Consider the following 57,671-nt stretch of genomic DNA (forward strand, 5'->3'; position numbering starts at 1 on the left):
GCGCGATGCCGAGCTTGTTGCGGTTCACGCCGAGGAAATACGATGCGGTGTCGCCGTCGAACGGCGGCCCCCAGGTGCGCGTCTCGTCGCCCGACGGCGGTTCGACCTTGATCACCTCCGCGCCGTGGTCGGCGAGAATCTGCGTCGCGTACGGGCCGCCCAGCACCCGCGACAGATCGATGATGCGCAACCCCGCCAACGCGCCCTGCTGCTCCAGTTCCGCCATGCGTCTCGCTCCCGCTTCCGGTTGATCGGACCGCCGGTTCCGCCGTGCCGACAGGCGGCGGCACGCTTTCCCGGACTTGAATGATAATTCTTGTGTGTGAATTTATATTCACACTCGGGAATTTCATTGTCAAGCCGGGCATGCCCCGGCAGCCGGGCGGAGAACGCGGTCGCCCGCAAGTGGGGACGACACCGAACGCCGGCCGGTTGCGGCGCCGGGCCGCGGTTCGCTAAGCTGGCGGAGAGTGCTCACTGAAGACAGGCGGACCTTTCATGAAACACATGCTGCTCGCGGCCATCGTGCTGGCGTCGACGCTGGGCGTCGCCCGCGCGCAAACCCAGACTTACCAGTTTGGCGAAGGACAATCACAGCCGCGGGCCGCCGCGCCGACGGCACGGCCCGCGCCCACGCGCCCGCACGTGAACCCGCCCCCGCATCAGCACCGGCGCGCCATCCACAAGCGGCGCCATGGGCGGTCCGGGAAACCCGCGCGCACGGGGTTCTACACGCACGCGTGACGCGATGCGCGGTGCGCGCGCGACAACGCACGGAACTGTCACGAACGCCCGGTATGATCGGCGCGGCGGCTTGCATGTCGTCGTGCCCGACGATCGGGCGACGGGCCGGCACCGCCGGTCGACGACCATTTCCCTCCACGATTCAGCACCTGTTTTGCCGAACATGAATACCGGGCCGGATACCGTCGCGAGCATCAAGGAACGCGCCACGATCGTGTGCCGCCAGCGCAGCAGCGTGTTGCTGGTCGCCCGTACCGCGGCGCGCTGGTCGCTGCCGGGCGGCACGATCCGGCGCGGCGAGACGCCGCTCGAGGCCGCGCAGCGCGAGCTGGCGGAGGAAACGCGGCTGGAGGGGCTCGCGCTCGACTATGCGGTGCAGTTCGGCGGCCTCACGAAACTTCATCACGTGTTCGTGGCCGACGTGCCGAAACACCTGACGCCGCGCGCGAGCAACGAGATCGCGCGCTGCAAGTGGTTCGACGTCGAACGGCTCGAGACGCTGCGCGCGAGCGTGCCGACCCGCAAGATCATCGAACTGCTGCACCTCGACCGCTTTCCCGCGCACGCGCACGCGGACTGGCCGTTCCGCTCGCGCTGAACCGGCCCGCGCGGCTCACCCGCGCAGCAACGGACCGGCCTTGCGCTCGAGCAGCGCGACGAGTTCGGGCTGCATGTACGCGTAGCGGTCGGGAATGTCGAGGCAGACGATCTTCTTGTGCTTCAGCCGGATGCCGAATCGGGCGGACAGCTTCGCCTTGTGCGCCCGCTCCATCACGAACACGATCTCGGCCCATTCGAGTTGCTCGGCGGATAGGCGCGTCTGCGCGTCGGGCGCGAGGCCCGCGGAGTCGGTTTCGACTCCCGGCCACGCGGCGAACACCGCCTCGGCCGTCGGGCTGCGCAGCCGGTTGCGGCTGCAGATGAACAGGGCCCGTGTCATGCCGGTGCACGGCGGCCGGATGGTCCGCTCGACCGGTCAACCCTGCGGAATCGTGCCGGGCCGCACGTAGGCCAGCATGTGCGGCACGTAGTCGGCCTTGCCGAGCTCGACGCCGTGATGGCGCAGGATCGCGTACGCGGCGATCGCGTGAAAGTAGAACTGCGGCAGCGCCCAGTCGCGCGCGTACTGTTCGCCCGTCATGTCGAACGCGGTGCCGTTCGGCAGTTCGAGCGCGATCGGCAGAGCGGCGCCGCCGTCGAGTGCGTCCGGCGCGAGTTCGCCGAGGAATGAGATCGTGCCGGCGACGATCCCTTGCGCATCGCTGAGCGTGCCGGGCTGCGCGTCGGCATGCCAGCCGGCTTCCCGCAACGCCAGCAGCGCGTCCGGCAGCGGTTCGCCGCGCAGACGGTAGACCGGCTCCATCGCCTGGAAACAGGAAAACCGCACCTGGGCGGCGAGCGGATACATGTCGGGCGCCAGCTTGAGCGTCAGCAACGCATCGGGCGCGTTGCCCTCGGCCTGCCGATGCGCGGCGGCCTTGTCGAGCCACGCGGATTGCGCGCGCAGCATCTGGGTGAAGGTCGGAACGAGAAGTTGGGTCGGTGACATCCATGCTCTCCGATGAGGCGTTCGCGCCACGATATCAATGTCGGCGCGAATCCGTATTCTGCCGTAGCCGACGTTTCGACGCGAAACCGGTGACGTATCGCACGACCGACGCCCGGTGCGTCACGGTTTGCCGTGGCGCGCCAGGAAGCGATCGAATTGCGACGCGAACGCCTTGCCGTCACGTACGCTGAACGGGGCCGGGCCGCCCGTATCGATGCCCGCGCTGCGCAGCTGCTCCATCATCGCGCGAGTCGACAGCCGTTCCTCGATGTTCTCGCGGCTGAACCAGTTGCCGCGCGGGTCGAGCGCATGCGCGCCCTTGTCGAGGACGGCAGCGGCCAGCGGGATGTCGGCCGTGATCACGAGATCGCCGGCTTCCGCGAGTTCGACGATCCGCGCATCGGCCACGTCGAAGCCGGCCGGCACCTGCAGCGCCTTGATGAACGGCGACGGCGGCGTGCGCAGAAACTGGTTCGCGACCAGCGTCACGCAGATCTCGGCACGACGCGCGGCGCGAAACAGCATGTCCTTGATGACGGCGGGACACGCGTCGGCATCGACGAGTACTTGCATGGCAGGGATTCCGGTGGATAGAAACGGCGATCATAGCGCAGCGCCGGCGCGTCGCCACGCACGGCTGCCCACGCGATCAGCCGGCCGGCCCGGCGCACAGCGACGCGGCCGTCATCCATTGCGCGCCCCAGGCATCGGCGAGCCGCCTGCCCTGCCCGATTCGCACGGCCGCATCGTCGAAGTCGACGAACACGACGTGATCGGCGGCCGCTGGTCTCGGCGGCGTTTCGCGCGTGCGGCCGTCGGACAGCACCCATAGCCAGCGCTGTTCGTCCGGCGTACGTCGTGCGGCGCCCGCGAGCAATTGCGCGGCGGCCGCGATGCCGTCGGCAAGCGGCGTGCCGCCGCCGCCGTCGACCGGTTCGAGCCAGCGCGCATTCCACCAGCGCGGCACGGCCGGGCCGAAGCGCCGCGCGGCGCCGTCGCCGCCGAAGCAGATCAGCGCGGTTTCCACGCGGTCGCGCGCGGCCTGATCGAAGTACGCGACGATCAGGCCTTTCGCGAGCGCGAGCCGCTCGTGCGCCAGCATCGACGCCGAACAGTCGAGCACGAAGCAATGGAGCGCGCGCGGTGTGCCGGCCCGCTTGCTGAAACGCAGATGCTCGGCGTGCAGCGGGCCGCCGCGCTTCGCGGCGAGCGTCGCCGGCCATGCAACGGCCGTGCCGGCACGCACCGTACCCGGCACGCGCGCGGCAGCGCCTGGTTGCCATCGAGGACCGCGAACGGTATTCGCGGCGGCGTCGGCTCGATGGCTCAGCGTTTTTTTAGCGGCAGCGGCACCACGCTCTTCACGTCACGCAGTCCGGCCGGCTCGGGCGGCAGGTAGCCCCAGTCGCCTTGCGATGCGGTTGCGTCGTTTCGTGCCGCGCCCGATGGATGGCCGGGCTGCCGGTGCGTGTCCGGCGGCGGATCGTCGCGGTCGCCGCCGGCCTCCGCATGCGACTGCGTCGCGGCCGACGACGGCGGCGTACCCGCATGGCGTCGATGCCGCAGCACCGCGTCGGCCACGCGTTCGACGTGCGACACCGTCACCGCGCCGGCCTGCTCCAGCGCCGCGAGCGCGCGCGCGGCGCGCAGCATCACGAGGTCGGCGCGCAGGCCGTCGACGGCCGCGTCGATGCACAGCGCGCTGACGCGCGCATGCACCGCGTCGTCGAAATCCAGCGCCGACAACCTTGCCCGCGCCGCGCGGATCCGGTCGCCGAGTTCGCGCTGCGCGGCCGCGTGACGTGCGCGAAACGCGTCCGGGTCGAGATCGAACGCGAGGCGCGCCTTCACGATCTGCTCGCGATGCGCGGCGTCGAAGCAGTTCTCGAGTTCGACCATCAACCCGAAGCGGTCGAGCAATTGCGGGCGCAGTTCGCCTTCTTCGGGATTCATCGTGCCGACCAGCACGAAGCGTGCGTCGTGCGCATGCGACACGCCATCGCGCTCGACCACGTTCACGCCGCTCGCGGCGACGTCGAGCAGCGTGTCGACGAGCCCGTCGGCGAGCAGGTTCACCTCGTCGACGTACAGCACGCCGCGATGCGCGCGCGCGAGCAGGCCCGGCCGGAAGCGCACGCCGTTTTCGGCGAGCGCATGGGCGAGATCGAGCGTGCCCGTGACCTGTTCGTCGCTCGCCGACAGCGGCAGCGTGACGAATGCCCCTTCGGGCAGCAGTTCGGCGAGCGCGCGTGCGGCGGTCGATTTCGCGGTGCCGCGCGGCCCGCTGACGAGCACGCCGCCGAGCGACGGGTCGATCGCCGCGAGCAGCAGCGCCTGCTGCAGCGGTTGCTGCGCGACCAGCGCCGCGAACGGAAATACCGCGCGGGCGCGATGCGTCGTCGAATCGGTCATCGCCGTCCTCCTTCCTGACATTGTTCGCTGTCGAGCCAGACCGCTTCGATCCGCTCGCGATAATCGCCCGGCTGCTGCCACAGCCCGCGCTGCATCGCTTCGACGAAGCGTTCGCAGATGCCGCGCAGCGCCTTCGGGTTGTGGCGTTCGAGGAACGCGCGGGTGTCGTCGTCGAACAGGTACGCGTCGGCGACGAGCGCGTACTGGTGGTCCGACAGCACGCGCGCGGTCGCGTCATAGCCGTACAGGTAATCGACGGTCGCGGCCATTTCGGCCGCGCCCTTGTAGCCGTGGCGCTTCACGCCGTCGAGCCATTTCGGATTGACGACGCGCGAGCGGATCACGCGCGCGATTTCCTCGCGCAGCGTGCGCATCTTCGGCGCGACCGGGTTCGCATGGTCGCCGTGGTAGATGCTCGGCTGCTGCCCGGACAGGTGCCGCACGGCTGCCGTCATCCCGCCCTGGAACTGGTAGTAGTCGTTCGAATCGAGGATGTCGTGTTCGCGGCTGTCCTGGTTCTGCACGACGACGTCGATCGTCGCGAGCCGTTCGCCGAACACGTCCGGCGCGGCGTCGCCGGCGCTGTTCTGCGCGTATGCATGGCCGCCCCACTGGCGGTATGCATCGGCGAGATCGGCGTCGGTCTGCCAGCGGCGCTGGTCGATCAGGTCCTGCAGGCCCGCGCCGTAGCTGCCCGGCCGCGCGCCGAACACGCGCCAGCCGGCACGCCGCCGCGCTTCGTCCGGCGCCACGCCCTGCTCGATCCATTTCGCGCGTTCGCGCTCGACGCGCGCGCGGATCGGGTTCAGTGCCTCGGGCTCGTCGAGCGCGGCAACGGCCTGCACGGCCGCGTCGAACAGGTGCATCAGGTTCGGGAACGCGTCGCGGAAGAAACCCGACACGCGCAGCGTCACGTCGATGCGCGGCCGGTCGAAGATCTCGATCGGCAGGATCTCGAAGTCGGTCACGCGATGGCTGCCGTGCGCCCATTTCGGCCGCACGCCGAGGAGCGCGAACGCCTGCGCGACGTCGTCGCCGCCGGTGCGCATCGTGGCCGTCCCCCAGACCGACAGACCGATCGCGCGCGGATAGTCGCCGTGGTCCTGCAGATGGCGTTCGATCAACTGCTGCGCGGACTTCAGCCCGAGCGACCACGCGGCCTGCGTCGGCACCGCGCGCGTATCGACCGAATAGAAGTTGCGGCCCGTCGGCAGCACGTCGGGCCGGCCGCGCGACGGCGAGCCGCTCGGCCCCGGCGGCACGAAGCGGCCGTCGAGCCCGCGCAGCAACTGGCGCAGTTCCTCGCCACCGCACGCGTCGAGGGCGGGCAGCAGCGTCGAGCGCACGCGCTCGAGCACGGCGAGCGTGCTCGGCCAGTCGCCGGGCGGCGTGGGGGCGGCATCGGCGCGGGTCTCGCCGGAAACGGCCGCGCACAGCCCGTCGAGCCAATGCTGCGCGAGCCGTTCGAGCCGCTCGCGCGTGTCGCCGGCATGGCGCCACGGCGACGCGTCGAGCGCTTGCAGAACGGCCGGCCGCGGGCCCGTCCACGGCGCGGCCCAGTCGGCCGCGAGCGGATCGAAATCGTCGCCGAGCGCGAGATCGCGCGCGAGCGCGCCGATCAGCCCCGCGCGTTCGCCCTTGCCGTCGCCGACCGGAAAACGCGCGAGCGCGAGCAGCGTGTCGCGTCGCTGACGGTCGGCGGGCGACACGCCGAACACGTGCAGCCCGTCGCGAATCTGCGCTTCCTTCAATTCGCACAGCCACGCGTCGACGCGCGTCAGCAGCGCATCCTCGTCGCCCGCATCGCGCGGCGGCGACACGCTCAGTTCGTCGTGCAGACGGTGTTCGGCGATCGTCGCGAGAATCGTCTTGCGCAGCAGCTTCGCGCGCCGCGCATCGACCATCAGCGCTTCGTAGTATTCGTCGACCTGCCGTTCGAGATCCTGCAGCGGGCCGTAGTTTTCCGCGCGCGTGAGCGGCGGCATCAGGTGATCGACGATCACCGCCTGCGCGCGGCGTTTCGCCTGGCTGCCCTCGCCCGGATCGTTGACGATGAACGGATACAGATGCGGCAGCGGCCCGAGCGTCAGGTCGGGCCAGCACGCGTCGGACAGCGCGACGCTCTTGCCCGGCAGCCATTCGAGGTTGCCGTGCTTGCCGAGGTGGATGACCGCGTCGATGCCGAACGCATCGCGCAGCCAGAAATAGAACGCGAGATACGCGTGCGGCGGCACGAGATCCGCATCGTGGTAGCTCGCATAGTCGTTCTCGCCGCGCGAGCGCGACGGCTGGATGCCGACGAACACGTTGCCCGCGCGCCAGCCGGCGATCGTGAAGCGCCCCTGCCGCAGCGTCGGGTCCGCTTCGGGCGGGCCCCAGCGCGCGTTCAGCGCGTCGCGCACCGCGGCCGGCAGCCGCGCGAAATGCGCGACGTAATCGGCCAGCGCGAAGCTCTGGAACGCGGGGCGCAAGGCGCGCACGGCCGGGTCGTTGGTCACGCCTTCGGTGAGTCGCGCGATCAGCGCGTCGCCATCGGCCGGCAGGTCGGCCACGGCATAGCCCGCATCGCGCAGCGCCGCCAGCACGCGCAGTGCGGACGCCGGCGTGTCGAGCCCGACGCCGTTGCCGATCCGCCCTTCGCTTTGCGGATAGTTCGCGAGGATCAGCGCGATGCGCTTGTCGGCGTTGTCGAGCGTGCGCAGCCGGCACCAGCCCCGCGCGAGCGCCGCGACGAACGCGACGCGCTCGGCGTCCGGCTGGTAGCGCACGACGTCGACTTCGGTGTGCGGACAACGATACGCCAGCCCCTTGAAGCTCACCGCGCGCGTGACGATGCGCCCGTCGACCTCGGGCAACGCGATGTGCATCGCGATGTCGCGCGCATGCAGCCCCTGGTTGTCGGCCACCCACGCGTCGCGATTGCCGCCGGACAGGATCACCTGCAGCACCGGTGCATCGCCGGCGAGCACGTCGGGCTCCGGGCTGTCGATCGCGCCGGCCGCGAACGCGGTGGTGTTCAGCACGAGCGCGACGCGATGCGTGTCGTACAGCTGCGTGATGACCTCGCGGCTCACCGCATCCTTCAACGACGTGACCGCGATCGGCAGCGGATTGAGCCCTTCGCGCACGAGCGCATCGGCCAGCGCGTCGAACACGGCGGTGTTCGCGGCTTGCCAGTGCGCGCGATAGAACAGGATCGCGACGACGGGCGCGCCGGGCGTCCAGCGCGCACGCCAGTCGTCGACGCTCGCCGGGTCGCGCGCCGGGTGATACAGCGCGGCGGCCGGCAGCGGGCGCGGCAGCTCGGGTTCGTCGCCGAAACCGAGCGTATGGAACGCGATGCTGCGCAGCAACGCTTCGGCGTTGTGCATGCCGCCTTCGCGCAGATAGCGCCACCACATCCGGCACAGGTCGGGCGCGACCGTGCTCTTCGCGACGAGGTTCGGGTCTTCCTGCAGGTCGCCCGAGAACATCGCGAGCTGCTGCTTGCGTTTCGACGCGAGCGACACGGCCTGCTCGATCCCGTACGGCCAGTATGCTTCGCCGCCCAGATGATCGATCACGACCGTCTTCGCGTGACGCAGCACGTCATCGACATAGAAATCGACCGACGCCGGCTGCCGCAGGAACGTGACGTTCGCGAGCCGCACGCTCGGAAAGCCGGCGGGCAGTTTCGGCACGACGCTGGCCAGCAGCGACAGCGTCGTGTCGGCCGAGCTGAGGATCACGATGTCGGCCGGCTGCTGGTCGATCCGGACGACGCCCTGCGTATCGTCGACGAAGCCGCCCGGCGTGGTGCGCAGCAGATGCATCGCGCGTTACGCCTGTTGCAGGTCGGCCGCGCACGCGGCGTCGAACGCGCGCTGCAGCGCGGCCGCGTCGAGATCCTCGCCGATCAGCACGAAGCGGCTCGCCCGCGTTTCGCCGTCCTGCCAGCGACGGTCGAAGTAGCTGTCGAAGCGGCGGCCGACGCCCTGGATCACGAGCCGCATCGGCGCATCGGGCAGCGCGGCGAAGCCTTTCGCGCGGTAGATCGTATGCGTCTCGACGACACGCTGCAGCGCGGCGATCGTCGCCTCGCGCGTGCCCGCATCGCCCGACACCACCACCGAATCGAAATCGTCGTGATGATGGTCGTGATCGCCGTCGTCGGCCGAGCCGTGATGGTCGTGCCGCAGGTGGATCGTTTCCTCCGACGCCGATTCGAGCCCGAGCAGCATCGCGACGTCCAGTTCGCCACGCGTCGCGCGCACGATTTTCACCTGCGGCGGGATTTCCTCGCGGATCGCGGCTTCGACCTCGGCGAACCGCGCGTCGGCGACGAGGTCGGCCTTGTTCACGATCACGAGGTCGGCGGACGACAGCTGATCGGCGAACAGTTCGTGCAGCGGCGATTCGTGGTCGAGGTTCGGATCGGCGCGGCGCTGCGCGTCGACGGCCTGCGGGTTCTCGGCGAACTGGCCGCTCGCGGCGGCCGGACCGTCGACGACGGTCACGACCGCGTCGACCGTGAAGCTGTTGCGGATCGTCGGCCAGTTGAAGGCCTGCACGAGCGGCTTGGGCAGCGCGAGGCCCGACGTCTCGATCAGCACGTGATCGATGTCGGCGCGGCGCTCGACGAGCGCTTCCATCACCGGATAGAACTCCTCCTGCACGGTGCAGCACAGGCAGCCGTTCGCGAGTTCGTACAGCTGGCCCGACGCTTCGCCCTGCGCGCCGTCCGCGTCCTCGCAGCCGATGCCGCAGCCCTTGAGGATTTCGCCGTCGATGCCGAGCTCGCCGAATTCGTTGACGATCACCGCGATGCGGCGGCCTTCGGCGTGCTGCAGGATGTGGCGCATCAGCGTGGTCTTGCCGCTGCCGAGAAAGCCCGTGACGATCGTGACGGGAAGCTTGCGTAAGGTCATGGTGGATCCTGTGTGGAAAAGGGAGTCAGGCCGAGAGCGTCACGTCGATCTCGTCGTAGCGTTTGAGGCGGTAGATCGCGGCCGACACGATCCAGCACGCGAGGAACAGGCCGATCACGACGTAGCCGAGCATCCCGAAATGCGATGCGACCATCGTCGAGAAATTCCACACGGGCCCCTGCAGCGACAGTTTATCCGCGAGCAGCGCGAGCACCTCGATGCCGCCGATCAGCGCGGCGACCAGCACCGACACGAACGTGATCGTCATGTTGTAGTAGATCTTGCGGATCGGCCGCACGTACGCCCAGCGGTACGCGCCCATCATCAGGATGCCGTCGGTCGTGTCGACGAGCGTCATGCCCGCGGTGAACAGCACCGGCAGCACCATCACCGACCAGAACGACAGGCCGCCCTGCACCTGCGTGGCCGAAATGCCGAACAGCGCGATTTCGGTCGCGGTGTCGAAGCCGAAGCCGAACAGGAAGCCGACCGGATACAGGTGCCAGCTGCGCGACACGAGGCGGAACAGCGGCCGGAACAGGCGGGCCAGCACGCCGCGCTGGTTCATCAGCATGTCGAGGTCGGCGTCGACGATCGTCTCGCCGCGGCGGGCCGCGCGAAACGTCCGGTAGACGGAGATCAGGATCAGCAGGTTGGCGGCCGCGAGCACCAGCAGGAAGAACGCCGACACGCTCGTGCTGATCACGCCGCCCCAGGTCTTCATGCTCTCGAAACGCGCGAGCGACGCCGCGGTCAGCGCGACCGCGACCGACATCACGATCACCACCGTCGAATGGCCGAGCGAGAAGAACAGGCCCGCGCCGAGCGGGCTGCGGCCCTCCTGCATCAGCTTGCGCGTGACGTTGTCGATCGCGGCGATATGGTCGGCGTCGACCGCGTGGCGCAGCCCGAACACGTAGGCGAGCAGCGCGGTGCCCAGCAGCACGGGCTGGTCGCGAAACGCGACGAAGGCCCAGATCCACGCGCCGACGTTGAAGGCGACGAGCAATGAATAGATCGCGACGATTTTGCCGCGCAGCCCGGATGAGCTGTCGTTGAACAGACGGAAGAACGAGTCGAGCATGATGCTCCTTTGCGAACGGTCGACATGATGAATGCCAACACGGCCGTCGTCGGCCCCGCCCGCGCCGCCGGCCGTTCTTCGCCCCGGCCCGCGCGTGCTGCGGCTGACGGGTCGGCAAAGGAAGCGGGCAGCGTTCGGGCGTCGGGCGTGCTGCGGCCGTGGACGATGCGCCGCCTCCCCGCGGCGCTGAACCCCACGTTCTGGCCGGTATCCGGGCTGACGAACACGCCGCTTCGCCTTCCCGGATGCGCGGCATCCAGTGGCGGTCGTCCGCATGCGGCAGGCATGCGGCGAAGCGGCGCTGCATCGCGCTGGGCGCGATGCGTTCGCTTACCGTTGCGGGGGCAGCACAGGTTGGCTCGACTGCGGTGCAGCCAGGCTCCCTGTTTCCCGTTTAACTGCGCGCGCCGGAGGAGCGCGCGCGAGCACCAAAACGCGTGCGAGTGTAGGCGGCGGTGCGGGGAGCGTCAAGGCGGAACGGGCCGCCGCGGTGCGTTCGGCATGGCCGCGGCATCGTGCCGGGGGCGCTCGCGGCGCCCGCGGGGCGGGTTCGCGCGGGCCGACCGCTGTGCTATCGTATGCGCCGCGTTCGGTGCTCGCATGCGCATTCCGCGCACGCAGTTAAACGGGAAACAGGAGGCGGAAGTCCGCCCGGCCTGTGCTGTCCCCGCAACGGTACGCCGCCCGCGCGCCGCGGTTCCCCCCGCGCGCGCCCAGGCCGCCCGCGATGCCACTGCCCTTCAGCGGGCGGGAAGGCTGCGGCCTGGCAAGCGGCCAGCCCGGATACCGGCCGACGCAAGGGGCGAGCCCGCTGCTCGCCGAACGCCCGATCCGCGGGGGACGGATGGGGTGCGCTTCCCGCCCGCGTTCGCGCGGGCTTCGCCCGATCCATCATGCCTTGCCTGTCCGCCGGCCGCCGATGTGCCGCTCGCCGTCCCCTTTCCACTGCCACGACACGGTGTGCGCCGTGCCGCGTCCGATGAGCCGCGCCTGGCTCGTCGGCGCCGGCCCCGGCGACGCCGATCTGCTGACGCTGAAGGCCGTGCGCGCGATCGCCGCGGCCGACGTGCTGCTCGTCGACGACCTCGTGAACCCCGACGTATTGCGCCATGCACGCGCCGACGCGCGCATCGAGCACGTCGGCAAGCGCGGCGGCCATGCGTCGACGCCGCAGGAGGCGATCGTCGCCGCGATGCTCGCGCACCTGCGTGCAGGCCGCTGCGTCGCGCGGCTCAAGGGCGGCGATCCGTTCGTGTTCGGCCGCGGCGGCGAGGAGCTGCTCGCGCTCGGCGCGGCGGGTTTCCCGGTCGAGGTCGTGAACGGCATCACGGCCGGTATCGCGGCTCCGGCCGCGCTCGGCATTCCGGTCACGCATCGCGGCGACGCGCAGGGCGTGATCTTCGTCACGGGCCACGGCGCGGGTGCCGACGAGCCCGACTGGCGCGCGCTGGCCGCGACGCGCATGACGATCGTGATCTACATGGGCATACGCCGGCTCGACGCGATCGTGGCCGCGCTGCGCGACGGCGGCGTGCCCGGCGACATGCCGTGCGCGGCGATCGAGAACGCGACGCGCGACGGACAGCGGCACGTGCTCGCGACGCTCGACACCGTCGTCGAACGCGTGGGCGCGACCGGTATCGGTTCGCCCGCGATCGTCGTGATCGGCCGCGTCGCGGCGCTTGCCGACGATCCGGCCGTGCGCGCGGCGCTCGGCGGCCGCGCATGATGCGCGTCGCGCTCGGCGTCGGGTTTCGCGCGGACGTGACGGCCGCGCAACTCGATGCCGCGATCCGCGCGGCGCTGAAGCACTACCCCGATGCCGAGCCGGCCGTCGTCGCGACGCTCGCCGACAAGGCGCGTGCCCGGCCGCTGCGCATGCTGTGCGCACGCCGCGGCTGGCCGCTCGTCGCGTTCGACGCGGCGCAGCTCGCGCAGTGCCCCGAACCGCCATTGAGCGGCCCGTCGGCTGCCGCGCTCGCACGTTTCGGCGTCGCGGGCGTGGCCGAGCCGTGCGCGCGGCTCGCGGCGCCGCGGGGCCGGCTGCTCGGCCCCAAATCCATCCTGGGCGGCGTGACGGTCGCGCTCGCCGGCCCGCTCTGAACCCTTTGTTTTGCTTTCGACAGGACGATTCCCGATGAAGACCGATGCCGAATCCCATCAGCGGATGACCGAACGCCGCCGCGCCGGCCATGAAAAAAAGCAGGCCGCCGCCACCCAGGAAAAGGGCCTGCTGATCGTCAACACCGGCAACGGCAAGGGCAAGAGCACGGCCGCGTTCGGCATGGCCGTGCGCGTGCTCGGCCACGGCATGCGGCTCGGCGTCGTGCAGTTCATCAAGGGCGCGCTGCACACGTCCGAGCGCGACTTCCTCGGCGCGGTCGCGCAATGCGACTTCGTGACGATGGGCGACGGCTATACGTGGAACACGCAGAATCGCGACGCCGACATCGCGACCGCGCGCAAGGGCTGGGACGAGGCGCGCCGGATGATCGAAAGCGGCGAGTACCGGATGGTGATCCTCGACGAGCTGAACACCGTGCTGAAGTACGAATATCTGCCGCTCGACGAAGTGCTCGCGACGCTCGTCGGGCGGCCGGATTCGGTGCACGTCGTCGTCACGGGCCGGCATGCGCCCGATGCGCTGATCGATGCGGCCGACCTCGTCACCGAAATGCGGCTCGTCAAGCATCCGTACAAGGAGCAAGGCGTGAAGGCGCAGCCCGGCGTGGAGTTCTGAGCGATGCCGGCCTGCCCCGCGCTGTTCGTCAGCGCGCCCGCGTCCGGCCAGGGCAAGACGTCGGTGACGGCCGGCCTCGCGCGGCTGCACCGGCGGCTCGGCCGGCGCGTGCGCGTGTTCAAGACCGGGCCGGATTTTCTCGATCCGATGTTGCTCGAACGCGCGAGCGGCGCCCCCGTGCATGCGCTCGACCTCGGCATGGTCGGGGAAGCCGGCTGCCGTGCGCTGCTCGCCGATGCCGCACGCGACGCGGACCTGATCCTGATCGAAGGCGTGATGGGATTGTTCGACGGCACGCCGAGCAGCGCCGATCTCGCGGTCGCGTTCGGCGTGCCGGTCGTCGCGGTGATTGCCGCGAAGTCGATGGCGCAGACGTTCGCGGCGATCGCGTTCGGGCTCGCGCGGTTCCGCCCCGAGGTGCCGTTTCACGGCGTGCTGGCGAACCGCGTCGGGTCGCCGCGGCACGCGGAACTGCTGCGGCAGGCGTTACCCGACGACTTGCGCTGGCTCGGCCACGTGCCGGCCGATGCGGGCATCGCGCTGCCGGAGCGGCATCTCGGCCTGCACCAGCCGGCCGACATCGACGACCTCGATGCGCGGCTCGAGCGCGCGGCCGACGTGCTCGCGCAGACGGCGCTCGCCGAATTGCCGCCCGCCGTTTCGTTCGCGGCGCCGGACGTCCGCGCCCCGCTGCCGCGTACGCTCGCCGGCACGCGGATCGCGATCGCGCGCGATGCGGCGTTCTCGTTCATTTATCCGGCGAATCTGGCGCTGCTCGATGCGCTCGGCGCGCAGCTTCGGTTCTTTTCGCCGCTGGCCGACGAACCCGTGCCCGCCGATTGCGATGCGCTGTTCCTGCCGGGAGGCTATCCGGAACTGCATGCGGCGACGCTTGCGGCGAATGGCGTGACCGCGCGGACGATTCGCGCGCACGCGGCGGCCGGCCGGCCGATCGTCGCGGAATGCGGGGGGATGGTGTATCTGTGCGAATCGCTGACCGACGTGGACGGCGCGACGACGCCGATGCTCGGGCTGCTGGCGGGCCATGCGACGATGCAGCGCCGATTCGCGGCGCTCGGGATGCAGCAACTGGACACGCGCACCGGGCCGATGCGCGGTCATACGTTTCATTATTCGCGGCTCGCTACGCCGCTGGCGCCGGTGGCGACCGCTGCGCGGCCCGACGGCGCGCCCGGCAGCGGCGAGGCCGTTTATCGCGCGGGCCCGATCGTCGCGACGTACATGCACATGTACTGGCCGTCGAATCCGGAAATGGCGGCCGCGCTGTTCGGCGGCACGGCATTCTGACGCAAACCGTGGAAGGTCGCGATGTCAGTGCTTTTCGCGGCCCGGCGCTTCCGAACGTGAAGTCCGGATCACGGTGCCGTCGGGCGAGAAATGCGCGTTGAACATCGCGTCGCCCGATACGCCGCCCTCGGCCCAGTGCCAGCTCCACACTTCTTCATGACTCAACGCGTATTGCGCGACCTCGGTCGGCTTGCCGAGCAGTTGCCGTACGTCGTCCTTCGACATCCCCGGCACGACCTTCGCGATGTTTGACGCCGTCAGGGCCTGCGTGATCGACACGAGCCGGCCGTCCGGCCCGAAATCGAGCATGTACGTGCTCGTGCCGTACGGGCCGCGCGGATACTCGAAACGCTGCGAGCCGTCCTCGCCCTGCCTCACCATCTCGGGCTTGCCGGCCTGGCGCAGCACGTCCTCGGTCGTCGAGACGCCCGGCTGCAGATTGCCGAACGCCATCGGATCGGGCTTGATCGCATTCACCGCGTCAGCCACCTTCTGGTCGTCGCAACCGGCCGCCAGAACGCCGACCGCGCAGGCCGTCAGCACGGTCAGAAACTGTTTTCGCATGTCATCCACACCTGTATTCATCGAGCCGATCCGGCGTCGCGCGCAGCGTAGCACGCGGCTCGTCCCGTCGATGTCAAGGAGCGTCAAATTCGCGCGCATCCCGCGCGCCCGGTATCACGGCCGTGCTGGCGCGTACCGGGCGGCGGCGCCCGCGTCGATGCGCTGCGGCGTCACGCCAGGAACGTCTCGGCCAGCTTGACCCAGTACGATGCGCCGGTCGGCAGCACGGCGTCGTTGAAGTCGTAACCGGGGTTGTGCACCATGCAGCCGCCCTCCCCGTCGCCGTTGCCGATGATCAGGTAGCAGCCCGGCCGCTTCTCGAGCAGGAACGCGAAATCCTCGCTGCCGGTGAGCGGCACCATCCCGTCGATCAGGTTCGCCTCGCCGACCCACTCGCGCGCGACGCCGCGTGCGAACGCGGTCATCTGCGCGTCGTTGACGAGCACCGGGTAGCGGCGCTGGTAGTCGATCGTCGCGGACGCGCCGAACACCGCAGCCTGCGCATGAACGACTTCCTTGATGCGCGTCTCGAGCAGGTCGCGCACTTCCGGCTTCAGCGCGCGCACGGACAGGCGCATCTGCGCGCGGTCGGGAATCACGTTCGGCGCCTCGCCCGCATGGATCGCGCCCACCGTGACGATCGCCATGTCGAGCGGCGACACGTTGCGCGACACGATCGTCTGCAGCGCGACGACGATCTGCGCGCACACGACGACCGGGTCGATCGCCCGGTGCGGCACCGCGCCGTGGCCGCCGCGCCCCTGCACGTCGACGATCACGGTATCCGACGACGCCATGAACGGCCCCGGCAGGAAGCCGAACTTGCCCGTCGGGAAGCCCGGCATGTTGTGCATCGCGAAGATCGCGTCGCACGGAAACTGCTCGAACAGCCCGTCGTCGAGCATTTTCTTCGCGCCGCCGAGCCCTTCCTCGGCCGGCTGGAAAATCAGGTTCAGCGTGCCGGAAAAGCGGCGCTCGCGCGCCAGGTGCTTCGCGGCCGCGAGCAGCATCGCCGTGTGGCCGTCGTGGCCGCACGCGTGCATCTTGCCGGGGATCGTGCTCTGGTACGGCAGGCCGGTCGATTCGTGGATCGGCAGCGCGTCCATGTCGGCGCGCAGGCCGAGGCGCTGCGTGCCGTTGCCGACCTTCAGCTGCGCGACGACGCCCGTGCCGCCGAGCCCGCGATGCACCGTATAGCCCCACGCCTGCAACTGCCCGGCGACGAGGTCGCTCGTCGCGAATTCCTCGAAACCCAGCTCGGGGTGGGCATGAATGCGGTGCCGGATCTCGATCATTTCGTCGGCGAGGCCTGCGGGGATCACGCTGTGCGTCACGGTGTCGTCTCCTGGGTTTCGTGGGGAAGCTGCAGGCAAGGATAGTCGGTTGAGCGGCAACCGGACAGACAGAAAGTCGTCACGGCGGCAACCAGGAGTTGCCTGTCGATCGTCGTGGCGCGCGACGAATGCGCAACGGATCGTACGACGGAAGGAAACCGGCCATTCGGGCGACTGCCGCCAGCGGTCGGGATTCGCGACACTGCGTGTTCCGTCTCGATTTTTCAGGTGGGAGGGCGTGTTGATTGCCGTTCGTCATTCCGGAATAATTCCGTCACATCAATGGGTTGAGGATCTTTGTTCATTTTTTGACGGCCGTACATTTTTTGTGTACGCTCGTGAAAAAGTGAACAGGCGATCCACCCCGATGCCCAAGAACGCCACCCTGCCGATCTCGGAACAGCACGTGCTCGACGAAGCCTGTGCCGCGTTCGGACGCGCGACCCGGCGCTTCGACGCCCGGCCCGTGCGCGTGCCGGCCGCATACAACGCGCATGCCGACGCGATGATCCGCTTCGGCATTGCCGGGCAAACATTCGAGATGCCGGTGGCGGTGAGCGTCGGCGTCGAATCGCTGCCCGGCGCGCTCGCCGCGTTACGCCGCCGCGCGCCTCCAACGTCCGCCGAGCGGCCGCTGATGCTGGTCGCGCCGTACTTTTCGGCCGACCTGGCCGCCCGCCTGATCGAGCACGACATCCCGTTCATCGATACCGCCGGCAACGCATGCCTGATCCAGCCGGAGGCGACCGTGATGATCTCCGGCCGGCCGAAACCTGCACGCACGCCACGCCGGCAGGCATCGCGGGCGACGACGCCCAAGGGGCTCGCCGTGATGTTCGCGCTCGCGACGCAGCCGGGCCTCGTCACGCAACCGCTCCGCGCGATCGCCGCCGCGTCGGGCGTCGCGCTCGGCACGGTCAATCTCGCGATGGACGATCTGATCGCACGCGGCCTCATCGCGCAGCGGCGCAACGGCGAACGCGCGTTTACCGACTGGCCGCGCTTCGTGCAGGAATGGGTCGCGCTGTACCCGAGCCGCCTGCGCGCGAAATTGCCGAGCCGGCGGTTTGCCGCGCTCGCGCCCGACTGGTGGCGCGGTTTCGATTTCGCGGCATTCGACGCGCGGCTCGGCGGCGAACCCGCGGCCGACCTGCTGACGCACGACCTGAAGCCGGCCGCGGTCACCGTCTATACGCACGGCGCCGTGTCGAACCGCCTGCTGCTCCAGGCGCGCCTGCGCCCGGACGAGCGCGGCGACGTCGAGCTGCTCGAAGCATTCTGGCCGCCGTCGCCGGCGCTCGACTGGCGCGACCAGGACGTGCCGCTCGTGCCGCCGCTGCTGATCTACGCGGATCTCGTCTCGTCCGGAGACAGCCGCAATCTTGCCGCCGCCGAACACATCCATGACCGATACCTCGCCCACCCGCCCGCTTGAAGTCGACGCGCGCCGGCCGCTCGAACCGGCGGCGGTCGCGTTGCTGCAGGCGGTCCGTACGGCTTGCGCGCAGCTCGACGCGGCATTCGTCGTCGCCGGCGCGACCGCGCGCGACATCCTGATGTGGCATGTCCACGGCATCCGGCCGGTGCGCGCGACGCGGGATGTCGACGTCGCCGTGTGCGCGGTGAGCTGGCCGTTTCACGAACGGCTCGTCGATGCGCTCGTCGCGACGGAGCAATTCGCACGCGCGCCGAAGCATCAGCAGAAACTGCTGTTCGACAGCGGCACGCAAGGCTTTCGCACGGAGCTCGATCTCGTGCCGTTCGGGCCGCTCGAGGCGCCCCCCGGCGAAATCGCGTGGCCACCGGGCGGCGATTTCGTGCTGAACGTGCTGGGCTTTCAGGAGGCGGTCGATACGGCGCTGGTCGTGTCGATCGCGCCCGACATCGCGGTGCCGGTGGCGAGCCTGCCGGCCCTGGCGCTGTTGAAGCTGCTCGCGTGGAAGGACCGGCGCGCACGCCAGAACAGCGACGCGTACGACCTGCTGTTCCTGCTCACGCATTTTCACGACGCGGGTAATCGCGAGCGTATCTGGGACGTCGCGCCCGACCTGCTCGAGCAGCACGGTTTCCAGCCCGAGCTGGCCGCGGCCGCGCTGCTGGCGCGCGACGCAAGGCGGATTGCTTCGCCGCAAACGCACGATGCGATCCGCGCGCTGTTATCCGACGCGGCGATCTACGCGACGCTCCGGCAGGATCTGCAGGCCCGCGCGTTCGCGCTGCTGCCGGGCGAATTCAACGATGACGCCGACCGCTATCTCGACGCGTTCCGCGACGCTTTTCTCGCCGATTCGCCCGTTCCCCGGACGTGACGTGCGGCCGCGCGACAAACGCCGTCACGCGTTCCGCATGCTTCGTCACGGCAACCGGAACGTGTCGAAGAATGTATCGCGCTCCATCACGGTGAGCGCCGCGCGCTTGTGCGGGAAGTCGAACTCCTTCAGCGTGTAGAACCCGAGCCGGTGCATGTACGCGATATGCCGCACGTGATCGACGCGCGGCTCGCCGACGAGCCGCTGCGTGCGCGGTTCGTCGACGAACATGTAGTGCAGCACCCCGCTCCACCACGCATGCAGCTTGCCCGCGCTCTGGAAGCGTGAATCGCCGATCAGCAGATGCAGCCCGCGATCGAAGTCATGCGCCTCGTAGAACGGCGCGAGGCGGTCCTCCTTTGCCCAGTAGAACTCGAAATAGCCGAACGGCGTATCGTCGAAATAGCCGATCATCGGATGCATGTGCGGATCGGCGAGCCGCTCCGCGAGATAGGCGGCGTGCTCGTCGAGCGTGCCGCGCTGGTCCCAGAAATGCGCGACGCGATCGAGGTTCATCCAGTCGCTGAACAACTGCGCATGCGCATCGATGTCGACGGTGCGCAGGCTGAACGTCATCCCGACCTGCGGCATGTGGCGCGCATAGATCTCGCCGGCCGGCGACGGCGGCCGCACCGGATGCCGGTGGCCGTTCGTGATCGTGTAGCGCAGCGGCATCCCGCCCGACGCGGGCGCCTTCAGCCACGGCCGCGGGTTCTGCCAGAACGTCGCGCGCGATGCGGTGAGGCGCAGGCGGTCGCCCACGATCCGTGCGTCGTCGATCACGCCGTCGCGCACCGCGCGCGCGACGTACGACGCGATAGCCGCCGGATCGGCGCCGCCGTGCGGCACCGACACCGTCGCCGCATCGTGCCGCGCGTCCGTATTGAACAGCGCGACGAACTCCGCCAGCAGCGCGGCCGGCGCATCGTCGGGCCGCCACGCGTCGAGCGTGCGCTCGGCGGCGGGCGGCTCCTGCCCGTGCGCGGCGCCGTCGAGTGCCGCGGCCACCTCGCCTTCGACGGCGTCCGCTTCCTTGTCGGCCGGTTTCGTCAGCGTGTCTTCCATCACAGTGCTCCCGCGTCGTGGCGATCGGCGAGGATGTGCAGCCCCCGCTCGAGCGCCGGAAACAGGCTGCGCTGGAAGTTGTTCCAGCGCAGTTCGAGAATCGTGTCGTCCGGCGCGATCGGCGTGTCGAGCACGTCGCAGATCACTTCACCGGAATCGATGCCGTTGTCGACGTAGTGAAACGATGCGCCCGTCATCGTCACGGGTTCGACGCGCGAGGTCGCGCCGCTCGCCCAGTCGACCCGTTCGCCGCGCGCGCCGTGCAGCGCGTCGAGCGTCGCCCACGCGCCGCGTCGCTGGTACGGCGAATCGTCGGCCGTGATGCCGGGGTGGATGTTCGCGATGCGGCGATGAAAGCGCGCGCCGGGACGCACGAGCTCGTCGAGGATCACGAGCAGCCCGTCGAGCACGACCACGTCGGCGTCGAGTTCGAGCAGGCGTTCGAGCAGGCGCCGCTCGAACGCCTGCTTGCCCGTCACGCGCTCGCGCGCATCGCGCGGCAGCCGGCGGTACGTCGACGCAATCGTGCAGAACAGTTCGTCGACCGGCCTGCCCTGCACGGTCAGCCCGTCGGGCAGGATCCACGGGCGGCCGGGCGTGCGTGCGAAGCCGTAGTCGGCGACCTTCGCGCGGTCGGCCGGCGAGCCTTCGTCGTCGTCGACGATCACGCCCTGGAGTGCATAGCGTTCGCCGAGCGGCGAGTCGTTCAGACGCTCGACGAGGAATTCGAGCGGCGCCTTCATGTAGCGCGTGCCGCCCTGGTAAGCGACCGGCTGGCCGGCGCGATCGGCCGCGCCGTTGCGCAGCGACTGGATGTAGACGAGATTTTTCTTCGGCATGGAGGCGTCGTGGAAAAAGCGGACGACGGCGCCGCGGCCCCCCCGCGCCGGCCCGAAGGCCGGCCGGCGCGCCACGGCGCGCGGCGTCACCAGTTGTATTTTGCGGTGGCGATCACCGTGCGGTCGGTCCCGAAAACGCAGACGCTCGTCGACTGGCAACCGCTGATGTAATGGCGGTTGAACAGGTTCGTCCCGTTCACGGCAAAGCGCCAGTTGCGCGTGTCGTAATGCACGCCCGCGTCGAACAGCGTGTAGCTCGATACCGTCAGCGAGTTGTCCGCCGCACCGGCCGACGCACTCTGGTAGCGCACGCCGCCGCCCAGGCCGAAGCCCGCGAGCAGCCCCGTGTGCCACGTCCAGTCCGCCCACAGCGACGCCATCTGGCGCGGCCGCGGAATGTCGACCGGCCAGTTGTTCAGCGACGCGTCGTTGGCCTTCACGTTCTTCACGTCCTGGTAGACGTAGGACGCGATCAGCGACAGGTTCCGCGTGAGCTTGCCGGTCGCGTTCAGCTCGATCCCGCGCGAACGCACTTCACCGGTCTGGACCGAGGTCGTGCCGGACGGATCGAGATTGAGCGGCGTCGACGTGAGCACGTTGGTCTGGTTGATCTGGTAGATCGCCGCGCTCAGCATCAGGTTCTTGCCGGGCGGCTGCCAGCGCAGGCCGGCCTCGATCTGCTTGCCGCGCGTCGGCTGCGGCAGCCCGCCGCCGTACAGGTTCACGCCGATCAGCGGGTTGAACGACGTCGCGTAGCTGACGTACGGCGACAGCCCGTAGTCGCCCTGGTACGTGAGGCCCACGCGGCCGGTGAACGCCGTGACGTCGGCCTTCGACTGCGTGCCGCCCGCGCGGTCGTCCATCCGCTGGTTGACCCAGTCCTCGCGGCCGCCGAGCGTCAGCGTCCAGCGGTTCCACTTGACCTGGTCCTGCACGTACAGCCCGAACGTGTTCATCGTCGTGTACGTGTTGGTGCGATACGTGGTGTTCGGCGGCGAGAACACGGACAGCGTGACCGGCGTGTAGACCGGGTTGTAGATGTTCAGCGTCGACGCGGCGGCCAGCCATTCGCTGTCGGTCGCGGTCTGCCGGTTGTACTGGAAGCCGAGCAGCAGCGTGTGCTCGAGCGGCCCCGTGCCGAAGCGGCCCTGCAGGTTGTTGTCGATGTCGAAGCGGCTGTAGTTCGTCTGGAACACGCCGGCCCAGCGGTTGATGTCGGTGAGGCTGCCGTCGGCGAAGCCCGCGCCGAACACCGAGCCGTTGTCGAGCGACAGGTGCATCCAGCGCACGTTCTGGCGGAACGTCCACATCGGATTCAGGTTCCGCTCGAACTGGTAGCCGAGCGACCACTGCTTCTTGCGGTAGTAGTTGAAATCCGGGTCGCCGCCGTAGACGTCCTTGTCGAGCTGCCCGTTCGGGTTCGGCAGCACCGTGCCTTGCGCCGGCAGGAAGTTCGACGAAATGTCGCCCCAGTCCTGCAGGTACGTGGCGGACAGCGTCAGCGACGTATCCGCGTCCGGGCGCCAGCGGAACGACGGCGCGAGCGCGACGCGCTGGTCGTTGTTCGGGCCGGTCAGCGCGTTGCCGTCGCGGGCGACGCCGACGAACCGGTACGCGTACTTGCCGTCCGCGTCGAGCTTGTCGCCGACGTCGATCACGAACTGCTTGCGCGCGTAGTTGCCGAACTGCACGCCGGCTTCGCGCACGCGCTCGCCGTCGGCCGTCTTGGTCTGCACGTCGATGATCGCGCCCGGGTCGCCGGCGCCGTACAGCACCGACGTCGGCCCGCGCAGCACGGTGATGCTGTCGATCATGTACGGATCGACGCGCCAGCTCGACAGGTTCAGCGTGTTCGGCACCTGCAGGCCGTTCACGTACGCGGTCGGCGTGAAGCCGCGCAGCGCCGCGTACCAGTCGGAGCGGTTGTCCGAGCCGTACGACGAGAAGCCCGGCACGTAGCGCAGCGCCGCGTTCACGTCGGTCGCGCCGGTCATCTCGATCTGCTGCGCGGTGACGACGTTGATCGTCTGCGGAATCTCGTTCAGCGCGGTATCGGTCTTGGTGCCGGTCCTGCTGCGCTTCGCGACGAGCCCGACCGTGCCGTCGCCCTCCGAGCCCGCGTTGACGTTGATCGCCGGCAGCGTGCCGGACGTCGAGCCGTTCTGCGCGCCGGCCGATGCGCCGACCGCCGCACCGTTCTGCGCATTGCCGCCCGACGCCGCGGCGCCTGCGTTCACGGCCGGCGCCGTCTGGGCATATGCGTGCCCTGCCGCCATCCCGAACGCCACGCTCGCCGCGGCTGCGATCGCACGCACACGCGTGCCTGTTGCCCACTCCATCTTTCTCTGCTCCACTTTCTTGATGCGGTCTCCGACCGCGCCTTTGTCAAAGAGCGAAAGCCATGCGGCCCGCGCTCGCCCCGTCTTGATGTCGTTGTTCATGCAGTGCCCGGGCCGCGCCATCGTCATGGGCGGGCGCGATCCCTTCCTCGAGCGACGCGCAGATCTCGTCCGCTCGGCGCGCCAGGACCGACAGCAGCGTGTCGGACAGGCCGTGGCTGTCTTCGCAGCAGCCTTGCAGGTAGATGCGCGGCGCGAAGTGCGCGGGCGTCGCGAGCAGGTAGTCGCGCGTGACGTCGCCGCGCGTGAGCGCATCGCCCAGATGCGGTGCGAGCCCTTCGAGCAGCGCCGAATGCGTGTCGCGCCGGTAGCCGGTCGCGAGCACGAGCGCGTCGAACCGTTCGACGCGCGTCGCGCCGTTCATCCGGTCGCGCAGCGTCAGCTCGATGCGGCCGTCGCCGGCGCGCACCGCGGCCTCGATCGCGCTGTTCGCGAGCAGCGCATGGCGCGGCGTGCCGTCGATGCGCTGCAGGTACAGCATTTCGTAGATCTGCTCGATCAGCGGCCGATCGACCACCGCGTAGTTGGTGTCGCGATAGCGCTCGAGCAGCGCGCGGCGCGCGTCGTGCGGCTGCGCATAGACGACGTCGGTGAATTCGGGGCTGAAGATCTCGTTGACGAACGGGCTGTCGTCGGCCGGTTTCAATGCGCCCGCGCGCATCACGAGGCTCGCGTCGACGTGCGGGAAACGGCGCGCGAGGTCGATGAACACCTCGGCCGCGCTCTGCCCCGCGCCGATCACCGCGACGCGGCGGCGCTCGCCGTCCGGCGCGGCGACCAGCCGGTCGATGTCGGTCAGGTACGACGACGAATGGATCACGCGATCGCGGCCGAGCGCGGCGAACGCGTCCGGCACCGCCGGCGTGCCGCCGACGCCGACCGACAGCGCACGTGTCACGCGCTGGCGCTCGCGGCCGGCCGCGTCGCGCGACAGCACGCGCAGCGCGTCGATCCGCGCGCCGTCGCCGCGCACGGGCTCGATCGCCGTGACGGTTTCGCTGTAATGGACGTGCTCGTCGAATGCGTCGGCGACCCAGCTCAGGTAGTCGTGGAATTCGACGCGGGTCGGATAGAAGTTCTTCAGGTTGACGAATTCGTTCAGCCGGCCGCGTTCGAACAGGTAGTTGATGAACGTGTAGCGGCTTTTCGGATCGCGCATCGTGACGAGATCCTTCAGAAACGAGATCTGCATCCGGCAGTCGTCGAGCAGCATGCCGCGATGCCAGCCGAATTCCGGCTGGCGTTCGACGAAGCAATGCGCGAACGGACGCGTGCCGTTGCGTTCCGCGAGGCGCACGGCCAGCGCCAGGTTCGACGGCCCGAAGCCGACGCCGATCAGGTCGAATACGGTTTCTCTCTGCATGTCTCTCAGCTCCCTTGTCGGTGAATCCGGCCCGTCAGACGTGACGGCCGGAGAAGAAGGTCTCGCGCAGCGTGCGCATCCACAGCGGCTGCCCGTCGGCGAGCGCCAGGCGGCGCTGCCGCGCGAAGCCGTGCCGCGCGAGGGTGTCGACGACCCGCGCGCGGCCGGCCGGGACCGCGCAGCCGACCGCTTCGGTGCGCGGATCGTCGAGAAACAGGTAATGCACGACCGACGGCAGCCAGCCCGCCACGCAATGCGGGCCGCGCCAGCGCGATGCGCCGACCAGCATCCGCAGCCCGCGGTCGTAATCGCGCGCGCCGACGTGCGGCGCGAGCCGGTCTTCCTTCAGCCAGAACGCCTCGACGTACGCGAACGGTTCGCCGTCGAAGCAGCAGACGAGCGGGCTCACGTGCGGATCGGCGTCGGGCGTCGTGCCGTCCACGCCGGGTTGCGTGCCCGGCCAGCCGTCGCGCACGCGCGGCTCGTCGAACCAGTGCGCCAGGCGCGCGGCGTCCTCGCCCGGCTGCCAGCCGCGCAGCGTGAAGCGCACGCCGAGTGCAGGCAGGTCGCGCGCATACACGTCGCCGCGCGGCGCGGGCGGACGGCGCGGATGCCGCCGGCCGTCGGTCAGCATCGGCAGCGTCGCGCATGGCAGCGGCGTGCCGACGCGCCACAGATCGGCCTGCTGCGCCCAGCCTTCGCGCATGCACAGGCCGCCGTCGGCGAGCACGCCGCTCGCGCGCAGCGCGTCGAGCGCGACCGCCGGCCACGCGGCCGGGTCGAGCCGGATCGCCGCACGGCGCGCGTCGTCGGAAAACGCGGCGGCGAGCGCGGCCAGCAGCGCGCGACGCTGGTCGCCCGGCGCCGCGCGATGGTTGTACGCGACGAGGCGCAGCGTGCCGTCGTCCGCGAGCTGCGCGCGCAGCAGCTGCGCGCCGATGCCGTCGCCCTGCGCGACGCGGATCTCCGCGTCGTCGCGCGCGGCGAACAGGCCGTCCGCGAACGCGAGACGGCACGTGTCCGGCATCGTGAATCCGTCCGGACGCACTTCAGCCAGCATCGCGCACCTCCTGCTCCGTTTCGGCCGACGCATCGAGATGCGCGCCGAGCGCCGCGAGCGTCGGCGACGCGAATACGTCGGCCACCGTCAGCGCGTGCCCGGCGCAGCGGGCCGCGTCGACGAAGCGCACGACGTCGAACGACGTCGCGCCGGCTTCGAACAGATCGGCATCGGGCGGGGGCGCGGCCGTCGCGAACGTGTCCGACCACAGCGCGGCGAGCGCGGCTGCGGCGTCCGGCGCGCGCGATGCCGCCGTGACGCGCGTCGCCGCGCTGCCGGCCGGTGCGACTGCGACCGCCGCCGACGCGGCGAACAGCGCGTCGGGTGCGCCGAGCGCCGCTTCCGGCGCACCGGCGAAACGCGCGACTTCGTCGTGATAGAGGTCGACGAGCGCATCGACGAAAGCGCCGTCGAGCAGTTCGTCCGCGTACGAGAACGCGGCGCTCACGCGGCCGTCCGGATGCTCGACGACGTCCAGCTCGAGCGTGAACACGACGCGATGACGCACGTCGTCGAACCCGCCGAGCGTCAGGCCGGCCCAGTCGCGCGCGGCGGCGCCGGTCGGACGCAGGTAGTTGAACATCACCTGAAACAGCGGATTGGCGTTTGCGGCACGCGGCGCGCGCAGCGCGGCGACGACGTCGGCGAACGGCACGTCGGCATGCGCATACGCGGCGAGCGCCGTATCGCGCACCTGCGCGAGCACGTCCGAGCGGCAGGCTGACGTGTCGAGCCGCGTGCGCACGACCACGGAATTGATGAAGAGACCGAGCGCATCGCGCGCGGTATCGCCCGTCAGCTCGCGCGTCGACGCCAGCACGCCGACCGGCTGATCGGCCGCACCGGTCACGCGGAACAGCGCGGCGTTGAGCGCCGCGTGCAGCAGCATCGGCAGCGTCGCGTGCGCGGCGGACGCGGCGGCGCGCGCGGCACGGATCAGCGATGCGTCGAATTCAAACGCGACGCGCGCCGCACGCCATTGCGGGACGGCCGGCGCGTTTGCGCGCTGCGGCAGTATGGGCGGCGGCAGATCGGCCAGCGCGTCGCGCCAGTACGCGACGCGGGCCGGGTGGCACGGCGCGGGCAGCGCGAGCGACATGTCGTGAGGCGGTGTCGATACCGATTCCGCTTCGCCGCGCGCGAACGCCACATAGCCCGCGCGCACCGCGTCGAGCCACAGCTCGATCGATTCGCCATCCGAAACGATGTGATGGATCGTCACCGACAGCACGTGATCGTCCGCGCCGAGCCGCAGCACGCGTGCGCGCCACAGCGGCGCATCGGCCGCGAGATCGAACGGTGCGAGCGCGTCGGCATCGGTCAGCGCCGCCGCGCGGGCGAGCGCGTCGGATTGCGCCGACAGATCGATGACCGGCATTTCGACGAAAACGTCTGCATCGATCCGCTGGCCCGGCAACATGCCGTCGCGCGCGACGAGCCGCGTGCGCAGCGCCGGGTGCGCGGCCGCCGCGGCCGAGAACGCCGCACGCAGCGCGTCGACGTCGAGCGGACCGCGCACGCGCAGCGCGACCGGAATGTTGTACGCGGCGCTGTCCGGCTGCGCGCGCCACAGGAACCACAGGCCGAGCTGCGCGGGCGACAGCGGCCATACGCCGTGCGCGTCTGGTTTGACCACCGCGACGCCCGGCGCGGCGGCACCGGCGTGCGCGGCGCGCGGCGCGTCGGCGACCTGGCGCGCATATTGCGCGAGCACCGGCGCTTCGAACAGCGCGCGCACCGGCACGTCGCGGCCGAGCCGCTCGGCGACGCGCGTCGCGACGCGCACCGCCGCCAGCGAATGGCCGCCGAGTTCGAAGAAGTGATCGCCGCGACCGACGCGCTCGAGGTTCAGCACGTCGCGCCAGATCGCCGCGAGCGCGGTTTCGTCGCCGTCGTGCGGCGCTTCGTATGCGCGTTCGACGCGCACCGGCGCCGGCAACCGTGCACGATCGACCTTGCTGTTCGCGTTGCGCGGCAGCGCGTCGAGCACGATCAGTTGCGCGGGCACCATGTAGTCGGGCAGCGTGCGGCGCAGATGCGCGTCGAGCGTCGCGGCCTCGACCGGTTGCGCGGCCGCCTGCGCGTCGGCGGTCAGTTCGACGTAGGCGACGAGCTGCGCCTGCGCGCCCTGCCCGTGCACGACCGCGCACGCTTCGCGCACCGCATCGTGCGCGGCCAGCTGCGCCTCGATCTCGCCGAGCTCGATGCGCAGCCCGCGCAGCTTCACTTGATGATCGACGCGGCCGATGAAGTCGAACACGCCGTCCGCGCGACGCCGCACGAGGTCGCCCGTGCGGTACAGGCGCGCGCCCGGCGCGCCGTACGGATCGGGCACGAAGCGCTCGGCCGTCAGCGCGGGACGATCGAGGTAGCCGCGCGCGACGCCGATCCCCTCGCCGCCCAGGTACAGCTCGCCGATCACGCCGACCGGCAGCGGATGCAGCCGCGCGTCGAGCACGTGCGCGGTGCGCGCGCCGACCAGCGTGCCGATCGGCAGATACGCGGCGTCGCCCAGCGTCGCGAGATCGTCGCCCGGGCGGAACATCCACAGCGTCGGCGTGATCACGGTTTCGGTCGGGCCGTAGCCGTTGACCACGCGCACGTTCGGCATCGCGCGGCGCAGCATCGCGAACGCTTCGCGCGACGTGGCTTCGCCGCCGACGGTCAGCGAGCGCAGCGTCGGCGGCGCGCCGTGCGCGAGCGCCCATTCGGCGAGCTGCGCGGCGCAGCCGGGCGGCACGTAGGTCATCGTCACGCCGTCGCGGATCATCATCGCGCAGGTCTGCGCGGGCGGCCACAGCACGTCGGCCGTCACCGACACGGCGGCGCCCGACAGGTATTGCGAAAACCAGCCTTCGTGCGCGCCGTCGAAGTTGACCGACTGGAACAGCAGGAACACGTCGTTCTCGCCCGCGCCGTAGCGCTCGGCGATCGCCACGCAATGCCGCGCGAACGCCGCGTGATCGACGATCACGCCCTTCGGCTTGCCGGTCGAGCCCGACGTGTAGATCGCGTAGGCCGCATGGCCGGGCAGCACGTCCGGCAGCGCGACGTCCGCGGCTTCGTCGAGTGCGTCGACTTCGTCCGCGCGCCAGACGCGCAGCGCCGGCAGCTCGGGCAGCGATGCGGCGCTCGCGCCGTCGGTCAGCACGTGCGCGATGCCCGCATCGCCGACGATCTGCGCGAGGCGTTCGCGCGGATGGGCCGGATCGAGCGGCACGAACGCGGCGCCCGACTTCAGCACCGCGATCAGCGCGACCAGCAGGTCGACCGAGCGCTGCAGCGCGACGCCGACGCGCATTTCAGGCCGCACGCCGGCCGCGACGAGGTTGCGCGCGATGCGGGCCGCGCGCGCGTCGACCTCGCCGCGCGTCAGCGCGCGATCGACGTCGGCGACACCGCGTGCGTCGGGCCGTGCCCGCGCATGCGCGGCGATGCGCGCGTGCACGGGGACGAACGGTTCGGCTTCGGCCGCACCCGCCGGCGCGTTCCACGCGAACAGTTGCGCGCGCTCGTCGGCCGGCAGCCAGTCGAGATCGCCGACCGGCACGTCGGGGCGCGCGAGCGCATCGGCGAGCAGCGTGACGAAGCGCGCGGCCAGCCGCGCGATCGCGTCGCCGTCGAACAGGTCGAGCGCGTGGATGAACGCGGCGTCGAACGTGCCGTCGGGCGTCGCCTCGACGGAAAGCGTCAGGTCGAATTTCGCGGACGGCGTGCCGGACGGCAGCAAGGCTGCCGATGCCGCGCCCAGCGCCGGCAGCGCGCGGCGCTCGCCATATGCGGCCATCACCTGGAACAGCGGATGGTGGCTCGCGCTGCGCGGCACGCCGAGCGCGTCGACGACCTGCTCGAACGGCACGTCCTGGTGCATTTGCGCATCGACGAGCGCGCGCTGCGTGCGTGCGACCAGCGACGAGAAATCGCCGTGCGCGGGCACGTCGACATCGATCGCGAGCGTGTTGACGAAGAAGCCGATCAGGCCGGCCGTTTCCGCGCGTTCGCGGTTCGCGGCCGGCACGCCGACGCAGATCCGCGCATCGCCGGTCGCACGCGCGAGCAGCGCGTCGAGCGCCGCGAGCAACACCGCGAACGGCGTCGCGCCCGACGCGGCCGCGAACGCGCGCAGCCGCGCACCGATGCGCGCGTCGAGCGAAAACACGTGACGTGCACCGCGCGCGCTGCGGCGCGCGGGCCGCGCGGCCGCGCCGGGCAGCGTCAGCACACCGCGCTGCGGGTCGAGCCGCTCGCGCCAGAACGCCAGCTGCCGGTCGCGCTCGCCGGCATCGAGCCAGCGGCGCTGCCACAGCGCATAGTCCGCGTACTGGATCGGCAGCGGCCCGAGCGGCACCGGTTCCCCCGACGTATACGCGCGATAGAACGCCGCGAGTTCGAACAGCATCACGTTCGACGACCAGCCATCCGACACGATGTGATGAACGGTCAGCGCGAGCCAGTGATGCGTCGCGTCGAAGCGGATCAGGTGTGCGCGCACGAGCGGTGCCGCGCCGAGATCGAACGCGGCGGCTTCATCGGCCATTGCGACGCTTTCGGCGCGCGCGACGCGCTGCGCGTCGGGCAACGCTTCGAGATCGGTCTCGCGCCACGGGCAGCGCAGCGGCGGATGGATCGTCTGCGCGACGCCGTCCTCCGTTTCGTCGAAGGTCGTGCGCAGCGCTTCATGGCGCGCGATCAGCGCATCGCACGCAAGCCGCAGCGCATGCGCGTCGAGCGGGCCCGTCAGCGCGAGCCGTTCGGTGATGTGATAGGCGTCCGGCGCGTCGATCAAGCGCGCGTGCAGCCACAGCCGCGTCTGCGCGAACGATGCCGGCACGCGCTCGGAGCGCGGCGTGCGCGGCGGGATCGGCAGCATGCGGAAATCGATGCCGGCCGCGCCGAGCTTGTCGATGAACACCGCGCGCTGCGCGTCGGGCAATTGCGCGAAGCGCGTCGCGAGCGCGAGCCAGTCGGGTTGAGCCTTCGTCATCCGTCGTCCTTATTGGGTTTCCAGTTCGCCGAGCAGCGCATCGATCGCGCTCGCCGCGTCGGTCTCGCCGCGTGCCGCGCAGGCCGCGTCGATCGCGTCCGCGCAGCGTGCGAGCGTGCGGGTGTCGAACAGCGTGCGCAGCGGCAGCGCGAGGCCCCAGTGCAGGTTCGCCTGCGCATGTGCTTGCGTCGCGAGCAGCGAGTGGCCGCCGAGCTGGAAGAAATCGTCGTCGCGGCCGATCGCGTCCACGTGCAGCACGCGCTGCCAGATCGCCGCGAGCGCGCGCTGCGTGTCGGTCGCGAGTTCGACGGCCGCGGCCGCTTCGCGCACCGGCGCGGGCAGCGCATGGCGGTCGCACTTGCCGTTCGGCGTGACCGGCAGCGCGTCGAGTTCGATCAGCTGCGACGGCACCATGTAGGCCGGCAACTGTGCGCGCAGCGAATCCAGCAAGGCGGCACGGTCGAGCGGCCCCGCGTCGCCACGTGCGACATAGCCGATCAGCTGCGCGTCGCGCACGATCACGACCGCGTCGTGCACGCCGGGCGCCGCGCGCAGCAGCGCCTCGATCTCGCCCGGCTCGATCCGCTGGCCGCGCAGCTTCACCTGCGTATCGACGCGGCCGAGGTAGTCGAGCGCGCCATCGGCGCGACGCCGTGCGAGGTCGCCGGTGCGATACATCCGGGCGCCCGGCACGAACGGATCGGGCACGAAACGCTCGGCCGTCAGCCCCGGGCGGCCGAGATAGCCGCGCGCGAGGCCCGCGCCCGCCAGATACAGTTCGCCGGTCGCGCCGGCCGGCACGGGCTGCCAGGCCGCATCGAGCACGTGCAGCTGCAGGTTCGCGATCGGATGGCCGATCGGCACCGCGACGGCGCCGGCGTCGTCGGGGCCGCAGGTCCAGTGCGACACGTCGATGGCGGCTTCCGTCGGCCCGTACAGGTTCACGAGCGTCGCGTTCGGCACGAGGCGCGCGACCTTCGCGACGAGTTCGGGCGCGAGCGCCTCGCCGCTCGCGACGATCAGGCGCACGCTGTCGCATTGCGCGGCGGCCGAAAAGTCGTCGAGATACGCGGCGAACGCGGCCAGCATCGACGGCACGAAGTGCAGCACCGTCACGCCGTGCGCATGGATCGCCGCCGCGAGGCGGGCCGGATCGCGGTGGTCGCCGGGCGCTGCGATCGCGAGCTTCGCGCCGGTCGCGAGCGGCCACACGAATTCCCACACCGACACGTCGAAGCCGAACGGCGTCTTGTGCAGCACGACGTCGTCGCGCGTCAGCCGGTACGCGTGCTGCATCCACGCGATGCGGTTCGCGAGCGCGCCGTGCGAGTTGCCGGCGCCCTTCGGCTTGCCGGTCGAGCCGGACGTATAGATCAGGTAGGCGAGCTGTGCGTCGTCGATGTCGGTTGCACAGTCGGCGGCGGCGGCGTCCACTTCGCCTGCGTCGTCCGCGAGCAGATCGGTCACCGTCAGCAGTTGGGTCGTCGCGTCGTCGCCGAGCGCGGCCTCGACCTGCTCGCGCAGATGCGCCTGCGTGATCGCGACCGCGGGCCGCGCGTCGCGCAGCAGGTACGCGATGCGCTCGGCCGGATAGTCGGGATCGACCGGCAGGTACGCGGCGCCGGCCTTCAGCACGCCGACGAGCGCCGTGACCATGTCGAACGAACGCTCGACGCACAGCGCAACCGGCGTGTCCGGCCGCACGCCGCGCCGGCGCAGTGCGGCGGCGACGCGCGTCGTCTTCCGGTCGAGCTCGCGATAGGTCGCGCGCTGCACGTCACCGTCGGCATCCGCGTATTCGAGCGCGATCGCGTCGGGCGTCGCCCGCGCGGCGGCCGCGAATTGCAGATGCAGCGGTTGGCGTTGCGCGTCCGGCCACGTCCGCGCGGTGTCCTGCGCGCGCGCCAGTGCGTCGCGCGTCGCGTCGTCGGCGATCGACAGCGTGCCGAGCAGCGCGTCCGGCGTGCGGGCCAGCGCATCGAGCGCGCACGCGAACGCGCGGTGCCAGCGTTCGACCTGGTGCGTATCCACGCGCGCGGTGTCGTAGCCGTAGTCGATAGTCAGTTCGGCGCCGCTCTCGATCACGAGCGTCAGCGCGAAGTCGGTCGACTCGATGCTGCGCACGCCGCTCAGTGCGAGCGCGCGCGGATCGGCGGCGCGCGCCGTGTCGTCGACGGGATAGTTCTCGAACACGACCAGCGTGTCGAACAGTGCGCCGCCGGCGCCGCGTGCCCAGCGCTGGATGTCGGCGAGCGGCGTGTGCGCATGCTCGGCCGCAGCCGCGTTTTCGCGCTGCAGCGCCTGCAGCCAGTCGGCCGCGCGTTGTTGCGGCGCGGGTGCCGTGATGACGGGCAGCGTGTTGATGAAGAGACCGAGCACCGTGTCGACGTCCGCGAGTGCATCGGGACGGCCCGCGACGGTCGCGCCGAACGCGACGGCCGGCTGGTGCGTCATGCGCTGCAGCGCGAGCGCCCAGGCGCCCTGCACCAGCGTGTTGACGGTCAGCTTCAGCGCACGCGCCGTTTGCGCGACACGCGTCGTCGCAGCCGCGTCGATCGTCGCGCGCCACGTGACCATCTGCGCATCCGCGCGGTCGGCCACGCGCTCGGCGATCAGCGTCGGTGCGTCGAGACGCGCGAGCCGCCCGGTCCAGAAGCGCCCGTCGGCCTCGCGGTCGCGCGTGCCGAGCCACGCGATGAAGTCGCGATAGCGCAGCGCCGGGCGGCTCGCGAACGGCGACACCGCGTCGGGGTCGCGATAGTCGCGCAGCACGTCGGCAAGCAGGCGCGCCGTGCTCCACCCGTCGAGCAGCACGTGATGGCGCGTCCACACGACGCGCCACGCGTCGTCGGTCACGCGGATCAGCGTGAGCCGCATCAGCGGCGGCTCGCGCCAGTCGAAGCCGCGCGCGCGGTCGGCCGCGAGCCACGCGTCGAAGTCGGTGTCCAGCGTGTCGCCGCGCATGCGCCAGTCGAGCTGTTCGACCGGCATCCGCGCATGGCGATGCACGCATTGCAGCGGTGCGGCCTCGTCGGGCATCACGCTGGTGCGCAGGATGTCGTGGCGTGCGATGGACGCGGCGAACGCGGCCGCGAGCCGGTCGGCATCGAGCGCCGTCGCGGTCGCGACGAGCTGGTTCACGTAGCTTGCATGACCCGGCGCGAACAGCGCATGGAACAGGATCCCCTGCTGCATCGGCGACAGCGGATACACGTCGTCGATCGTGCGCCAGTCGAGCGGCGCGCGCTCGATCGCGGCCTGCGTGAGGCCGGCGGCCCGGGCGAGCGGAAAATCGCCCGGCGTCGCACCGCCGCCGCGATGCGCGACACGCGCTGCGCATGCGTCGGCGAGTTCGCGCAGCGCGGCGGCAAAGCGATCCGCGAATGCATCGATCGTCGCGCGCGCGAACTGCGGCGCGCCGTAGACCCAGTGAACCTTCAGCGTGCGTGCGCCGTCGCGATCGGTATCGAGGTATGCGTGAATCGCGAGCGTGTTGCCGAGCGGCCCTTGCGGGTCGCGCTCGATGCCGGTGCCGCCGAAGCGCGGCACGAGCGTCGCGTCGCGCGGTGCGTCGAACTGGCCGAGATAGTTGAACGTGACGCGCGGACGCGGCACGGCGGCCAGCGCCGCGCGCGTCGCCGCGTCGCCGTAGTGCGCGAGCACGCCGAAGCCGAGCCCCTTGTGCGGCACCGCGCGCAGCGTGTCCTTGACGGCGCACAGCGTGTCGCGCGCGGTGGCTTCGACGGGCAGCGTGACCGGATAGTGGCTCGTCAGCCAGCCGATCGTGCGGCTCGCGTCCGCGTCGTCGAACAGCGCCTCGCGGCCATGCCCTTCGAGTTCGACGCGGCACGACGCGGCGCCGCTGGCGCCGGCCAGCGCCAGCGCGAGCGCCGCGCCCAGCAGTTCGATCGTCTGCGTGCGATACGCGGCGTGCGCGTCACTCAGCGCGGCGCGGGTCAGCGCCGCGTCGATCGTCTGCACGACGACGGCCGCGTCGGCGTTCGTCGCCGGTGCGTCGGGATGATCCGGCACGAGATCGTCGCCCTCCGCCATGCCGGCCCAGTAACCCGTTTCGGCGGCGAACGGCGATGCCGGATCCGTCGCGGCACGCGAGAGGCGTGCGGCCCAGGCATCCGCACGCAAGCCCGGCTGGGACAGGCGCACCGGCGTGCGCTCGCATGCGGCGCGATACGCGGCGTCCAGGTCGTCGAGCAGGATGCGCCACGACACGCCGTCGACGATCGCGTGATGAATCGCCAGATACAGCCGCGTCGCGCCGTCCGGCAGCCGCGCCGCACATGCGCATGCGAGCGGCCCGCGGCCGAGATCGAGGCGGCGCTGCAAGGCGTCGAAGCGCGTCAGCGCGTCGGCTTCGTCGCGCGCGGAGACGTCGACGAACGGAAGCGCGTCGTACGGTTTCGCCGCATCGCTCGCGTGCCAGTGGCCGTCCGCGCCGCGTGCGAAGCGCTGGCGGAACGCGTCGTGATGCGTCAGCAGCGCGTCGAATGCACGTGCGAACGCATCGGCGTCGAACGGGCCGCGCACGTCGAACGCGACCGACTGGTTCCAGTGGCCCGGATGCGGCACGTCGAGCGCGAAGAAGCGTTGCTGTGCCGGCGTCAGGATCGCCGCTGCGGCAGCCGTTGCGGCCCGAGCCGGCGCCGATGTCGATGCCGACGGCGCGGCGGCAACGTCCCCGGTTTTCGCGATGCGCGCGAGTTCGGCGACCGTCGGGCCGTCGAACAGCTGCTTCGGCGTGAAGCGCACGCCGCGTTTGCGGGCGCGTGCGATCACCTGCAGCACCAGAATCGAATCGCCGCCGAGCTCGAAGAAGTTGTCGTCGCGGCCGACGTGCGGCGCCTTCAGCACCGCCTGCCAGACTTCGACGAGCGCCGTTTCGACCGGGCCCTGCGGCGCGTCGCCGACGGCAACCGCCACCGGCGCGGCGGCCAGTTCGCGCAGCGCCGCGCGATCGATCTTGCCGTTCGCCGTCACCGGCAGGCGCGCGAGCGCGACGAACTGCGCGGGCACCATGTAATCGGGCAGCGTCGCGCCGAGTGCCGCGCGCATGGCGGGCTCGTCGAATGCCGCGCCGTCGCGCATCACGACGAACGTCGCGAGCCGCAGGCGGGCGTCGTGCTCGATCGCGAGCGTCTCGGCCTGCGCGATCGGACCGGCCGCGCGTACCGCCGCGCTCACCTCGCCCGGTTCCACGCGATAGCCGCGAATCTTCACCTGGTCGTCGATGCGGCCGAGGAACGCGAGACGGCCGTCCGCGCGCAGGCGTACGCGGTCGCCGGTGCGATACAGGCGCGCACCGGGCGTGAACGGATCGGGCACGAAGCGCTCGGCGGTCTGCGCCGGTCGGTTCATGTAGCCGCGCGCCACGCCCGGCCCGCCCAGATACAGCTCGCCCGTCGCACCGGCCGGCACGCACGCGCCGAATGCGTCGAGCACCAGCGCGCGCGCATTCGGCAGCGGCAGGCCCAGCGGCACGCCGCTCGCGGGATCGCGCGCTTCGGCGCCGATCGACGCGGTGTCGCACGCGATCGCGCCGACGGTCGCTTCGGTCGGCCCGTAATGGTTGATCACGCGGCAGGCCGGCGCGAGCGCGGCCAGGCGCGCGACGAGCGCCCATGTCAGCGTTTCGCCGCCGGTCACGAGCGCGTGGCGCGGCAGCACGTCGGCCGGCACGCGCGCATCGAGCAGCGCCTGCAGGTGGCTCGGCACGATCTTCAGCACGCCGACGTCGCGGCGGCGCATCTCGTGTGCGAACAGGTCCGGATCGAACGCGCACGCGGCCGGCAGCAGGTGCAGCGTGCGGCCCGCGCACAGCGCGCCGAACAGCGTCGTGTGGCCGAGGTCGGCGGCGACGGTCGACACCATCGCGAACGACGCGTCCGGTGCGAACGCGAGTTCGTCGAGCATCCCCTGCACGTAGTCGGCCAGTGCGCCGTGCGACACGACGACGCCCTTCGGCGTGCCGGTCGAACCCGACGTATAGATCAGATAGGCGCCCTGCCCGGGATGCGGCGCGACGCGTACGCCGGCCGCATGCGCGAGCGTCGCGTCCTGTGCGAGCGCGTCGACATCGAGCGGCTGCGCGTCGCTGCCGGCCGGCCACGCGGCGACATCCCGCCCCTGCGCGACGAGCGCCCAGCGTGCACCGCAATCGGCGGCCGCGGCTGCGACGCGTGCAGCCGGCTGGGCCGGGTCGAGCAGCACGGCCAGCGCGCCGGCCTTCAGTGCGCCGAGCAGGCCGACGACGAAGCGAACCGAACGCTCGATGCAGACGATGACGGGGGCTTCGGCCGTCGCGCCGCGCAGCTTCAGCGCATGCGCGATGCGGTTCGACGCATCGTCGAGTTCGGCGAACGTCAGCGACGTCGACGCATCGGCGAGCGCGACGCGATGCGGATACGCGGCAGCCTGCCGCGCGAAGGCGGCGACGACGTCGGCGTGTTCGACGTTCAGCGCACGGCCGTCGCGCGGCTGGCGCGACACCGGCGACGCATCGCACGGCAGCGCGGCCGTCGTGCGGTGCGGTTCACGTGCGGCGGACGCGACGAGCGCCGCATAGCTGTCGAGCCACGCGCGCGCGGTGTCGGCATCGATGCAGTCGGTCGCATAGGCGGCGACCAGTTCGATGCCGTGCGCGTCGTCGGTGAAATCCAGCGCGAAGTCGAAGCGCGCGGCGAGATCAGGCCCCGGCGTCGCAACCGCGGTCGCGCCCGGCAGCACGCTGTCGTGCCGCGCATCAAACTGCTGCGCGAATTTCACGCGCAGCCATTCGTCGCCGCGCTTGACGGGCGGCTTCACCGCATCGACGACGCGCTCGAACGGCACGTCCTGGTGCGCGACCGCGTCGAGCGCCGCCGTGCGTGCCGCGTCGACCAGCGCGCGGAACGGCAGCGTCGGCGCCACCCGCACGCGCAGCGCGACCGTATTCAGGAACAGCCCGAGCAGCGCGCGCGTTTCCGGGCGCTGGCGATGCGCGACCGGCACCGCGACGACCACGTCGGTCTCGCCGGTCACGCGCGACAGCCATGCGTCGAGCGCCGCCAGCAGCACCGTGAAGACCGTGGCCTGCGCGTCGCGCGCCAGACGCCGGACGTCGGCAGCGACCGCGTCGGGCAGGCGGACCGACACGCGTGCGCCCTGCAGCGTGCGCGTCGCGCCCGGCTGGCGGTCGACCGGCAGTGCGAGCGGGCCCGGCACGTCGCGCAACGCGCCGCGCCAGTAGTCGAGCTGACGCTCGCCTTCGCCGCCGGCGAGCATGTCGCGCTGCCAGTCCGCGTAGTCGGCGTACTGGATCGGCAGTGCCGGCAACGACGGTTCGCGGCCTTGCGCATACGCGCGGTACGCGGCCGACAGCTCGTCGAATGCGCAGCGCGAGCTCCAGCCGTCGGTGATCGCATGGTGCGCGGTCAGCAGCAGCCGGTGGCGGTCGTCGGCGAGCGCGACGAGCGTCGCGCGCAGCAGCGGCCCGTTCGACAGATCGAACGGCGTGCCGGCGTCGCGCTCGGCGAGGCGCGCGGCTTGCGCGTCACGCGCGGCCGGCGGCTGGCCGCGCAAGTCGAGCGTCGCGATCGTGACCGGCAAGCGGGCATGGATGCGCTGCATCACGATGCCGTCGTCGTTGTCGACGAGGGTCGTGCGCCATGCGTCGTGCCGCTCGATCACGTGATCGAGCGCGCGCTGCAATGCGGCGCGGTCGAGCACGCCGTCGATCGTCCAGTGCGCGGCGATGTGATACGCGGCACTGGCGTCGCGCGTTTGCGCGAGCACCCAGAAGCGCTGCTGTGCGAGCGATGCGGTGCGGTCGACGTACGGGGCGCCCGATGCGGCGGCATCGGCCGGCGCGCGGCGTGCGGCAATCGCGGCCAGCGGCGCGCCCGTTTCGCGTTCCGCGCGATCGACGTGCGCGGCCAGCTCCGCCAGCGCCGGATCGGCGAACAGCGTGTCGAGCCGCAGGTTCACGCGCAACGCGGCGCGGATCGCGGCCTGCAGTTGCATCGCGGCGAGCGAATCGGCGCCCAGCACGAAGAAGCGGTCGTCGCGCGACGGCGTCGCGTCGAGGCCGAGCAGCGTTTGCCAGAGACCGGCGATCTGCTGCTCGGTCGGCGTGCGCGGGGCGTCGCCCGCGGGCCGTTCGGTGTCGCGGGCGGCGGCGATGCGCTCGCGTAGCGCGGCACGGTCGATCTTGCCGTTCAGCGTGTACGGCAGCGCGTCGCAGCGCACGAACCGGTGCGGCTGCCACGCGGCGGGCAACTGCGCACCCACGTGCGCCTTCAGCGCCGCGTCGTCGGCGGTCGCGCGCAGCGCGACGCACGCGATCAGCCGCGTCGGCCCGTTGCCGGTTTCGGCGATCACGGCCGCGTCGGCCACCGCCGGATGCGCGCGCAGGCACGCGGCGATTTCCGCGGGCTCCACACGCACGCCGCGCACCTGGACTTGGTCGTCGAGACGGCCGAGATAATCGAACGCGCCATCGGCGCGCAGACGCGCGAGGTCTCCGGTGCGGTACACGCGCGCACCGGGTTCGCCGTGCGCATCGGGAATGAAGCGTTCGGCCGTCAGCGCCGGGCGGCCGTGATAGCCGCGCGCGAGACATACGCCGCCGAGCAGCAGCTCGCCGCCCTCGCCCGGTTCGCCGGACGCGCCGCCATCGATGCGCGCGACGCGCGGGCCGATCGCGCGACCGATCGGCAGCGACGCATACGCATCGTCATCGGCCAGCACCGGCATTTCGCCCGGCTCGACCGGCCACAGCATCGGAGAGATCACGGCCTCGGTCGGCCCGTAGCCGTTGATCAGGCGAACCGACGGGAACGTGCGGCGCACGAATTCGAATGCCTGCTGCGGCAGCGCCTCGCCGCCGAACGCGAGCACGCGCAACGCCGGCGGCACGCCGTCGCGCGCGGCGACGGCCGCGAATTCGCGCAGATACGCGGGCGGAAACGCGGCGACGCCGATGGATTCGCTCACCATCAGCGCATGGGCGGCGTCCGGCGCGAACGGCTGCGGCGGCGCAATCGTCACGCTCGCGCCGACGGCGAGCGGCGCGAGCCAGCATTCGTGCGCCGCGTCGAAATTGACCGACGCGAAATGCAGCAGGCGGTCGCCGCCCTCGATCGGCAGCGCGGCCACGAGCGCGTCGCAATGCGCGGCGAGCGGCCCGTGCTCGACGACCACCGCCTTCGGCATGCCGGTCGAGCCCGACGTATAGATCATGTAAGCCGCCGAGCGCGGATGCACCGGCACGTCCTCGTCGTCGACGAAGGCGGCGGCCGCCGCATCCGCGGACATCGCGTCGAACGCGTGTTCGAACGGCGCGCCGAGCGCCGCGCGGCCGGCCGCGTCGACGATCCCGTGGCGCAGTTGCGCATCGCGGACGATCCAGTCCAGACGCGCGGCCGGATGACGCGGGTCGAGCGGCACGAATACGCCGCCCGCCTTCAGCACGGCAAGCAGCGCGACGAACAGCTCGCACGAGCGTTCGACGCAGACGCCCACCCGCACTTCCGCGCCGACACCGGCCGCGCGCAACTGCCGCGCAAGGTGCGACGCACGCGCATCGAGCACGCCGCGCGACAGGCGCAGGTCGTTCTGGAAAGGCGCGGCGAGCGCGGGCGCGTCGGGCGCGCGGCGCGCCAGTTCGCGAATTCGGTGATGCAGCGCAGTCGGGAAACTCGTCATGTGCGTGAAGTCCTTCGGTCCGGCCGCTTCGGCCAAGTCTCGGGGCCGCATGGGGCGGCTTCACTGGTGTGACGAACGGCGCGGCCGATTTTTTACCGTTTTGCGCGCAAAGCCCGAACGGATGCATTTTTTGAAGGCACCGCTAAATATTTGCGCGGCCCGTTCGTCTATCAGGGAGGAAAGCCGCGACCGGGTCCGTCCGGCGCGCTGCTTTCGCATCAATCTCGCCGTTTCCGCATGATTTGCCTGCCCTTCATTTACCGACGTTGCCGATGACCGCCGCCCACGAGCCCGCTTCCCCGCCGTCCCTCGACGCCTCCCCCGGCCGCCCCGCGGCCCGCCTGATCCTCGCGCTGCTGCGCGAAAGCCGCGCGTCGCTCGCGCTGGCGCTCGTCGCCTGCGTGCTCAACGGCGTCGCGAGCGTGCTGCTCGTCGCGACGCTGAACCGCGCGCTCGCGACGCCCGGCGCGGCCGACGCGTCGCTCGCGTGGCGCTTCGCGCTGTGCGCGGTGATCGCGCTCGTCACGCGCATCGTGTCGGGCACGCTGTTCGCCCGGCTGTCGCAGGACACGATGGCGCGGCTGCGCGTGCATCTCGCGCGGCGCGTCGGCGCGGCCGAGCTGCGCGACATCGAGCGGATCGGCGCGGCGCCCGTGCAGTCGGTGCTGACCGACGACGCGACCAACGTGTCGATGCTGTTCTTCGCACTGCCGAACCTGGTGATGCACGGCTCGATCGTGTTCGGCTGCCTCGGCTATCTCGCGTGGCTGTCGTGGCCCGTGTGCCTGCTCGCGCTGACCGCGATCGTCGCGGGCTCGCTCGGCTATCACACCGGCGACCGCCGCGCGATCGCATCGCTCGAGGCGGCCGGCCAGGCGCAGGATCGCCTGTTCGGCTATCTCGGCTCGCTGTTCTCCGGCGCGAAGGAACTGAAGCTGCACGACGCGCGCGCGCGCCAGTTCGTCGACGGCCAGCTCGGCGCCGCGATCGGCGAGGTGCGCGACCATCGCCGTCGCGCGTTCAGCGCGTATGCGGTCGGCGTCGGCTGGATCATCTTCCTGTTCTACGTGTTCCTCGGCGCGGCCGCGTTCTGGCCGCAGCTCGGCGTGCATGCCGATGCGGGCACGGCGGCCGGCTACGTCGTCGTGTTCCTGTTCATGCTGGTGCCGCTCGACGGGCTGCTGAACAACCTGCCGACCGTCAATGCGGCGCGCGTGTCGCTCGGGCGCATCGAGGGCGTGATGGCCGAATTCGGCGCGCTGCGCACGGTGCCGCCCGCCAGCGACGCCCCCGACGTGCCGCCGGCCGGCGCCGTCACGCTGCGCGGCGTCACGCACGCGTATTTCCACGAACGCGACGAACGGATGTTCCGGATCGGGCCGATCGACCTGACGATCCGGCCAGGCGAGCTCGTGTTCATCGTCGGCGGCAACGGCAGCGGCAAGACGACGCTCGCGAAGGTCCTGACGGGGCTCTACGAGCCGGAGGAAGGCGCGATCGAGGTCGACGGCCGGACGATCGGCTGGCGCGAGCGCGCCGCGTACCGGCAGCGCTTCAGCGCGGTGTTCAACGACTTCCACCTGTTCGATGCACTGCTCGGCATCGTCGATCCCGACGATCCGGCGCGTGCGCAGGCCGATGCGCGCGCGAACGCGCTGGTCGCGAAGCTCGCGCTCGATCACAAGGTGAAGGTCGTCGACGGCGCGTTCTCGAACCGCGCGCTGTCGACCGGGCAGCGCAAGCGGCTCGCGCTCGTCGTCGCGTATCTGGAAGACCGGCCGTTCTACCTGTTCGACGAATGGGCGGCGGACCAGGATCCGTCGTTCAAGGCGGTGTTCTACGAGCAGCTGCTGCCCGAACTGCGCGCGCGCGGCAAGGCCGTGATCGTGATCACGCACGACGATCGCTATTTCGATCTCGCCGACCGCCTGCTGAAGCTCGACAACGGACAGATCGTCAGCGACACGACGCCCGCGCGGTCGCGCGCACGGGATGGCGCCGATGCGCTCAGCGCGTAAGCATGCGTGAGCACCGGCTTCCTGCGTGCCGCAATTGCCGCGCGCGCAGGCGGCTGGTGCTCGGCTCGGCGGATCGAAAGAAATCGGAAAAGGCGAAAGGAATTATCGTTCGGTGTACTGGACTATGCGTGCCGCCGTCGGGATGCCGCGACAAGCAAATGCCTGCGCGACTTTCGTTCACGCGCTGCCCTGCCTGTGAACGACAAGCCGCGCGTTCAGCGCACGGCCGGCAGCTTCAGCAGCGTATCGGTCATCACGTCGGCCAGCTTCAGCGCCGACATCGGGCCGCCGAACCCCCAGATGTTCCGTTCGACGAGCGCGATCCTGCGTTCACGCAGCGCAGGCACGAAACGCCACACCGGCGAATCGAGTTTCGACGACAGCGGCACGTCCATCCCCGTCGCGGTGACGAACAGCACGGCGAGATCGCGTTGCCGAAGCAGATCGGCGGACGTCACGTAAAGCGTGCCTTCCCGCGTCGGCTTCTTCGGCCACGGGTCGAGCCCGAGCGCGCGCGCGAGGCCCGCCGACGTGCTGTTGCCGGTATACGCCCAGTAGCGATCGGGCAACCCGAGATCCTGCAGCAGTGCGATGCGTTCGCCGCCGCGTCCCGCCGCCCTGAGCCGCGATGCGTTGCGCGCGATCCCCGCGTCGAGTTGTGCTTCGACCGCCTTCGCGCGCGCATCACGCCCGGTCACGGTGCCGATCGTCCGGAAGATCTGGCGCATCCAGTCGAGCTGCGTGACGGGCACGCCGTCTTCCGACACGTTCGGGCTGAACTGGAACAGGATCGTCGGCGCGATCCGGTCGAGCGCGGCGAAGATCGGCGCATGCCGGAAGCCGACGCCGATGATGAGGTCGGGCTTCACCGCGGCGATCGCCTCGAGCCCCGGCTCCTGACGCGAGCCGACGTCGGTTACGTGCGCGAGCCGGTCGCTCTCGTAGCCGAGCCAACCCGGATAGAACGCGGTATCGGCCATGCCGACCGGCACGATGTCGAGCGCGATCACGCTTTCGGCGAACATGAAGTCGAGCGCGACCACGCGTTGCGGCCGCACGGGCATCGTCGCGCTCGCCTGCGATACGACGGGGTTGCCGGCGAGCGAGCGGCCCGATTGCGAAGGCATGCCGCCCTTCCCGCCGCGCGCGTCGTTCGCGACCGCGGCGGCGGCCGGCGCGGCCAGCGCGCCGCAGCATGCGGCGCCGAGCGCGGCCAGTGCGCCGAGCGCATGGCGACGGCCGGCATGCGGCGCCGGCGTCACCGGATCGCGTCCTGCTCGGCCAGCGCCGCGTCGTCCATCGTCAATAGCAGCGGGCAGCTTCCACACAGTTGCGTTTCTCCAGGAATTTCATAGCGCAGGCAGCACACGCGGCGCGCGCGAAACGGCGTCGGCAGCAGCGGCGAGCGCGGCACGGCGTCGCGCACCGGCAGGCGCAGCGGATTCGGCTCGCCACCGACGCAGGACGCGCCGAACAGCCAGTCGGCATCGCGAGCGGGATCGGCCGCGCATGGCAGCGAACGGTACGTGTCGAACAGATAGTCGAGCAGGTTGCCCGCGTTGCTCCACAGCACGCGCGGCGTGACGCGGCCCATCGCCGCGAGCAGGTCGATCACCGCGCCGAGATGCGCGACGAGCCCCGCGTAGCGCGGCGCGGGCGCGACGCACGGCGCGCCGAGCGCGTCCGGCGCGAAATACAGCGCGGCCGGCATCCCGTCGTCGAGCGCGACGAACGTGCGCTCCGGCGTCATGTCGAGCGGCCGGCCCAGCGTCAGCGCGGCGACCACGCCGGCAGGCGCCGCGCGGCCGAAGTAGTACTTGCTCCATTGCGACATCAGCGCGCGCGCGTGCTGCGCCGGATCGCCGCCGTAGAGACGGACCATCGCGTCGAGCAGCGCATCGCGATGATCGCGCAGCGCGCCGACGGGCACGACGATCCGGCCCGGCGCATGCGCGTCGTCGGGCATCCCGAGCCACACCGCGTCGAGATGCTCGGCGAACGGTTCGGGCGCGAACGCGGAAAAGCGCGTGGCGCGTGCACCGTCGAGCGCCGGCGTCATCGCCCCGCGCGCCGGGCGCGGCGCCCCTCGAGGATCAGCAGCCCGAGCAGATACGGCGCGCCGATCAGCGCGGTCAGCACGCCGGCGGGCACTTCGCGCGGCGCGACGACCGTGCGGGCGGCCAGGTCGGCACACCCGAGGATCAGCGCGCCGCATGCGGCCGCAAGCCACAGCCGCGTGCGGTGCCGGCGCGCGCCGAGCATCGTCGCGACGTGCGGCGCCATCAGCCCGATGAAGCCGACCGGCCCGACCGCCGCGACGGCTGCGCACGCGGCGAGCGTCGCGATCGTCAGCGCGAGCGGCCGCAGCGCGGCGACCGGCAGGCCGAGCGCGGCCGCCTGGTCGTCGCCGAGCGCGAGCATGTCGAGCGGCCGCGCGAGCCATGCGAATACGGGGACGGCGAGCACGCACCACGGCAGCAGCATCGACACCTCGCCCCACCCGCGGCCATAGGTGCCGCCGACGAGCCACACGACGAAGCGCGCGGGCTGCACGCTTTCCTGCGTGATCAGCCATTGCGCGAGCGTGGTCCACAACGCGCCGATCACGATGCCGGTCAGCGCGACCGCGAGCGGTGCGTAACGATGCCGGTGATTCAGCACGAGCGTGATCGCGAGCGACAGCGCACCGCCGGTCAACGCGGCCACGGCGAGCGTCACGTGCCCCATCAGCGGCCACGTCGACAACGCGAACAGCGTGACGAGCCCCGCGCCCTGCGTGACGCCGAGCACTTCGGGCCCCGCGAGCGGGTTGCGCACGACGCTCTGCATCGCGACCCCGCTCGCGGCCAGCAACGCACCCGCGAGAAGTGCGCACAGCAGCCGCGGCAGGCGCAGGTCGATCAGCATCCGCGCGACGGCATCGTGACCCGCCAGCGCGGCGGACCAGCGTGCCGGCGACAGCCATTCGGGACCGGCCGACACGCCGACGCACACGACGAGCCCGCCGGCCGCGACGAACAGCGCGGTGCGCAGCGGCCAGCCGAGCCGCTCGAGCCAGGCGACCATCCGCGTCGACCCGCTGCCGGCCGCGCGTTCGGCCTGTGCGTGCAGCACGCCCGACCATGCGGCGCCGCGCCGGATCATCGCGAGCATCAGCGGCGTGCCGACGAACGCGATCGCGACGCCGGTCGACAGCGTCGCGTCGAGGCCCGACGCGAGCACCGCGCTGTCGGTGACGAGCACGAGCGCGCCGCCCGCGAGCGCCGACAGCGGCACCAGCACGCCGAGCCGGGCCGCGCGTGCGCCGCGCACCTGGCGCAGCAGATTCGGCGCGACGAGCCCGACGTACGACAGCGGGCCGGCGATGCTGACCGCCACGCTCGTGAACGCGACCGCGACGATCGTCGCGGCGAGCCGCGCCGCGTCGACGCGCACGCCGGCCGCGGCCGCCGCCTCGTCGCCGAGCGCGAGCGGATTCAGCGGCCGGATCACGAACGGCAGCGCCAGCAGCGGCGCGACGAGCCAGCGCATGGCGAGCGCGAGCCCGGTTGCGCCGGGTTGATAGAGACTGCCGTTGGTCCACAGCGCCGCGCCCGCGATGTTCTGCTCGAAAAACGCGAGCACGAGCGTCGACAGCGCCGCGAACAGCAGCATGCAGACGCTGCCCGCGAGCACGAGCCGCAGCGGCGTCGCGCGCCAGCCGCCCGCCGCGACGATCGCGCACGCGGCGGCGATCAGCCCGCACACGAACAGCAGCGGCACCGACGCGACACCGGCGAGCGCCGGCACCAGCATCGCGGCGAGCAGGCCGAGCTGGGCGCCGCCCGTCACGCCGAGCAGGTCGGGCGACGCGAGCGGGTTGCGCGTGAGCGACTGGAACAGCGCGCCCGCGATGCCGAGGCAGCCGCCCGCGACGAGCGCGGCCGCGACACGCGGCAGGTTGAGGTCGAACAGGAACACGTCCGCGAGCGCGGCCGCGTCGCTGCCCGGCACCGCGTTCCACCACACGCGCAGGTCCGGTGCAACGCGCAGCACGGCCAGCACCGCGATCAACGCGACGAGGCCGAACGCGAGCGCGCCGGCACGGCGGCCGGATGCCGCTCGCCGCCCGCTCGCGGCGAGCCGCTTGCGCATCGCGAACGTCGTCATACGGCGATATCCCGTTGAACGGCACGATCGAACGCGCCCGCCGTGCCGGATGCCGGCGGCCCGTAGGCCGGCACGCACATCGGCGCGCCCGTCTGCGGATGCGCGAGCTTCAGCATGTCGACGCCGAACGCCGCGCGCAGCCGCGCCGGTTCCAGCATCGCGTCGGGCGAGCCCTGCGCGACGAGGCGGCCGGCACGCATCAGCACGATGTCGTCGCTGTACGCGGCCGCCTGGTTGAGGTCGTGCAGGACCCACACGATCGTCAGCCCGCGCGCGTGGTTCAGCGCGCGCAGCGCGTCGAGGATGTCGAGCTGGTGATGGATGTCGAGATAGGTCGTCGGCTCGTCGAGCAGCACGATCGGCGCCTGCTGCGCGAGCGCCATCGCGATCCACGCGCGTTGCCGCTCGCCGCCCGACAGCGCGCCGACGTCACGCTCGGCGTCGCGGGCGAGGCCGCTCGTGACGAGCGCCTCGTCGATCGCCGCATGATCGGCGCGCGACAGCCCGCGCAGGAAACCGCCATACGCGTAGCGGCCGTACGCGACCAGCTCGCGCACGGTCAGCCCCGACGGAATCTGGTTGAACTGCGCGAGCATCGTCAGCTCGCGCGCGAGCGCGCGACGGCGAAACGACGCGAGCGGCCTGCCGTTCACGTCGATGTGGCCCGCACGCGCGGGCTGCAGGCCCGCGAGGGTGCGCAGCAGCGTGCTCTTGCCGCAGCCGTTCGGACCGCACAGCGCCGTCACGCGGCCGGCCGCGATCGACAGGTCCAGCCCGTCGATCACGACATGGTCGCGATAACCCACCGTCAATCCGCGCGCGGCGAGCGCGGCGGGACTACGCGTCATCGGTCCTCCGTTCGGCCGCGCGCGGGACCGTGTAACTTTGCGCCATCGCGACGACCACCTTGCGCGGCCCGTCGAACGGGTCGCGTGCGTGCGCGGTCAGCATGTTGTCGAGCATCAGCACGTCGCCCGTCCGCCACGGGAACACGATGCGCTGGCGATCGAGCACGTCGCGGATTTCCGCGAGCGCGTCGGCCTCGAGCGGCGCGCCGTCGCCGTAATACACGTTGCGCGGCACGTTCTCGAGCCCGACCGCATCGACGAGCGCTTCCTGCATGTCGTCGTCGAGCGCGGACAGGTGAAACAGGTTCGCCTGGTTGAACCACACGCGATCGCCGGTGCGCGGATGGCGCGCGACGGCCTGGCAGCGTTCGCGCGTGCGCAACAGCAGTTCGCCGTCGTCATCGGTGCGCCATGCGCATTCGATTCCGCGCGCCGCGCACATCCGCTCGACCTCGGCCGGCTCGTCCGTGCCGAACGACTGCTGCCACGGCAGGTCGAGCCCCTGGCCGAAATTGCGCACGTACAGCAGCTCGCGCTGCTCGAAGCGCGCGACCAGCGCCGGATCGAGCGCGCGATAGACGGCGCGGCTGTCCGCGATCGGCGTCGCACCGCCCGTCGGCGCCGCGAGCGCGCAATGGAACCAGATCCGCAGCGGCCACTCGCGCGTGTACGACTGCTCGTTGTGCAGCGGAATCGCGCGATGCGGCGGGTATTCGGTCGACGTGTAGACGGCGCCTTCGACCTGGCTGCGCGGCGTCGACGCGTATTCGTAGCCGATCAGCGGATCGCCGAACGACGCCGCGAACTGCTGGAACGCATCGATCGACGGCACGTGAAAGCCCGTGAACAGCACACCGCCCGCCCGTTCGAGCGTGTCGGCCGCGATCGCATGCGCGAGCGGCGCGATCTCGTCGATCGACATGCCGTCGGCGCCGCGCGGCGACACGACGGTGGGCAGCCCCGGCTCGATACGCAGGTCGTCGAGCGTCGGCAACGAAAGCAAGGTCATGCAACGTCCTCTTCAGGTGGCGCGCCGCGCACGCGGCGCAGCGGGTCACGATGCGCGCGTCGCGCGATCGCCGTCCATCGCGCGGCGCAGGCTCGCGGGGCGCATGTCGGTCCAGACGGTCTCGATGTGCGCGAGGCAGTCGGCCTTCGGGCCGCGCACGCCGACCTCGCGCCAGCCGGCCGGCACGGGCCGGAACGTTGGCCAGATCGAATACTGTTCTTCGTCGTTGATGACGACCGTGTAGACGAGGTCGTCGGTGTCGGCGGAAGGCGTCGTGGCTTGCGTCATGATCGAAAAAAGCGGGAGGCGGTTGAGGGAGGCGAAGCGGCGAATCGTCGGATCGGCCGCTCCTGTCTTGAAGACGATTGGCCGGCGCGTTTTTTTACCGACGCCGCGTGCGGCCGCCGAGGAACGCCGGACACGCGTCGCCGCGATGGCATGCGTCGAGGCATTCCGCGCAGTGCCGCTCCGCGTCGCGCACCATGAAATGCACGAGCGTTTGCGACACGTTCAGCGCGCGCGCCGCGGTCTGCAGCGTCTCCTCGCGCAGCCGTACCATCTCGAACGCCGCGCGGCTGCGCGCCGGCAGGTCGTCGAGCGCGGCCCACACGCGGCGCAGCGTGTCGCGCGTCATCAGCGCGGCTTCGGGCGTCGGTTCCGGCGACGGCACGTCGAAGCCGTCGTCCTCTTCCGTGTTATAGACATTCTCGAGGCTTTGCCGGCGGCACGCGTCGATCGATGCGTTGCGCACCATCCGCGTCACGTACGCGACCGGCTGGCGCACCGCGTCCTGGTTCGGGAATTCGACGAGCTTCACGAACACGTCGTGCACGACGTCCTCGGCGCGGCTCGCACAACCGACGAAGCCACGCGCGACGTTGACGAGCATCGCCCGATGGGAAATCAGCACGTCGAGCAGCGCGCCCTGCGCATGCGGCTCGGCGGTGCGGCGCGCACGCGGCGCGGGGCGCGACGGCCGGTCCGGATAACTGCCGAGGAACGGGTTCGCCGTTGCCGCTGCCGGTCGTTCGAGCACTTCCGCCATAGCCATCGATCTGCTCCGTCAGATTTCGAGATAGCGCAATTTAACGTAAACGCAAATCATTCTCAATCCGATTACCGAATGTCCCTTCCAGTTATCAGGATTTGTCTGATCAATTGGAGGATTCCGTGTTTTGGCGAACTGGACAGGCCGAACGACAGGATCTCGGCGAAGACACCACCGGAATGCTCCGGCCGCCGCCGAAGCGCATTGCACACCACGAAATGTGTCGCCGAACGCTTCGAGCTGCGCGCCGCGAGTCTGAAAAAAAACGCCGGCATGCCGGCGTTTTTCATGATGTGGGTGCCGTGCGTCGAGCCGCGCTCGCGCCGATCGCGTCAGTAGATAAACAACCGAATCGTCGCCGTGCCGTTGAACGGACCGATCTTCGGCGGTCCGAACGCCTTCAGAACGGCATCAAGCGTCACGCTCTGGTAGTTCACACTTCCCGGCATCTGGGCGAGCACGAACTGTTGGTTGAACGCAATCGCCTTGCCGTTTCTGTCCTCGATGCCGATGCCGAAATTGCTCTTCGGGTCCGGCACGAGCAGCCCGTTCTGCACCGTCTGCGATGTCTCGAAGTAGCCGTCCACGCGCACCGCCACGTTGCATTGCTTGGTCAGCGCGAGACTGAACGATTTGCGCGGCACCGCTGGCAAGAAGCCGTTGCCCGTGGCCTGAACCTGGCCGAACTTCACGATGCCGGGTTCAGGCGTGACCTTCACATCGACGAGACAAGGCGTCGGTTTCAGTTTCTGCAGGCCGCTCAGCTTGTAGCGAAAGCTCGGATTGATGTAGTTCAGACCGCCCCTGCCGTCGAACTGGAACACCGCATAGATGTCGGATGGCGGCTGCGACCAGTTGCCGCGCTTGCGCACCACGATCTGATAGGTGATGCTCAGCGGAAACTTTTCGCAACGCCCTGCCTTGACCTCCGCGTCGCTCAGCTTGCATTCGTCCACATAGGTTTTCGTCTGTACGCCATCGCCGGGCTGACTGCTGCGGCCGAAGTAATCTTCACCAAGATAGCGAATGCCGATTTCGAGACCCCACGCAGCCGGGGTCTGCTTTTCAGGGTTCGCATAGAAATAGATCCATTCACCGTACGTCTTCTCCCTGCCGCCGAGATCCTTGTAGCAGTATCCCGTCGTCGTGCGCGGCGGCGACACCCAGATCACGTACCCATCCGGTGCATCGGTCGGATACGACGCAACATTGCCGATCGCTTCCGTCAGCGACACACCGCCGTTGTTTGCGATGCAGCGCACAGCCCACGCCGGCTGCGCCAACGCAAAGAACAGCCCGATCACACACCACCTGAGCCACGCCCGCATTCTCGACTCGATCCTGTTTCGTCGCATGCCGCTCATTTCTTCACGCTCTTGCACGCACCCGCGTCGCACGCATACTCGACCGCCACCTGGCCGCCGTAATCGTCGATGTGCGTGACGAACAGCGTCGACGGCGTCGCCGCCTTGAACGGCACGTCGGCCGTGCTCATCGGGCTCACCATCACCGGCTCGATCGGCACCGGCGTCTTCTGCGCGCCCGCCGTCACCTCGATCACCGTCACGTGGTACGGCGTCGGGTTGTCGAACACGAGCCTGTGCGCCCCCGCGTCGACGCGCAGCGTCATCGGCAGTGTCCAGTCCTCGTCGCGCGCCGGCTGCACGGCCTTCGGCCGGTAGAACAGCTTCATCTGCGTATGCAGCGCGATCTGCAGCGTGTTCGGCGTATCGGACTTCGGCGGCACTTCGCGGATGTTCAGGTAGAAGACCGATTCGCGATCGGCCGGCAGCGCGGCGCCCGGCAGCCTGGCGATCCGCAGCACGTTGCGCTCGTTCGCCTCGACGCGCTGCAGCGGCGGCACGACCATCAGCGGCGACGTGATCTTGTTGCCCTTCGCGTCCTCCAGCCACGACTGCACGAGATACGGATACGTCGTGCTCTTGTTCGTGATGGTGACGATCGCGGCCTGTTCGCCTTCGTTGAAGATCACGCGTGTGCGGTCCGGCACGATCGCCGCGTGCACGACACCGGCCGCCAGCGCGCCGGCCGCGGCCAGCATGCACGACGCGCGTCGCAGGAAGGAAAGAGAGAAAGCTGGGTTCATCGCTGGATCCGTGAAATCATCGTTCGGCCCGTGCGGCCGCTGCATGCGACTCGCCGGGCGTCTGGCACGTCACCGGAATCGGCGTGCCTTCGAGTTGAAGCTGATTGGGCAGTGCGTCCACCGTGCACAGCGTGCGCTCGCCCGCGCGCACCGCGAGCGCGGATTTCGGCTGAACCTGCGTCAGGAACGCCGCACCGCCCTCGCCGACGATGCCGAGCTCCTTGCCGTTCGCCGCGTCCTGCACCGACGCGCCGAACGGCAGCGGCATGCCGGCCGCGTCGGTCAGCGTCAGGTACAGGTTGCTGCCGCGCGCGACGTTGAACTTCGCGAAGCCGATCGCGCCGTCGGTCAGCACCATGCGCTGGATCGGGTTCGACACCTGCACTTCGAGCGGAAGCTTCTCGACGTTGACGGTCGCGTCGTACACGTTGTACGGCGAGATCCCGTCGAGCACCGCATAGCCGCGCGAGTCGGTATGCGTGAGCGTGCCGGACAGCGGCACGTCGGGCACGCCGTCGGTCGAGACCAGAAGGCGCGTATCGCCGGCGTTGCCGTTCGCGTGCGCGGACACGCCATATTGGGTCGCGACGAACGAACCGTCGACTTCGAGCGACGCGGCCGCATACGCGTTGGCGAGCGTCGACGCCTGCGCGGTCAGCTGATACGTCGACGTGCGCTGGCGGAAGCTCGCGTTCGCCGCCGCGCGGCCGTCGGTCGCGCCTGCGTTGACCTGATAGGTGCGACCGTCCGGATCGTCGTAGATGTAACCCGCGTTCACGCTCGTGCTGCCGCTGCCCGTCGTCAGGTTCGACGTGACGGTGTGGCGGCCGCCGATCGGCAGCGTCGCGGTCACCGAAAACTGATTGCCGCTCGCGCCCGCGCTCTGCGTGCGGAACGCCGACACGCTGACGTTCAGGTTGCGCAGCGCGCCGATCGAGAACGCGCGCGTCAGCGTGAGGCCCACGCGCTGCTCGGACGAGCGCGCCCAGTAGGTCGTCTGGTCGTACGAGAAATAGGTCGACGTGTCGCCGAAGCGCTTCGACATCGTCGCCGAGTAGCGCTGCTTGCTGTTCGCGAGGCCGTACGCGGTCGGGTCGCCGGAGAACTGCGCGAAGTTGGTGTACTCGCGTTCGGAAAAGCGATAGCCGAAGAAGCGCACGTCCGCGTCGAGCCCGTCGAAGTGCTTCGAATAGTTGATGCGGTACGAGTTGCCGTTGCGCGTCGCGCCATTCCACCACAGCCGCGCGCGCGCATGCGTGACGTCGGCCGACACCGCCCCGAACGTGCCGAAATCGCGGCCGACGCCGAGCGCGATCGACGTATAGCCCGATGCCGCGATGAAGCCGCCGTACACCGTGACGTCGAGCGGCAGGCCGTACGCGATTTCGCCGAAGCCGAAAAACGGCGTGATGCCTGCGCCGCCGAACTGCCGCGGCTTGCCGACGGCGGCCTTGTAGCGCAGTTGTCCGGTGCGCGCGAGGAACGGCACGGCGGCCGTCGTCACCTGGAAGCGCTGCACGCTGCCGTCCTCTTCCTCGACCGCGACGTCAAGCGTGCCCTGCACGCTCGTGTTGATGTTCTGCAGCGCGAACGCGCCCGGCGACACGCGCGTCACGTACAGCACGCGCCCCGCCTGCGACACGGTCACGGTCGCATTGGTGCGCGCGACACCCGAGATCAGCGGCGCATAGCCGCGCAGCGAAGGCGGCAGCATGCGGTCGTCGCTGCGGATCGACGCGCCGGTCAGCGCGAACGTGTCGAAAATGTCCGAGCTCAGGTAGTCGTCGCCGAACGTCACCGTCGACTGGATCGACGGCAGCGCGCGAAATGCGTAAAGCCGGCTGAAGCGGAACGTGCGGTCCGCGTACGCCGTGTTGCCCACGTTCGACTGCGCCTGGTAGTCGCCGCGAAAACGCCACGCATCCCAGTTCGCGCCGATCGTGCCGTAGGCCTGGATCGAATTCGTCTGCGCGCCGCCGGCACCGAAGCTGCGGTTCGTGTTCGCGATCACGCGATAGTCGAGCATCGCGCCCGGAATCCCCTCGGACCAGCGCTCCGGCGGCAGATAGGTCGAGTCGGTGAACTCGAGCGCGGCCTGCGGAATCGTGATCTTGAGGCGTCCGTCGCTCTTCAGGTAGCGCACGGTTGCCCCCTCGATCGCGCCGAGATCGACGCAACGGCCGCCCTGGAAGCGCGGCAGGTCCTTCGCGAGCGACGGCTTCAGTCCGAACTGCGCGACGAGTTCCGGCGGCAGGCACGGCTTGCCGGCGCCGGACGCATCGAGCGCGATGAACTGGATCGCCTGCAACCCGTAGAACAGGTCGTTGACCTGCACGTCGAGCATGTATTCGCCCGGCAGCGTGAAGTCGGCCTGGGAGAACTGCGACAGGTCGACGTTGTTCGTGCCGTCGATGTCGAGGAACGACGAATTGAATTCCGTCGCATGGCTCTGGCTGCCGACCACCAGCACGGAGACGCAAAGGAAGGAATGTCTGATTCGCACGCGGCGCTACCGGAAGTCCGAGGAAAAGGAAGCGGGAAGGAAACGAGGACGGAGAAAGGGTGCGCGCACCCCTTCTCCGGCACGGACGCTTACTGGTAGCGAACCGTGAAGTTCGCGACGCCGTCGGCGGTACCCGGCGTCACGCCGGCTGCCGTCGCTTCGTACATCGCCGCGAAGCGTGCGACGTTCGTGCCGTTCTGCAGTACGGTCGGCGCCTTTTGCTCCGCGCCGTTGTCGAGGTATTCACCCGACGCAGACTGCAGGCGGATGCCGACGTTGGTCGCCGAGCCGATCGTGGCGAGCAGCTTCGGCTGGCCCGCGCTCGACGTGCCCGTGAACGTGAAGTACGCGTTCTGCGCGATGCTCGTGTCGCAGTCGGTCAGCTTGATGTCGAAGTTGGTCGGCGTGGACTTGTCGCCGGCCTGCTTGAACGTGTGGGTCGGCACCTTGCCGAGGTTCACGGTCTGGTTGACCGAACCCGAATCGATGCCGCATGCGCCCGCGACGATCTCGCCCGTGAAGTTGATCGTGCCGGTGCCCTCTGCGAAGGCCGAGGTGGACAGGGCTGCGAGTGCGACAGCGGTCAGGAGGGATTTTTTCATGACGTTTTCCGTGTGAATTGCAAAGGGAATGGACGACGTGGCGGATACAAAAGGCAGCGTGTGGTTGGCTCCCGTCCGTCACGAGGCGGCATTATCGAGATAGGAATGAAAGAATTCTGTAAATGATTGTCAAATCGCCCATGACAATCTTCAATTCACCCATCTTCAAACGCACTCTTTCCCTGAAATTCACAATTCCGATATTTTCGTCCGAAGTCCTTTTTAATTCACTGGAACCGACTGAAAAATAAAGACATTTCTTTTTCTCGAATGCGGACGCCCCACTTCGCCTTGCCGGGCAAGGATTTCCAATATCACCAGCCGTGAAAGACAAAATTCTGTCCAATCCCGCCATCGTTGTTCGACCGCAACGATAGTAATCGCCGATTTTCAACTGACAGGAAATTAACGAGCGATTTTCGTCAGCTGCAGTTTTCGCGCAAACGATTGCGCAATTCGCACAAACGTTTTACCGCGACACTTTGTCGCCCTGCATTATTCGCAATACGTGAATTAATCGAATCGTCAATCCCGGATTAAAAGCCACGTGTCGTGCCGTGCGCCGCCACGACATTCGGCGCACGTGCGCGACGATGCGCAGACGACGTTTCAGCGGATTGGTCGGGATCGGAAAGAAGGAAGTCCGGCATGCTCGGGCCGGGATGCGTGTCGAGTCGAAGGCGGGCCTTCGGCTCGACAGCCAGGAGAAAAACGTGGAAGACGAAGCGCGGATGTCACGCGTCGGCGATCTCTGCCGGTACCCCGACAAAGGCAATGCCAACCGGGGGCGACGGCATCTCGCGATGCGCCATCGCCGCCCGGTCCGGCCGGAGCATCACACGGCAGCCGCCCCGGCAGATGCCGGCGCCCACCCGCCGCCCAATGCGCGATACAACGCGATCGCATTCGCGAGCCTGCGCTCCTTGAGCCGGATCAGCTCCTGCCCCGACTCGTACGTGCTGCGCTGCGCGTCGAGCAGTTCGAGATACGTCGCGACGCCGCCCGCATAGCGGCGCTCGGCGAGCTTCAGCCGCGCGCCGTCGGCCGCATAGACGTCCTGCTGAGCGGCGAGTTGGCGATCGATCCAGTCGCGTGCGGTGAACGCGTCGGCCACTTCGCGGAATGCGGTCTGCACGGTCTTCTCGTATTCGGCGACCGCGATGTGCTTGCGTGCGTTCGCGACGTCGAGATTCGCGCGATTGCGGCCGCCCGCGAAGATCGGCAGCGTGATGCGCGGCGCGAACGTCCACACGCTCGTGCCGCCCGCGAACAGGCTCGAGAACGCATCGCTGACCGAACCGTAATCGGTCGTCAGCGCGATGCGCGGGAAGAACGCCGCGCGCGCGGCGCCGATCTGCGCGTTCGCGGCCTTGAGCCGCGACTCGGCCTGCCGGATGTCCGGCCGCCGTTCGAGCAGCGCGCTCGGCGCGCCGGGCGCGACCGGCGCGATCGCGAGCGAGTCGAACGCGGTGCCGTCGGCCGGCACGGTGCGTGCAAAATCGCCGGCGAGCAATTGCAGCGCGCGCACCGACTGCGCGTGTTCGCGCTGCAGCGCGGCCTGCGACGCACGCGCGGACGCGACCAGCATCTCGGCCGAGCGCAACTCGATCGCGTCGCTCGTGCCGGCCGCGTAGCGGCGCTGCGTGAGCGCGGAGATGCGCTCGCGCGCGTCGAGCGTGCGCTGCGCCAACGCCAGTTGCTCGCGCAACGACCGTTCGGAAACATACGCGCCGGCGACTTCGGCAATCACGCCGATATGCACCGTGCGCTGCGCGTCGGCCGTCGCGAAATACTCGGCGAGCGCCGCGTCGGACAGGTTGCGCACGCGGCCGAACAGGTCGAGCTCGTACGCGCTGACGCCCACGCCCGCACGATACAGCCCGCTCACCGCGCTCTCGCGCACGACCGGGTCGTACTGGCGCGTGCGTTCGTAGCCGAGGTTCGCGTCGACCGACGGCATCAGGTCCGCGCGCTGCACGCCGTACAGCGCGCGCGCTTCGTCGAGCCGGCCGGCCGCGATCCGCAGGTCGCGGTTGTTCGCGAGCGCCGCGTCGATCCACGCCTGCAGCGCAGGATCGGTGAAATATGCGCGCCAGTCGTCGAGCAGCGCGGCATCGGCGGACGCAGCCGCCTCGACCGCCTGCGGCGTGTCGCCATCGACCGGCGTATAGCTGGCCGGCACCGGCGCCGCCGGCCGCTCGTAGCGCGGCGCGAGCGAGCAGCCGGCGAGCGCGAACGCGAGTGCCGCGGCCAGCGCGACCCGAGCCCGCGGCGTCGCGCACGCCTTCAGGTAAAACGTCATCGCGAACCCTCCATCGTCGCCGGTTGCGATCCGCCGCGCCGGCGCGGGCCGACGTCGAACAGGCGGCCGACGCTCACGAAAAACAGCGGGACGAGAAACACCGCGAGCACCGTCGCCGTGATCACGCCGCCGAGCACGCCGGTGCCGATCGCCATCTGCGCGCCGGACGCGGCGCCCGATGCGAACGCGAGCGGCAGCACGCCGACGCCGAACGCGAGCGACGTCATCACGATCGGCCGCAGCCGCAGGCGCGCGGCCTCGAGCGCGGCGTCGACGAGCGACATGCGCTGCGCGACCAGATCCTTCGCGACTTCGACGATCAGGATCGCGTTCTTCGCGGACAACCCGATCGTCGCGATCAGTCCCACCTTGAAATAGATGTCGTTCGGCATCGCGCGCAGCGTGACGCCGAGCACCGCGCCGATCACGCCGAGCGGCACGACCAGCATCACCGCGAACGGGATCGACCAGCTTTCGTACAGCGCCGCGAGCGCGAGAAACACGACGAGCACCGACAGCGCGAACAGCATCGGCGCCTGCGTGCCCGACAGCCGCTCCTCGAACGACTGCCCCGACCACGCGTGGCCGATGCCGGCCGGCAGCTTCGCGGCGAGCCGTTCGATCGCGGCCATCGCCTCGCCGCTGCTGTGCCCCGGCGCGGCCGAACCGTTGATCGTGAACGACGGATAGCCGTTGTAGCGCGTGAGCTGCGGCGGCCCGAGCGT

40 protein-coding genes and 2 riboswitches (2 of these 42 running past the window's edge) are annotated in these 57,671 nt (G+C 70.3%); of the genes, 9 read left to right on the top strand and 31 right to left on the bottom strand.

Annotation, left to right across the window (positions count from 1 at the left end):
- Positions 1-226 carry the beginning of a CaiB/BaiF CoA-transferase family protein gene (locus tag WS46_RS21720; protein ID WP_059691715.1) on the bottom strand. 941 nt of this gene lie to the left of the window's left edge, so 226 of the gene's 1,167 nt are visible here — the first part of the coding sequence; its start codon is at positions 224-226; its stop codon lies beyond the left edge, outside the window.
- 272 nt (positions 227-498) lie between these two features.
- Between WS46_RS21720 and WS46_RS21725 the strand changes: the two genes are divergently transcribed.
- Together WS46_RS21725 and WS46_RS21730 are read left to right on the top strand one after the other, a co-directional pair.
- Positions 499-744, top strand: a complete 246-nt coding sequence (locus WS46_RS21725; protein WP_059524371.1) for a hypothetical protein — start codon at positions 499-501, stop codon at positions 742-744.
- Positions 745-907: 163 nt separating this feature from the next.
- A complete protein-coding gene (locus tag WS46_RS21730; protein WP_059691716.1) occupies positions 908-1,342 on the top strand; it encodes an NUDIX hydrolase in 435 nt (144 codons plus the stop codon).
- Between the two features lie 15 nt (positions 1,343-1,357).
- Here the strand turns inward: WS46_RS21730 and WS46_RS21735 are convergent, their stop codons facing one another.
- The 8 genes from WS46_RS21735 to WS46_RS21770 all read right to left on the bottom strand — a co-directional run bounded on the left by WS46_RS21735 (position 1,358) and on the right by WS46_RS21770 (position 10,696).
- Positions 1,358-1,684, bottom strand: coding sequence for a low molecular weight protein tyrosine phosphatase family protein (locus WS46_RS21735; protein WP_059524375.1), 327 nt, complete (start codon positions 1,682-1,684; stop codon positions 1,358-1,360).
- Positions 1,685-1,720: 36 nt separating this feature from the next.
- Positions 1,721-2,293, bottom strand: a complete 573-nt coding sequence (locus WS46_RS21740) for a DUF1993 family protein (RefSeq protein WP_059691717.1) — start codon at positions 2,291-2,293, stop codon at positions 1,721-1,723.
- A 120-nt stretch (positions 2,294-2,413) separates the two neighbouring features.
- Positions 2,414-2,866 carry a YaiI/YqxD family protein gene (locus tag WS46_RS21745; RefSeq protein WP_059524379.1) on the bottom strand — a complete coding sequence of 151 codons (453 nt, stop codon included), beginning with the start codon at positions 2,864-2,866 and terminating at the stop codon, positions 2,414-2,416.
- Positions 2,867-2,942: 76 nt separating this feature from the next.
- On the bottom strand, positions 2,943-3,551 hold the full coding sequence (locus tag WS46_RS21750; protein ID WP_059691718.1) for a VWA domain-containing protein: 609 nt from the start codon (positions 3,549-3,551) through the stop codon (positions 2,943-2,945).
- A 68-nt stretch (positions 3,552-3,619) separates the two neighbouring features.
- Positions 3,620-4,705: an ATP-binding protein gene (locus WS46_RS21755; RefSeq protein WP_059691719.1), complete on the bottom strand. Its 1,086-nt coding sequence runs from the start codon at positions 4,703-4,705 to the stop codon at positions 3,620-3,622.
- Complete coding sequence (gene cobN / locus WS46_RS21760; protein ID WP_059691720.1) at positions 4,702-8,517, bottom strand: cobaltochelatase subunit CobN; 3,816 nt, start codon at positions 8,515-8,517, stop codon at positions 4,702-4,704. Before cobN ends, WS46_RS21755 begins: the two co-directional genes overlap by 4 nt.
- Before the next feature lie 6 nt (positions 8,518-8,523).
- A complete protein-coding gene (gene cobW / locus WS46_RS21765; RefSeq protein ID WP_059691721.1) occupies positions 8,524-9,612 on the bottom strand; it encodes a cobalamin biosynthesis protein CobW in 1,089 nt (362 codons plus the stop codon).
- 25 nt (positions 9,613-9,637) lie between these two features.
- Complete coding sequence (locus WS46_RS21770; RefSeq protein WP_059691722.1) at positions 9,638-10,696, bottom strand: HoxN/HupN/NixA family nickel/cobalt transporter; 1,059 nt, start codon at positions 10,694-10,696, stop codon at positions 9,638-9,640.
- 184 nt (positions 10,697-10,880) lie between these two features.
- Positions 10,881-11,144: riboswitch (cobalamin riboswitch) on the bottom strand.
- 125 nt (positions 11,145-11,269) lie between these two features.
- Positions 11,270-11,506, top strand: a riboswitch (cobalamin riboswitch).
- A gap of 169 nt (positions 11,507-11,675) precedes the next feature.
- On the opposite strand from WS46_RS21770, the gene cobA reads away from it, so the two are divergent.
- The 4 genes from cobA to WS46_RS21790 are packed head-to-tail and all read left to right on the top strand — an operon-like array spanning position 11,676 to position 14,744.
- Positions 11,676-12,425: a uroporphyrinogen-III C-methyltransferase gene (gene cobA / locus WS46_RS21775; protein ID WP_059691723.1), complete on the top strand. Its 750-nt coding sequence runs from the start codon at positions 11,676-11,678 to the stop codon at positions 12,423-12,425.
- Positions 12,422-12,799: a cobalamin biosynthesis protein gene (locus WS46_RS21780; RefSeq protein WP_059691724.1), complete on the top strand. Its 378-nt coding sequence runs from the start codon at positions 12,422-12,424 to the stop codon at positions 12,797-12,799. The genes cobA and WS46_RS21780 overlap by 4 nt, the downstream gene beginning before the upstream one ends.
- Positions 12,800-12,833: 34 nt before the next feature.
- Complete coding sequence (gene cobO, locus WS46_RS21785; RefSeq protein ID WP_059524395.1) at positions 12,834-13,436, top strand: cob(I)yrinic acid a,c-diamide adenosyltransferase; 603 nt, start codon at positions 12,834-12,836, stop codon at positions 13,434-13,436.
- A 3-nt stretch (positions 13,437-13,439) separates the two neighbouring features.
- Positions 13,440-14,744, top strand: coding sequence for a cobyrinate a,c-diamide synthase (locus WS46_RS21790; protein WP_059691725.1), 1,305 nt, complete (start codon positions 13,440-13,442; stop codon positions 14,742-14,744).
- 24 nt (positions 14,745-14,768) lie between these two features.
- On the opposite strand, the gene bamE is transcribed toward WS46_RS21790, so the two are convergent.
- Positions 14,769-15,308 (bottom strand): outer membrane protein assembly factor BamE, encoded by a 540-nt coding sequence (bamE, locus tag WS46_RS21795; RefSeq protein WP_059691726.1) that lies wholly within the window; start codon positions 15,306-15,308, stop codon positions 14,769-14,771.
- Between the two features lie 170 nt (positions 15,309-15,478).
- On the bottom strand, positions 15,479-16,642 hold the full coding sequence (locus WS46_RS21800; RefSeq protein ID WP_059691727.1) for a M20 aminoacylase family protein: 1,164 nt from the start codon (positions 16,640-16,642) through the stop codon (positions 15,479-15,481).
- A 367-nt stretch (positions 16,643-17,009) separates the two neighbouring features.
- Here WS46_RS21800 and WS46_RS21805 point away from each other — a divergent pair, with 367 nt between their 5' ends.
- Together WS46_RS21805 and WS46_RS21810 are read left to right on the top strand one after the other, a co-directional pair.
- Positions 17,010-18,077: a type IV toxin-antitoxin system AbiEi family antitoxin gene (locus WS46_RS21805; protein WP_059691728.1), complete on the top strand. Its 1,068-nt coding sequence runs from the start codon at positions 17,010-17,012 to the stop codon at positions 18,075-18,077.
- The gene (locus tag WS46_RS21810) at positions 18,046-18,951 is read left to right on the top strand and encodes a nucleotidyl transferase AbiEii/AbiGii toxin family protein (protein ID WP_059691729.1); all 906 of its coding nucleotides are present in this window, start codon (positions 18,046-18,048) and stop codon (positions 18,949-18,951) included. Before WS46_RS21805 ends, WS46_RS21810 begins: the two co-directional genes overlap by 32 nt.
- A gap of 45 nt (positions 18,952-18,996) precedes the next feature.
- Here the strand turns inward: WS46_RS21810 and WS46_RS21815 are convergent, their stop codons facing one another.
- The 7 genes from WS46_RS21815 to WS46_RS21845 form a co-directional block, all read right to left on the bottom strand.
- Positions 18,997-20,016 carry a GNAT family N-acetyltransferase gene (locus WS46_RS21815; protein ID WP_059691730.1) on the bottom strand — a complete coding sequence of 340 codons (1,020 nt, stop codon included), beginning with the start codon at positions 20,014-20,016 and terminating at the stop codon, positions 18,997-18,999.
- A complete protein-coding gene (locus WS46_RS21820) occupies positions 20,016-20,855 on the bottom strand; it encodes a formyltransferase family protein (RefSeq protein WP_059524550.1) in 840 nt (279 codons plus the stop codon). Before WS46_RS21820 ends, WS46_RS21815 begins: the two co-directional genes overlap by 1 nt.
- 86 nt (positions 20,856-20,941) lie before the next feature.
- Positions 20,942-23,194, bottom strand: a complete 2,253-nt coding sequence (locus WS46_RS21825; protein ID WP_059691731.1) for a TonB-dependent siderophore receptor — start codon at positions 23,192-23,194, stop codon at positions 20,942-20,944.
- A 46-nt stretch (positions 23,195-23,240) separates the two neighbouring features.
- Positions 23,241-24,617, bottom strand: a complete 1,377-nt coding sequence (locus WS46_RS21830) for a lysine N(6)-hydroxylase/L-ornithine N(5)-oxygenase family protein (RefSeq protein WP_059691732.1) — start codon at positions 24,615-24,617, stop codon at positions 23,241-23,243.
- A gap of 34 nt (positions 24,618-24,651) precedes the next feature.
- Entirely contained in the window at positions 24,652-25,677 is a 1,026-nt protein-coding gene (locus tag WS46_RS21835) for a GNAT family N-acetyltransferase (protein WP_059691733.1), read from the bottom strand.
- Complete coding sequence (locus tag WS46_RS21840; RefSeq protein WP_059691734.1) at positions 25,667-30,661, bottom strand: non-ribosomal peptide synthetase; 4,995 nt, start codon at positions 30,659-30,661, stop codon at positions 25,667-25,669. Before WS46_RS21840 ends, WS46_RS21835 begins: the two co-directional genes overlap by 11 nt.
- 9 nt (positions 30,662-30,670) lie before the next feature.
- A complete protein-coding gene (locus WS46_RS21845; RefSeq protein ID WP_059691835.1) occupies positions 30,671-40,360 on the bottom strand; it encodes a non-ribosomal peptide synthetase in 9,690 nt (3,229 codons plus the stop codon).
- 272 nt (positions 40,361-40,632) lie between these two features.
- Here WS46_RS21845 and WS46_RS21850 point away from each other — a divergent pair, with 272 nt between their 5' ends.
- Complete coding sequence (locus WS46_RS21850) at positions 40,633-42,378, top strand: cyclic peptide export ABC transporter (RefSeq protein ID WP_059691735.1); 1,746 nt, start codon at positions 40,633-40,635, stop codon at positions 42,376-42,378.
- A 215-nt stretch (positions 42,379-42,593) separates the two neighbouring features.
- Here the strand turns inward: WS46_RS21850 and WS46_RS21855 are convergent, their stop codons facing one another.
- From WS46_RS21855 to WS46_RS21915, 13 genes are all read right to left on the bottom strand, one after another.
- Positions 42,594-43,640: an ABC transporter substrate-binding protein gene (locus tag WS46_RS21855; RefSeq protein ID WP_059691736.1), complete on the bottom strand. Its 1,047-nt coding sequence runs from the start codon at positions 43,638-43,640 to the stop codon at positions 42,594-42,596.
- Entirely contained in the window at positions 43,637-44,437 is an 801-nt protein-coding gene (fhuF, locus tag WS46_RS21860; RefSeq protein ID WP_059691737.1) for a siderophore-iron reductase FhuF, read from the bottom strand. Before fhuF ends, WS46_RS21855 begins: the two co-directional genes overlap by 4 nt.
- Positions 44,434-46,527, bottom strand: coding sequence for a Fe(3+)-hydroxamate ABC transporter permease FhuB (gene fhuB, locus WS46_RS21865; protein ID WP_059691738.1), 2,094 nt, complete (start codon positions 46,525-46,527; stop codon positions 44,434-44,436). Before fhuB ends, fhuF begins: the two co-directional genes overlap by 4 nt.
- On the bottom strand, positions 46,524-47,375 hold the full coding sequence (locus WS46_RS21870; protein WP_059524424.1) for an ABC transporter ATP-binding protein: 852 nt from the start codon (positions 47,373-47,375) through the stop codon (positions 46,524-46,526). Before WS46_RS21870 ends, fhuB begins: the two co-directional genes overlap by 4 nt.
- Entirely contained in the window at positions 47,365-48,384 is a 1,020-nt protein-coding gene (locus tag WS46_RS21875) for a TauD/TfdA family dioxygenase (protein WP_059691739.1), read from the bottom strand. Before WS46_RS21875 ends, WS46_RS21870 begins: the two co-directional genes overlap by 11 nt.
- Before the next feature lie 45 nt (positions 48,385-48,429).
- Positions 48,430-48,672, bottom strand: a complete 243-nt coding sequence (locus WS46_RS21880; protein WP_059510746.1) for an MbtH family NRPS accessory protein — start codon at positions 48,670-48,672, stop codon at positions 48,430-48,432.
- Between the two features lie 94 nt (positions 48,673-48,766).
- Positions 48,767-49,435: an RNA polymerase factor sigma-70 gene (locus WS46_RS21885; protein ID WP_059691740.1), complete on the bottom strand. Its 669-nt coding sequence runs from the start codon at positions 49,433-49,435 to the stop codon at positions 48,767-48,769.
- Positions 49,436-49,764: 329 nt separating this feature from the next.
- Positions 49,765-50,796, bottom strand: coding sequence for a fimbrial protein (locus WS46_RS21890; protein WP_059691741.1), 1,032 nt, complete (start codon positions 50,794-50,796; stop codon positions 49,765-49,767).
- Complete coding sequence (locus tag WS46_RS21895; protein WP_059691836.1) at positions 50,793-51,539, bottom strand: molecular chaperone; 747 nt, start codon at positions 51,537-51,539, stop codon at positions 50,793-50,795. Before WS46_RS21895 ends, WS46_RS21890 begins: the two co-directional genes overlap by 4 nt.
- A gap of 16 nt (positions 51,540-51,555) precedes the next feature.
- Positions 51,556-54,009 (bottom strand): fimbria/pilus outer membrane usher protein, encoded by a 2,454-nt coding sequence (locus tag WS46_RS21900; RefSeq protein ID WP_059691742.1) that lies wholly within the window; start codon positions 54,007-54,009, stop codon positions 51,556-51,558.
- 122 nt (positions 54,010-54,131) lie between these two features.
- Entirely contained in the window at positions 54,132-54,644 is a 513-nt protein-coding gene (locus WS46_RS21905; RefSeq protein ID WP_059524437.1) for a fimbrial protein, read from the bottom strand.
- An 835-nt stretch (positions 54,645-55,479) separates the two neighbouring features.
- Positions 55,480-56,946 carry an efflux transporter outer membrane subunit gene (locus tag WS46_RS21910; protein WP_059691743.1) on the bottom strand — a complete coding sequence of 489 codons (1,467 nt, stop codon included), beginning with the start codon at positions 56,944-56,946 and terminating at the stop codon, positions 55,480-55,482.
- Positions 56,943-57,671, bottom strand: partial view of a multidrug efflux RND transporter permease subunit gene (locus WS46_RS21915; RefSeq protein WP_059691744.1) — the end only. The gene runs 2,409 nt beyond the window's last position; 729 of the gene's 3,138 nt are visible here — the last part of the coding sequence; its start codon lies off the right edge, out of view — the gene reads right to left on this strand; its stop codon occupies positions 56,943-56,945. Before WS46_RS21915 ends, WS46_RS21910 begins: the two co-directional genes overlap by 4 nt.

Source organism: Burkholderia sp. RF4-BP95 (assembly GCF_001521985.1).
Taxonomy (GTDB): Bacteria; Pseudomonadota; Gammaproteobacteria; order Burkholderiales; family Burkholderiaceae; genus Burkholderia; species Burkholderia diffusa.

What these genes read in the sequence shown, in the direction of transcription:
- WS46_RS21770 (WP_059691722.1), bottom strand. Translation starts at nt 10,696, where the DNA reads ATGCTCGACTCGTTCTTCCGTCTGTTCAACGACAGCTCATCCGGGCTG.
- WS46_RS21880 (WP_059510746.1), bottom strand. Translation starts at nt 48,672, where the DNA reads ATGACGCAAGCCACGACGCCTTCCGCCGACACCGACGACCTCGTCTAC.
- cobN (WP_059691720.1), bottom strand. Translation starts at nt 8,517, where the DNA reads ATGCATCTGCTGCGCACCACGCCGGGCGGCTTCGTCGACGATACGCAG.
- WS46_RS21815 (WP_059691730.1), bottom strand. Translation starts at nt 20,016, where the DNA reads ATGGAAGACACGCTGACGAAACCGGCCGACAAGGAAGCGGACGCCGTC.
- WS46_RS21755 (WP_059691719.1), bottom strand. Translation starts at nt 4,705, where the DNA reads ATGACCGATTCGACGACGCATCGCGCCCGCGCGGTATTTCCGTTCGCG.
- WS46_RS21870 (WP_059524424.1), bottom strand. Translation starts at nt 47,375, where the DNA reads ATGACGCGTAGTCCCGCCGCGCTCGCCGCGCGCGGATTGACGGTGGGT.
- WS46_RS21745 (WP_059524379.1), bottom strand. Translation starts at nt 2,866, where the DNA reads ATGCAAGTACTCGTCGATGCCGACGCGTGTCCCGCCGTCATCAAGGAC.
- WS46_RS21730 (WP_059691716.1), top strand. Translation starts at nt 908, where the DNA reads ATGAATACCGGGCCGGATACCGTCGCGAGCATCAAGGAACGCGCCACG.
- WS46_RS21825 (WP_059691731.1), bottom strand. Translation starts at nt 23,194, where the DNA reads ATGGAGTGGGCAACAGGCACGCGTGTGCGTGCGATCGCAGCCGCGGCG.
- WS46_RS21740 (WP_059691717.1), bottom strand. Translation starts at nt 2,293, where the DNA reads ATGTCACCGACCCAACTTCTCGTTCCGACCTTCACCCAGATGCTGCGC.
- WS46_RS21885 (WP_059691740.1), bottom strand. Translation starts at nt 49,435, where the DNA reads ATGGCTATGGCGGAAGTGCTCGAACGACCGGCAGCGGCAACGGCGAAC.
- WS46_RS21840 (WP_059691734.1), bottom strand. Translation starts at nt 30,661, where the DNA reads ATGACGAAGGCTCAACCCGACTGGCTCGCGCTCGCGACGCGCTTCGCG.
- bamE (WP_059691726.1), bottom strand. Translation starts at nt 15,308, where the DNA reads ATGCGAAAACAGTTTCTGACCGTGCTGACGGCCTGCGCGGTCGGCGTT.
- cobA (WP_059691723.1), top strand. Translation starts at nt 11,676, where the DNA reads ATGAGCCGCGCCTGGCTCGTCGGCGCCGGCCCCGGCGACGCCGATCTG.
- WS46_RS21820 (WP_059524550.1), bottom strand. Translation starts at nt 20,855, where the DNA reads ATGCCGAAGAAAAATCTCGTCTACATCCAGTCGCTGCGCAACGGCGCG.
- WS46_RS21845 (WP_059691835.1), bottom strand. Translation starts at nt 40,360, where the DNA reads ATGACGAGTTTCCCGACTGCGCTGCATCACCGAATTCGCGAACTGGCG.
- cobO (WP_059524395.1), top strand. Translation starts at nt 12,834, where the DNA reads ATGAAGACCGATGCCGAATCCCATCAGCGGATGACCGAACGCCGCCGC.
- WS46_RS21790 (WP_059691725.1), top strand. Translation starts at nt 13,440, where the DNA reads ATGCCGGCCTGCCCCGCGCTGTTCGTCAGCGCGCCCGCGTCCGGCCAG.
- WS46_RS21910 (WP_059691743.1), bottom strand. Translation starts at nt 56,946, where the DNA reads ATGACGTTTTACCTGAAGGCGTGCGCGACGCCGCGGGCTCGGGTCGCG.
- fhuB (WP_059691738.1), bottom strand. Translation starts at nt 46,527, where the DNA reads ATGACGACGTTCGCGATGCGCAAGCGGCTCGCCGCGAGCGGGCGGCGA.
- WS46_RS21735 (WP_059524375.1), bottom strand. Translation starts at nt 1,684, where the DNA reads ATGACACGGGCCCTGTTCATCTGCAGCCGCAACCGGCTGCGCAGCCCG.
- WS46_RS21875 (WP_059691739.1), bottom strand. Translation starts at nt 48,384, where the DNA reads ATGACCTTGCTTTCGTTGCCGACGCTCGACGACCTGCGTATCGAGCCG.
- WS46_RS21830 (WP_059691732.1), bottom strand. Translation starts at nt 24,617, where the DNA reads ATGCAGAGAGAAACCGTATTCGACCTGATCGGCGTCGGCTTCGGGCCG.
- cobW (WP_059691721.1), bottom strand. Translation starts at nt 9,612, where the DNA reads ATGACCTTACGCAAGCTTCCCGTCACGATCGTCACGGGCTTTCTCGGC.
- WS46_RS21810 (WP_059691729.1), top strand. Translation starts at nt 18,046, where the DNA reads ATGACCGATACCTCGCCCACCCGCCCGCTTGAAGTCGACGCGCGCCGG.
- WS46_RS21725 (WP_059524371.1), top strand. Translation starts at nt 499, where the DNA reads ATGAAACACATGCTGCTCGCGGCCATCGTGCTGGCGTCGACGCTGGGC.
- WS46_RS21905 (WP_059524437.1), bottom strand. Translation starts at nt 54,644, where the DNA reads ATGAAAAAATCCCTCCTGACCGCTGTCGCACTCGCAGCCCTGTCCACC.
- WS46_RS21805 (WP_059691728.1), top strand. Translation starts at nt 17,010, where the DNA reads ATGCCCAAGAACGCCACCCTGCCGATCTCGGAACAGCACGTGCTCGAC.
- WS46_RS21890 (WP_059691741.1), bottom strand. Translation starts at nt 50,796, where the DNA reads ATGAGCGGCATGCGACGAAACAGGATCGAGTCGAGAATGCGGGCGTGG.
- WS46_RS21850 (WP_059691735.1), top strand. Translation starts at nt 40,633, where the DNA reads ATGACCGCCGCCCACGAGCCCGCTTCCCCGCCGTCCCTCGACGCCTCC.
- WS46_RS21895 (WP_059691836.1), bottom strand. Translation starts at nt 51,539, where the DNA reads ATGAACCCAGCTTTCTCTCTTTCCTTCCTGCGACGCGCGTCGTGCATG.
- fhuF (WP_059691737.1), bottom strand. Translation starts at nt 44,437, where the DNA reads ATGACGCCGGCGCTCGACGGTGCACGCGCCACGCGCTTTTCCGCGTTC.
- WS46_RS21780 (WP_059691724.1), top strand. Translation starts at nt 12,422, where the DNA reads ATGATGCGCGTCGCGCTCGGCGTCGGGTTTCGCGCGGACGTGACGGCC.
- WS46_RS21835 (WP_059691733.1), bottom strand. Translation starts at nt 25,677, where the DNA reads ATGCTGGCTGAAGTGCGTCCGGACGGATTCACGATGCCGGACACGTGC.